Raw genomic sequence first — 57,671 nt, 5'->3', positions numbered from 1 at the left:
TGCACACGGGGCGTGCCGGCCTGGGCGTACCAGCGGCGAAAGATATCGAAATTCTTGCCGGGGTTCTGCTGTGTGTAGACTGATTCCATGGCACTGACGAAATCATCGCACGTGACTGCCTGGCCATCGTGGCGCCTGAAGTACTCGGCCATCCCGGCCTGAAAGCCGGCCTCGCCCAGCAGGGTGTGCTGCATGCGTATGACCTCGGCGCCTTTTTCATAAACCGTGGCGGTGTAGAAGTTGCCGATTTCCTGGTAGCTTTCCGGCCGTATGGGGTGTGCCATGGGGCCGGCGTCTTCGGGAAACTGAGCCAGGCGCAGCGTGCTGACGTCGTCTATGCGTTTCACGGCGCGTGCGCTTTGTGCTTCGGCGCCTTCCAGGCCTTGGGCCAGCATGTCGGCCGAGAACTCCTGGTCGCGGAATACCGTAAGGCCTTCTTTCAACGACAGCTGGAACCAGTCGCGGCAGGTAACCCGGTTGCCGGTCCAGTTGTGGAAATATTCATGACCTATGACGGCTTCGATGGCGCGGTAGGCGGCGTCGGTGGCTGTGTCGGAATCGGCCAGAACGTAGGCGGCGTTGAATACGTTCAGGCCTTTGTTTTCCATGGCGCCCATATTGAAGTCGTGGGCGGCCACGATCATGAACCGGTCAAGGTCCAGTTCCAGTCCGAAGCGGCTTTCGTCCCACTTGACCGAGCGGTCCAGGCAATCCATGGCCCACTCGGTTTTATTCAGCGTGCCCGGGTCGCTGAGAACCTGCAGCAAGGCTTTGCGGCCGCTGCCGGTTTGTATGTTGAGTTCGCGGCAGTCGAACTTGCCGGCAACCAGGGCAAACAGATAGCTGGGCTTGGGATGCGGATCTTCCCATGTTGCTTCGTGACGGCCGTCGGGCAGTTCGCGCTGCTCGATCAGGTTGCCGTTGGACAGCAGCAGGGGGTAGTGCTGCTTGCTGGCCTGCATGCGCACACGATACGGCGCCATGACGTCGGGCCGGTCAGGGAACCAGGTGATGCGCCTGAAGCCTTCCGCTTCGCATTGGGTGAACAGCTTTCCGCCCGACACATACAAGCCCATCAGGCTCGAGTTTTGCTCGGGCTGGCACAGGCTGGTGATTTTCAGCACAAAGCTTGAGGTCTGGGGCAGTATCGTCAGGGTGTCGTCCTGCAGCTGATAGTCTTGCGCTGTCAGTGGCTTGTCGTTCAGCAAAACGGCTTCCAGCTGCAGCTCTTGCCCGTTCAGGACCAGTGGCTGCAGACTGGCGCCGGCCTGTTCGAAGTGCAGCTGCGAGTGCACCCGCGTTTGGGCCGGATCAAGCTCGAAATCAAGCTGCACCTGGGTAAGGCGGTAGGGGTAGGGCTGATAATCGTGACGTAGAATGGTTGGAGCGGTATCTGTGCGCATGACTGGACCAATAACAGGCGAAGTAGCCTATTGTAGTGTTTGCTTGGTGTTGCGGTTTTTACATCAATTATGCAACCTTTGCCGAACATATGCGGTCTGATGGAAACCAGGTGGTACAAGATGCTTGTACGCCGGCTTGTATGTCGTTAGTTAGTCTAGGAATAGCTTATGTGGCACAAATTTTGTCGTTACCAGACAGCCATGCTGCGATGCTTGGTGCTCGGCAGCGTTTTTTTGATAGCCGGATGCGCATCAACGCTGTCGGCTCGCGTTACCAGCTTTCAGCAGTGGCCGGGCAACGCCCAGGGTGATTCGTATCGCATCGTGCCCGCCCAGGCACAGAAGAACAACCTGGAATTCCAGGCTGTGGCAGATATGGTCAGGGCCAATATCGGCCCCACAGGCCTGGTCGAGTCTCAGTCAGGCCAGGCGCGTTTCGATTTGCATATTACTTATGAAAACCCGGTTACCAAAACCTGGGTTCAGCGCTATAACGATCCGTATCTGAACGATGGCTGGATGGGTCCGGCCTTTGGCGGATATTACGGCGGCTTTCATGGCTGGGGCTGGGGTGGTATTTATATGGCCCCTACGGTGCAGAATTTCCCGGTCGAGATATATAACAATACCTTGACCATCGTTATTAACGATAATCAGGCCAATAATGCTGAAGTTTATCGTTCAAGCGCCGTAAACCTTAGCTCGAACAATAATCTGTTACAGGTCATGCCTTATTTAGCCCAGGCGGTATTCGACCGTTTCCCGGGCAATAACGGGCAGGTACGCGAGGTGCAGTACGACAGGCCGCGCTGAGTGATCAGGAATTGGCGATCAGGAATTGGTCGCGGCTCTTGCCTTCGGCCTCGGCGTTGGTGATCCAGCGCGGGGCCTTGCCGCGACCCGTCCAGGTTTCGTTGGTTTCCGGGTGGCGATATTTGGCCGGAACCGTGCGTTTTACCGCCGGGCCTGCTGCCGCTTTCGTGGTGCGTGTGGCAGTGCTGGTGCGCGGAGTGGTTTTTTGTTTATAGGCGGCAGCGATGTCTTCGGGGGTGATATCGTATTCGCGCATGGAGCGAATAATAGATGTAATAACCGGGCCACGTTGTTTGGCTTGCAGTGCCTGGGCCTGCTTTTGCAGCTTGACTATTTCTTTTTCTATTTTTTGTTTAAGTGCCGAGTAGTTGTCGCGTGTCATTCAGGGTTCCTGGGGTAAATGGTTGTTATGCCGTTATTACTTAACCGCTGCGAATATCTGATTATATAGCGATTGTCGTCGATAAAATATATATATGCTGCAATATGGCTGACTGACTTATTAATGCCCGGTCGTCGTTAGTTAATACGGAAAGAAATTTGATGAATAATACTGAAAATGCCTTCAAGGTTGCCGCCATTCAAATGGTCAGTTCCACACGCGTGGACGATAATCTGCGTCAGGCGGCCGATCTTATCGCCCAGGCTGCCGGGGCTGGTGCCCGGCTGATCGCCTTGCCCGAATATTTTTGCTTTATGGGGCACCAAGACGCCGATAAGCTGGCCATCAAGGAAGAGCCCGGTAACGGGCCCATACAGGAATTTCTTGCCGGGCAAGCCCGTCAGCACGGTATATGGCTGGTGGGCGGAACCTTGCCACTTGATAACGACGATCCCAACCGGATCTTTAATGCGTGTCTGGTTTATGGCCCCGACGGGCAGCAGGTGGCCCGCTACGATAAAGTCCATTTGTTCGGATTCACCAAAGGAAAAGAGTCCTACGACGAATCCATTGCCATCCGGCCGGGAGATAATCCGCCGCAAACGCTTGATACCCCGCTGGGTCGGGTCGGGCTATCAATTTGTTACGACTTGAGATTCCCCGAATTTTTCCGGGCCATGGGCGAGGTCAACCTTATTGTGCTGCCGGCTGCGTTTACCTCCACCACGGGTTCGGCGCACTGGGACATATTGCTGCGCGCCCGTGCGATCGAGAACCAGTGCTATGTGCTGGCGCCAGCGCAGGGCGGCAAGCACGAGAACGGCAGGCGCACATGGGGGCATTCTGTTCTAATTGATCCGTGGGGCGAAGTGCTGGCCCAGGTTGATAATGAACCGGGCGTTGCCACAGGCACGATAAGCCTTGACCGAATTGCCGATGTACGCGCCTCTTTGCCGGCGCTCAAGCACCGTACTATGTAATACAGGATTTGCCATATATATGAAACCTGCGGATTCCGCCATTAATGCCCTGGCTACCGCCAAGTCGGTTTTGCTCGACCCCTGGGGTCTCGACGAAGCCGATATGGCGCGGGCCCTGGGTGAAATCTTTACCCACAAGGTCGACTATGCCGACCTGTACTTTCAGTACACGCGCAGCGAAGGCTGGAGCCTCGAAGAGGGCATAGTCAAGACCGGCAGCTTCTCTATAGAGCAGGGTGTAGGGGTGCGCGCCATCACCGGAGAAAAAACCGCTTTCGCTTATTCCGACAGCCTGTCGGCCGATGCCTTGCTGTCGTCCGCCCATGCGGTGCGCAGCATTGCGCGTCGTGGCGCGGGGCGTCAGAAGGTCTTTAGCGGCCACCCGCCGCGTGGCCATGATCTTTATCCCGCCATTGATCCGGTCAACTCTCTGTCGTCACCCGAAAAAGTTGCCTTGCTTGAACGCATCGAGGCCATGGCCCGTGCGGCTGATCCGCACATCATCCAGGTTATGGCCGGTTTGGGCGCCGAGTACGACGTGGTGCTGGTGGCCGGCAGCGATGGCCGGCTGGCGGCCGACGTACGCCCGCTGGTGCGCCTTTCGCTCACGGTCATTGCCGAGCGCAACGGACGCCGCGAAATGGGGCACGGCGGCGGCGGTGGCCGCAGCGGCCTGGCGTATTTCACCGACGACGTGCTGCGTTCCTATGTGCAGCGTGCCACCCACGAGGCCCTGACCAACCTCGAGGCCAAGCCTGCGCCGGCAGGCGAGATGACTGTCGTGCTGGGTTCGGGCTGGCCCGGCATCCTGCTGCACGAGGCCGTGGGCCATGGCCTTGAAGGTGACTTCAACCGCAAGGGTTCCAGCGTGTTTTCCGGGCGCATCGGCGAGCGTGTGGCGTCCAGGGGCGTAACTGTCATTGATGACGGCACCATTGCCGATCGCCGGGGTTCCCTGAACATCGACGACGAAGGCAATACTACGCAGCGCAATGTCCTGATCGAAGACGGCATTCTGAAGGGATATATGCAGGATTCCATGAATGCCCGCCTGATGAAGATGCCTGTAACCGGCAATGGCCGGCGCGAATCCTACGCGCATCTGCCCATGCCGCGCATGACCAATACCTACATGATGGCCGGTCAAACGCCGCCCGAAGAGATCATTGCTTCGGTCAAGAAGGGTTTATACGCCGTGAATTTTGGCGGCGGCCAGGTCGACATCACCAGCGGCAAATTCGTTTTCTCTACCTCCGAGGCCTATCTGATCGAAAATGGCAAGGTTACCTGCCCGGTGAAAGGCGCCACCCTGATCGGCAGCGGGCCCGAAGCCATGAATCAGGTCAGCCTGATCGGCAACGACCTGCAGCTCGATTCCGGTGTGGGTACCTGCGGCAAGGAAGGGCAGAGCGTGCCGGTGGGCGTAGGCATGCCAACCGTGCGCATGGAAGGCCTGACGGTGGGCGGCACGGCCTGAAAACGCCGGTTTTAACAGCACCTTAAGCCAAGTCCGGCGCCCGTTTTCGGGGCCGGCAAAAGAGGGCGGAATGATTCCAGTCATCCCGCCCTCTTTTGCCGTCTGCGCAGGTTTCGCAGGTTGACTTATTTCATTGGCGGGCTTATGATTTGAGTAGAAATTAATTGGATTGAACTCATTTGATCATGCCGAATACTTCTTCAACCACCCAGCAGTACGACCTGCGTATTTTGCGTGCCTTGCGCCGCATTACGCGCTCTGTTGCGCTGCACTCGCGGCAGTTGGCGGCGTACAGCAATATCACGGCGCCGCAGCTTATCTGTCTGCGTGCCGTGATCGAGCACGGGCCGCTTACCGCGACTGCCATCAGTCGCGAAATTCACCTCAGTGCCAGCACCGTGGTGGGTATTCTCGACCGCCTGGAAGACAAAGGCCTGATCAACCGTGAGCGGGGTCGCGAAGATCGTCGTATCGTTTTCGTAACGGCTACGCAAGCCGGCATCAAGCTTGCCCACGACACCCCGTCTCCCCTGCAAAAGAAACTGGCTGATGCCCTGAACGCCTTGCCCGAACAAGAGCAGGCCTCCATTACCATGTCGCTCGAGCGTATCGTCGACCTGATGGAATCCGATGGTGTTGCGCCGCAGGAAGCGCCCGGCGAGCTTGCCTCGCCCATACTTGATGTGCCGGTTGGCGGCGCGCTTCCCGAATCGGGACTGGTCGTGTGACTGACTGCGAAACTACCAACTCTTCAATCAAATCTTCAGAATCCGCCGGCGATACCCGCTATAGCGAACCAACCCAGTGGATGCGGCAGCCGCACAAAGCCGACGCAGCCGACATCCACCGCCTGATTTCCGAGTGTCCGCCACTCGACCTCAATTCTGTTTACACCTACCTGCTGCTAAGCGAATACTTCGGGGCCACTTGTGTGCTGGCCGGCGATAACGACACATTGCTGGGCTTTGTGTCGGGTTATGTGCCGCCAGAGCGGCCCGATACCCTGTTTGTCTGGCAGGTGGCGGTGCATGAGCGGGCACGCGGACAAAGCCTGGGACGGCGCATGCTGCAAAGCCTGCTGCAGCGTCCCGCTTTGGCCCATATTCAGTATCTTGAAACCACGGTCGGCCCCGATAACCGCGCATCGCGCGCGATGTTCGGGGGGCTGGCCCGTAAATTGCTTGCTCCTGTCAACGAGCAGCCTTTATTCGAGCGGCATATGTTTGGCGAGCATGCTCATGAAGATGAGCCGTTGCTGCGCATAGGCCCTTTCACCAGTACATCGCTTCCCTAGAAGTCGATTCGTTTCACCGTCGAGGCACCGCAAGACCAGGTGCTCAGACCGGCTTGCGCTGGGTGCCTCACTACAAAAGGAGAACACAGCATGATGGACTTAAAAATATTTGACCGAATGGAGTCGGAGGTACGGGGCTACGTTCGGTCCTTTCCAGTCATATTCAAACAAGCTCGCGGCTCCGTACTGATAGATGAAGACAATAAGGAATATATTGATTTCTTCAGCGGTGCCGGAACGCTGAACTATGGTCACAATAATCCCGTCTTGAAGCGGAAGCTGATCGAGTATCTGGATTCCGACGGCCTCGTGCACGGACTGGATATGGCTACCAGCGCCAAGAAGTATTTCCTGGAAACCGTTGAGCAAGTGCTGCTCCGACCCAGGAACTGGCAGTACACCTTGCAGTTTACCGGCCCCACCGGCACCAACGCTGTCGAGGCAGCATTGAAACTGGCACGCCAGATCAAGGGTCGGCCCAATATTGTGTCGTTCACCCATGGCTTTCATGGTGTCAGTGGCGGTTCGCTGGCGGTTACGGCCAATTCCAAATTTCGTGAAGCTGCCGGCGTAGCTCTGGGCAATACTTCTTTCATGCCATTCGACGGCTACATGGGCCCCGATGTCAACACCATTGCATATTTCGAGCGCCTGTTGAACGACAACAGCAGCGGGCTGGATCATCCTGCTGCCGTGATCGTTGAAACCGTGCAGGGCGAGGGTGGTGTCAACGTGGCCTCCAAGCGTTGGCTCAAAGAGCTGCAGCGTGTTTGCCGTCAGCATGACATGTTGCTGATCGTCGATGACATCCAGGTGGGTTGCGGCCGAACCGGGAATTTCTTCAGTTTCGAAGCGGCCGGTATCGAACCCGACATCATTACCTTGTCCAAATCGCTGTCGGGCTTTGGCATGCCGATGTCGCTGGTGCTTATGAAGCCCGAGCTTGATGTCTGGAAACCCAGTGCCCACACCGGTACGTTCCGGGGCAACAACATGGCTTTTGTTACGGCGGCACAGGCGCTGGACAGCTACTGGCGTGACGACCGTTTTGCGCAGGACACCCAGCGCAAAGAGCGCATAGTGCGTGACTGGCTGGAGAACCTGGTTCACAGCTATCCGGGCGCAGGCCTGAGCGTACGGGGTCGCGGCCTGATCCAGGGTCTGGTCACACCGGCCGATGACGATCTGGCCAGTCTGATTTCCAGGAAGGCATTCGAGCGCGGCGTCGTGATCGAAACCTCGGGCGCCAATGACGAGGTCCTGAAGATCTTGCCGGCGCTGACCATAGAAGATGAACTGCTGACGCGCGGGCTGGAAGTGATTGAACGCAGCCTGGCCGAGGCATTGTCGGAAAAGGGCGTGAGCGCCCGTGTATTGAAGTTCGGAGGAAAAGCAGGATGATAGTCAAGAATGTGAAGGACGTGATTGGTACCGAGAACGAGGTGAAAACCGAGACTTGGCTAAGCCGTCGCGTGCTGCTGAAAAAAGACGGCATGGGGTTTTCTTTCCACGAGACCGTTATTTTTCCGGGTACGGAAACGCATATCCACTATCAGAATCATCTGGAAGCCGTGTGGTGCATAGAAGGCGACGGCGAAGTGGAAACCATCGCCGATGGCAAGAAATATGCCTTGGGCCCGGGCGTGGTTTACGCCCTGGACCAGAACGATGAACATTGGTTGCGTGGCGGCAAAGAGCCGCTGCGCGTGATCTGCGTATTCAATCCGCCGCTGACCGGCTTCGAGGTGCACGACGAGAAGGGCGTGTACCCGCTGGTTACCGACGCCGCTTGAAGGCGCGAAGGAGTCTATACATGAATTTAGCTATCAACGATCTTTATTCCTCGCGAACTGATCGCACTTCGGCCATCATTGCGCGCAGAGACCCCGTGGTTTACGGGGGCGGCACCTATGCCAGCGCGCTCGAGTCGGATCAGGTAGCGGCTTACGAGCGCGATGGTTTCCTGATGCTCGAGAATGTGTTCAACAGCGATGAGGTTCAGGAGCTGCTGGACGAGGTGAGGCGCATGAGCGCCGACCCGGCCATTACCAGTATGGAAGAGGCCATTACCGAGCCTGGCAGCGATGAGGTCAGGTCTATCTTCCGGGTGCATGAGCTTAGCCAGATGCTGGGCCGGCTGGCCTGCGACCCGCGCCTGATACACGTTGCCCGGCAACTGCTGGGGTCCGAGGTGTATATGCACCAGTCGCGTGCCAACATGAAGCCCGGCTTCAAGGGCAAGGAGTTCTACTGGCATTCCGACTTTGAAACCTGGCACGTGGAAGACGGCATGCCCGGCATGCGAGCGCTCAGTTGCTCGGTCTTGCTGACTGACAACAACGCCTGCAATGGCCCGCTGATGCTGGTACCCGGGTCGCACCAGCAGTTCATTTCCTGCCAGGGTGTTACGCCCGATGAGCACTACAAGAAGTCGCTCAAGAAGCAGGAATACGGCGTGCCCGACCCCGTAAGCCTGCGCTTGCTGGCCGAGCAGGGTGGCATACAGGCCATGACGGCCAAGGCCGGTTCGGTAGTGTTCTTTGAATGCAACACCATGCATGGCTCGAACGGCAATATATCGCCCTGGCCGCGCGCCAATGTGTTCATGGTGTATAACAGCATGGAAAACACGCTGGAAGCGCCTCGATACGGGCTGACGCCCAGGCCCGAGCACATTGCCACGCGCAAGCAGTTTACGCCGCTGGTTCCTCTGGAAGACGAAGTAACGGCCTGATTGTCTTAAAAGTTTCTTTTGCTATTGCCGTCATGCTTTGGCATAATAATTGAAGTAGTTTGTAAATAATTAACGTTAAAGGAATTGCCGTGGCAAAGTTCATCATCAAGTCTGTGGGGGCTGCAACGCTGGCTTTGTTCTCGCTGGGCGCTTATGCGCAAACCAGCGGCGCCAATCCACCCGCAACAACACCCGCTCCGGCAGGAGCGCCGGGTGCAGCCGCTGGTGGCGTTAGTGTTGCCGGTGTAACGGTACCTGCAGCCGCAATTGCGGTTGGTGCCATTGCTGCGGCTGGGGTTATTGCTGCAGTGGCTCAATCGTCCGACAGCGGCTCTTCCAGCTCGCACAGCCACCACTAATCAGCCTTCGGGGTTTAAAAACCCCTTCAGGAACTCCTGGGTGCGCGGCTCGCGAGGCGAGCTGAACAGCTCTTCAGGAGTTCCTTCTTCCACCATCCGGCCCTTGTCAAAGAAACAGACACGGTCGGATATTTGTTTTGCGAACTGCATTTCGTGTGTCACCAGCAGCATGGTCAGGTCTTCTTCTTCAGACAGGCGCTGAATCACATTGAGCACTTCGCCGACCAGCTCGGGGTCCAGCGCCGAGGTAGGCTCATCAAACAGCATGATGTTCGGTTTCATGGCCAGGGCGCGCGCAATGGCCACCCGTTGCTGCTGGCCGCCGGATAGCTGGCTGGGAAATTTGTCGGCCTGATCCGACAGGCCAACCAGTTCCAGGTATTCTTCGGCACGCTGATTGGCCTTTTCCTTCGATAATCCCAGTACATGCACAGGCGCCTCGGTAATATTGCGCCTGACCGTCATGTGGGGGAACAGATTGAACTGCTGGAAGACCATACCCATTTCCTTGCGCATATTGCGCAGGTGTTCTTCACTGGCCGCTGCCAGCTCGCCGTTGTGCAGTTCGTGCCACAAGGGCTTGCCCGCAACATGTATGACCCCTTCATTAATGGTTTCCAGGGTCATGAGTATGCGCAGCACCGTGGATTTGCCCGATCCAGACGGCCCGATAATCGTGACTTTCTCGCCTTTCTGTACATTGAAGTCCAGGCTGTCCAGCACGGTTACGTCGCCAAAGCGTTTCACTACCTTGTCGAACTGTATAATGGTGTTTGCATCCGGCGTGGCCGCGGTTTGCGCCTCCGGCGTTGCTGTCATGGTGTCTGTGTCATTCATTTCAGGGGTATCCCTCGCTTGGGCAGGCGCTGGTCCAGATGGCGCACGCCTGCGGAAGCCACTAAGGTAAGAATAAGGTACAAGCCGCCGACCATCGACAGCGGGATCAGGTAATTGAAGGTGCGGTCGCCAATGATTTTGGCCACGTTAAGCATCTCAAGCACCGATACCACCGACAGCACGGGCACATCCTTCATGATGGACACCAGGTAGTTGCCCAGCGCCGGTATGATGCGCGGAATGGCCTGCGGCACGATGACAATGCTGAACGTGCGCAACGGAGACAGGTCCAGCGCCCTGGCGGCTTCAGTCTGACCGTGAGTGATCGACTCGATGCCGGCCCGGTACACTTCAGAGGTATAGGCGCTGTACTGTATGCCCAGGGCCAGCGCGCCGGTCAGGAAGGCGGGCAGCACGATGCCGTATTCGGGCAGCACGTAATACAGGAAGAACAGCTGCACCAGCAGGGGTGTGTCGCGGATGAACTCGGTAATGAAGCGTGCCGGCCACGAAATAATGCGCAGCCTGGACGACTTCAGCGCCGCCAGCACCAGGCCCAGCACCGCCGCCACGCCAAAGCCCACCACGGTGGCCTGTATGGTCACGATCAGGCCCTTGAGCAATATGGGCAATATGGAAACCGCGAACGCCCAGTTGGTGGAGGTATCCCACTCTATGCCAAACAGCATGTCAGGTCCTCCCCGCGCGCCAGCGCCCGACCGAACGCTCCAGCAGCTTCATGATGGCGGTCAGCACCAGCGCCATGCCGAAATACATGAACAGCAGCAGCGTATACACCGTTACGCTGTCTTGTGTGAAGTTGCGGATCTGTTCGGCGCGAAAGGCCAGGTCACCCAGGCTGATCAGTGACACCAGCGCGGTGTCCTTCAGATTCTGGACGGCCAGGTTGCCGAAGCTGGGCATCATTTCGGGTATGGCTTGCGGCAGCGATATCCGCCAGAGCACCTGCCTGGGCGTAAAGTCCAGTGCCTTGGCGGCTTCATGCTGGGTGGAAGGCACGGCCTGGATGGCGCCGCGCACCACTTCAGCCCCGTAAGCGCCGATATTCAGGCTAAGGGCCAGCGTGCCGGCCACAACGGACGGCAGGCGTAGATCAATGCCTATGGCCTGGCCAAGCAGGGGCAGGGCAAAGTACAGCCAGAACAGCTGCACCAGCAACGATGTGCCCCTGAATATCTCGATAAAGAATATCGAAACGCTTTTGGCGATCCAGTTGGAAGAGAGTTTGCCTATGCCAAAGGCAAAGGCGAAAAAGGCGCCCAGTATGGTCGAGTAAACGGTAAGTTGTATCGTTACCCAGGCGCCTTGCAGCAGCGGTGTGCTGTAGCTGAGCCATTCCATCAGTAATCTACGCTTTACTCAGCGCAAAGTTGCTCGGTGGTTTTATTGAATGATTCCTTGGCATCGGCTTCGCTGAATCCGTACTGGGCCATGATTTTGCCCCATGCTTCGGTCTTCTTGAATTTGGCCAGTTCGGCGTTGACGGCGTCACGGAAATCCTTGGAGTCCTGACTGAAGGTGAAGCCGCCCCAGCTACGTGCGGGCGTGCCATCGATCACCGGGTCGGTAAAGTCTTTGGCGGCCTCGACCTTGTCGCTCTTTTTGGCCAGCTCGCTTACTGTCAGGCTGGTGGCGGCATAGGCTGCAGCGCGGCCTGTCGATACGGTGGAAATGGCGTCGGCGTTGTTCGCAATAGTGACCATGCGCTCACCCGGTACACCCAGGGCCTGCAGCATTTCCAGCTGGTCGGCACCCGCCATAATGGCCACTTTCTTGTCGGACTTGGCAAAGTCTTCGTAGGTGTGGATGTCGTTGGGGTTGTCTTTCGCAACCAGCAGGCCTTCACCGTAAGAACTATTGGGCTCGGAAAACAGCACTTCTTTGCAGCGCGCCGGCAATATGGCCATCTCGGCCGACACCATATCGAAGCGGTTGGCCTGCAGGCCAGGAATCAGCGAACCAAAATTGGTGGTAACCCATTCTATTTTCTTGATGCCCAGTTGCTCCATGACATGCTGGGCGGTTTCAGGGCCTATGCCTTTGGCTTCGCCGCTCATGTCCATGTAGCCGTAGGGGATCTCATTGGCAACCGCAATGCGCACGGTGCCGCGATCCTTGATTTCCTGGAGACTGGCCGCGCTGGCTTGGCTTGCCAATCCGCTCGTCAAACCGGCGGCAAGAGTGCAAATGGCAAGTTTTTTTATCGTGTTCATAGCGTTGTCCTTGTCTTTGTGCTGGAGAACAAGACATTCCCGGCCGGCCGTGCTGGACTGGCCTGTTGTGCCCATTTCTCCGTTAGCTCAGAAATGATCATCAGAGAAATCATACATCATTAAATTATTTGTACTCAAATTAATATTAGTGTAATGATATGGACGGCTTGCCTTTATGCCGGGGGATGCAAGGGTAATCGATAGGCTCGGCAGCCCGAGTTTTTATTGGCAGGAGGAAAACTCTGTGCTAGAGTTACCTACCATGTACCGCGCAATCCCGTTTTTCTTTTTTTATTTTTTTGCTTTTCCAAAACCGCTGGTGGAGGAAGGGAAACGCTGTACGCAGTAAAAAAGAATCAAATTCCCAAAAAGCCGCCAGCAAAGCTAGGCGGCTTTTTTTGTATCCGCCGGCAAGCAGGCAAATAATCTGGAGTCCATCGTGACGTACAACACTGATGATTTACGTATCCGAGAAATCAAGGAACTGAGCCCACCTGCGCATATCATGCGCGAGTTTCCCTGCACTACCGGGATCTCGTCTACGGTCCATGACGCCCGCCGCGCCGTACACAATGTTTTGCATGGTTCCGACGACCGTCTGGTCGTTGTGATCGGGCCATGTTCCATTCATAACCCGGTTGCCGCCATTGAATACGCCAAGCGCCTGGTGGAGCAGCGCGAACGCTTCAAGGGCGAGCTTGAAATCATCATGCGCGTGTATTTCGAGAAACCCCGCACCACCGTAGGCTGGAAGGGCTTGATCAACGACCCCGGCCTGGATGGCAGCTTCAATATCAATCAGGGCTTGCGTACGGCACGCGAATTGCTGATCGACGTCAACGCATTGGGCTTGCCCGCCGGCTGTGAATTCCTCGATATGATCACTCCGCAATACATTGCTGACCTGGTTTCCTGGGGTGCCATCGGCGCGCGCACCACAGAAAGCCAGGTCCACCGCGAACTGTCGTCGGGTTTGTCTTGCCCGGTAGGCTTCAAGAACGGCACCGGCGGCGACACCAAGATTGCCATTGATGCCATTATGGCGGCATCGCAGTCCCATCACTTCCTGTCGGTTACCAAAGGCGGCCATTCGGCGATTGTGTCGACCGCCGGCAACGAAGACTGCCACCTTATCCTGCGTGGCGGCAAGGCACCCAATTACGATGCGGCCAGCGTCGAGGCGTCGTGCCAGGCACTGATCAAGGCCGGGCAGCGTCCACGTATCATGATCGACTCCAGTCATGCCAACAGCAACAAAGACTACAAGAACCAGCCGCTGGTACTTGAAGATGTTGCCAAACAGATGGAAGCGGGCGACGAGCGTATCTTCGGCGTCATGATAGAAAGCAATCTGGTCGGCGGCCGTCAGGATCTGGTCCCCGGGCAAGCCCTGACTTATGGTCAGAGCATTACCGATGGCTGCATAGACTGGGAAACCTCAGAGCAGGTGCTCGGGCGCCTGGCGCAGGCGGTCACGAAGCGCCGTCAGAGTGTCACGCAATCAGCAAATGCCCTGATCGGCAGCAAGGTATAAACCTCGTAGTATTGAGTCTAGGCTAGCATCAGTGTTTTCAGGAGTAATGGCATGAATGCCCCCGAGTTTTCACAGGCGATTCGCCGTCCTGTGCCCGAAGGCTTTTTAGAAGCGTTGGCGGCGCAGTTTGGCGATCGCTTTTCAACCGCGCATGCAGTGCGCGAACACCATGGGCGAGACGAATCGCCGTACCCGCCCATGTTGCCCGATGGGGTGGTGTTCGCAAACAGCACCGACGACGTCGCCTGGGTGGCGCGTCATTGTCATGCGCACAAGGTGCCACTGATTCCGTACGGGGTCGGGTCATCGCTCGAGGGTCATTTGCTGGCAGTGCAGGGGGGTATCACCCTCGACCTGTCCGGCATGAATCAGCTGGTTGCCGTTAACCCTGAAGACTTCACCGCAACCGTGCAGGCAGGTGTGACACGCAAGCAGCTCAACGAGGAAATCCGCAATACCGGGCTGTTTTTTCCTATCGATCCGGGGGCTGACGCCAGCCTGGGCGGCATGGCCGCCACGCGCGCCTCGGGCACCAATGCCGTGCGCTATGGCACCATGCGCGAAAACGTTATGTCGCTCAAGGTGGTTACCGCCGACGGGCGCATCATCGAAACCGCGAACCGGGCTCGCAAGTCGTCGGCCGGTTACGACCTGACCCGCATATTCGTGGGCAGCGAGGGCACGCTGGGCATCATTACCGAAGTCACCATACGGCTGTATCCGCAGCCCGAAGCCATCTCGGCCGCCATCTGCAACTTCCCTACGCTGCAAGACGCCGTCCAAAGCGTCATCGAGGTCATACAGATGGGGGTGCCGGTTGCGCGCGTCGAATTTATGGACGCCTGGGCCGTCAAGGCTACCAATGCCTACAGCAAGCTCAGTCTGAAAGAATCGCCTTTGCTGCTGTTTGAGTTTCACGGCAGCCCGGCGGGCGTGAAAGAGCAGGCCGAAGTGGTTCAGGCCATTACCCGCGATAACGGCGGCATGGATTTTGAGTGGGCCGAACAGCCCGAAGACCGCAGCCGTCTCTGGACTGCTCGCCACAATGCGTATTTCGCCGGTCTGCAGCTGCGGCCCGGCTGCCGGTCCAGCACCACCGACGTCTGCGTACCTATTTCGCGTCTGGCCGAGTGTGTATCCGAAACGGCCGCCGAGCTTGATCAGGCCAGCTTTCCGTACACCATCGTCGGCCATGTGGGCGACGGCAATTTTCATGTGCTGATGCTGCTCGACCCCGACAATCCCGAAGAGTGGTCAGAATCCGAACAGTTGAATCGCCGCCTGGTCGAGCGTGCCATTGCCATGCAGGGAACCTGCACCGGCGAGCACGGCGTGGGCCTGCATAAAATGGAGTTCATGCGGGCAGAGCACGGCCAAGACGCCCTGGATCTCATGTCCAGCCTCAAGCAAGCCTTTGATCCTCACAATATATTGAATCCAGGGAAGATCATTCCACAAGCATGAAACTGGCTAGCTGCACAACACATAACAACAAAGAGACTCAATGAACCAGACAGCCATGAATGGGTTGGCCACGCAAGTACCAGATTTTGCCGGCTTGATTGCGCGGCTGGGCGATGACGTTCCCAGGCATTGCATTTTGTCCAAGGTCGAAGACACCCGCGCCTATGAGTGCGACGGCCTGTCTTTGTACCGGACCTTGCCGCCTGTGGTCATCCTGCCTGAAAACGAAGCGCAGATCATTGCAGTGCTCAAGGCGTGCAAGGCGTTCAATATTCCCATCGTTGCCCGCGGCGCCGGTACCGGCCTGTCGGGTGGCGCCATGCCTCATGCACAAGGCATTGTGCTGGGTCTGGCCAAGCTTAATCGCATACAGAAAATCGATCCCGAGACCGCAACCGCCGTTGTGCAGCCAGGGGTGCGCAACCTTGCGATCTCCGAGGCGGCAGCGGCTTATGGCTTGTATTACGCGCCTGATCCTTCCAGCCAGATTGCCTGTTCCATAGGCGGGAACATCGCCGAGAACTCGGGTGGGGTTCACTGCCTGAAGTATGGCCTGACCGTACACAACGTCCTGAAGGTGCGTGTGGTCACCATAGATGGCGATGTCATCGAGCTGGGCTCCGAGGCTCCCGACAGCCCGGGGCTAGACCTTCTAGCCTCGTTCATAGGTTCGGAAGGCATGCTGGGTCTGGTCACCGAGGTTACGGTCAAGCTGATTCCCAAGCCGGCCAGCGCCCGCGTAATCATGGCCAGTTTTGCCAGTGTCGAAACGGCCGGGCAGGCGGTCACCAACATCATTGCCACCGGCATCATCCCGGCAGGCCTGGAAATGATGGACAAGCGCGCGGTGCATATGGTTGAACCCTTCGTCAAGGCGGGCTACGACCTCGAGGCGGAAGCCATTTTGCTGTGTGAATCCGATGGCACCGAAGCCGAGGTTGAAGACGAAATCCAGCGCATGCTGGCTGTGTTCGAGCAGGCTGGCGCCACGCGGTTGCAGGTGTCCTCGTCCGAACAGGAACGGCTGGTGTTCTGGGCCGGTCGCAAGAATGCGTTTCCGGCAGCCGGTCGTGTGTCGCCCGACTATTACTGCATGGACGGCACCATACCGCGCCGGCATCTGGGCCGGGTGCTGCGCGCCATCGAAGAAATGGAAGACGAATTCGGTCTGCGCTGCGCCAATGTGTTCCACGCGGGCGACGGCAATCTGCATCCCTTGATCATGTTCGATTCGAACCAGCCCAACGAGGTCGAGCGCGCAGAAAAATTCGGTGCCGCCATTCTCGAGCTGTGTGTGCAGGTCGGCGGCACGGTTACCGGCGAACACGGTGTCGGTATCGAGAAAATCAACCAGATGTGCGTGCAGTTCACGCGCGAGGAACTCGATTTTTTCTGTGCCTTCAAGCGTGCGTTCGATCCCTATGATTTGCTCAATCCAGACAAGGTCATTCCTACGCTGGTGCGTTGTGCTGAATACGGGAAGATGCATGTGCATGGCGGGGCGATCCGCTTTCCCGAGTTACCCCGTTTTTAAGAGCGTTGTATGGAATTCGTACTTTCTGATCTCTGTCAGCAGGTGCTGGCAGCCCGAGGGGCTGAGCGTCCCGTATACATTCAGGGTGGCGGCACCAAGCGTTTCTATGGCGCCGGGCTCGACCCCGACCCGTTGCCGGCAACCGCCATTCTCGACATGTCGGGCTATACCGGCATCGTCAACTATCAGCCTTCGGAACTGGTCATGACGCTTCGGGCCGGCACGCTGCTGGCCGATGTCGAAGCCGCGCTCGATGAACAGAATCAGATGCTGGCCTTTGAGCCGCCGCGCTTTGGCCCCGCTTCGACCATAGGCGGTTGTATTGCCAGCGGCCTGTCGGGGCCACGGCGCATGGCTGCGGGCAGTGTGCGCGATTTCGTGCTGGGCGCCAAGCTGCTGGATTCCTCCGGCGAAGTGCTGAACTTTGGCGGCGAAGTCATGAAGAACGTGGCGGGCTACGACATTTCGCGCTTGCTGGCCGGCTCTATGGGCATATTTGGCGCCTTGATCGAAGTCTCCGTCAAGGTCGTCCCCAAGCCTTTCCAGGAAGCCAGCTTTGTGCTGGATGTCACCGAGGCGCAGGCGCTGAAACTGTTCGGCGCGTGGCGGGGCCTGCCCATACCTATTACCGCCACGGCCTGGACCGGCGAGCCTGGCCAGGTCGGCCGGTTGCATGTGCGCGTGTCGGGCAGTGAACCGGCCGTAAGCAGTGCCGCCCAAAGAGTGGGGGGCGAAGTCCTGCCCGATGAGCAGGCATTCTGGTCCAGCCTGCGTGACCAGACCCATGAATTTTTCCAGCAGCGGCCGATCTGGAGGCTGGCCGTTCCGCCCCAGACGCCTGCGCTGGATTTCGGGCCCACCCTGATCGAGTGGAATGGCGGATTGCGCTGGGTATCGAATGTGCCATCGGCCGCCAATTTGCGTGACCGCATTGCGCGCCTGGGCGGCCATGCAACGCTATACCGCTATGACAGCAAGGCGGCCGATCTGCCCGTGTTTCATCCCCTTGAGGCGGGCCTGAAGAACATCAGCCGGAGGCTCAAGCAAGAGCTCGATCCCACCGGTATTTTCAACCCCAAACGCCTGTTCCCGGATTTCTAAGGCCAACGATGCAAACAAATCTAGCTTCCTGGGTGCGCGACACCAATCTGGGCAATGATGCCGACGAGATACTGCGTCGCTGTGTGCATTGCGGTTTTTGCCTGGCCACCTGTCCAACCTATCAGATACTGGGGGATGAACGCGACAGTCCGCGCGGCCGCATCTATTTGATCAAGCAGGTGCTTGAGGGCGCCGAGCCTACCGAAAGAACCCAGCAGCACCTTGATCGCTGCCTGACCTGCCGCAACTGCGAAACCACCTGTCCGTCGGGGGTGCAGTATGGTGCGCTGGTCGACATCGGACGCAATCTGGTCGATCAGAAAGTCGAACGCCCGTTGGGGCAGCGCCTGACCCGCAGCGTGTTGCGCCACGCGCTGAATTCTTCGCTGTTCGGGCCGGCCATGAAGCTGGGCCGCTTAATGCGGCCGGTGCTGCCGGAAGTGTTGCGCAACAAAGTCCCGCAAGCCCGGCCTGCCGGCCGGACGCCTGCCGATGGCGCGCGTCATCCCCGCCAGGTCATTATGCTGGCGGGCTGTGTGCAGCCGGCCATGATGCCCAGTATCGATGCCGCCACGATACGCGTGCTTGATGTCCTGGGCATAGGAACCCGCGTGGTGCCGGGCGCCGGCTGCTGTGGTGCGATCAATTTCCACCTTGATGCACAGGAAGCGGCGCTTGAACAAATGAGGGCCAATATCGATGCGTGGCTGCCCCTGCTTGATAGCGGCAAGGCCGAGGCCATTATCATGAATGCATCGGGCTGCGGCGGCATGGTCAAGGAATACGCCCATCACCTGCGCCACGATCCCGAATACGTCGCCAAAGCCATGCGTGTGGTCGACAAGGTGCGCGATATCGCAGAAATCGTTGCTCCACACGGCGCCGAGCTCAAGTCCAGGCTGGCGAACCTGCCCGAGAAAACGGCCTTTCACCCGCCATGTACCCTGCAGCACTGGCAGGGCCTGCGCGGTGTCAGCGAGCAATTGCTGACCGAGCTGGGATTCAACCTGCAGCCGTTTGCCGATTCCCACCTGTGCTGCGGTTCCGCAGGCACCTATTCGGTGACTCAGCCCGAACTATCCAAAACGTTGCGTGACCGCAAGCTTGATGCCTTGCACGCGGCCGAACCCAATACCATCGTCTCATCCAATATCGGCTGCATCACACATCTGCAAAGTGGCACCGATACGCCGGTGCGGCACTGGATAGAGGTTGTCGATGAGGCTTTGACGGCGGCGTCACGCTAAACGGCATAAAATACCGCCCATGAGTAAATCATCAGCAAAAAAAGGGCGTGTCGTTATTGGTATGTCGGGGGGCGTTGACTCCTCCGTAGCCGCGTGGCTGCTCAAAGAGCAGGGCTACGAAGTATTGGGTCTTTTCATGAAAAACTGGGAAGACGATGACGACAGCGAATACTGTTCCACACGGCAGGACTGGCTCGACGCCGCCAGCGTGGCCGATCTGGTGGGTGTTGATATCGAAGCCGTCAACTTTGCCGCAGAATACAAAGACCGGGTCTTTGCCGACTTTCTGCGCGAATATTCGGCAGGTCGAACGCCCAACCCCGATGTTCTGTGCAACGCCGAAATCAAGTTCAAGGCCTTTCTTGATCATGCCATGACACTCGGTGCCGATTACATCGCCACCGGGCACTACGCACGCGTGCGCAGCATCGAGACGCAGGCAGGCGTGCAGCATCAACTGCTCAAGGCGCTCGACCTCAGCAAGGATCAAAGCTATTTCCTGCACAGGCTCAATCAGGCTCAGTTGGCACGTACGCTTTTCCCCTTGGGCGAAATACCCAAGACCGAAGTGCGGCGCCTGGCGCACGAACTGCAGCTGCCCAACGCCGCGAAGAAAGATTCCACCGGCATCTGCTTTATTGGTGAAAGGCCTTTTCGTGAGTTCCTGAACCGTTATTTGCCGACCCAGCCCGGCCCCATCAAGACCCCGGAAGGCGTGACCGTAGGCCGGCATCAGGGGCTGTCGTTCTATACGCTGGGCCAGCGCAAGGGCCTGGGCATAGGCGGCGTGAAAGGCCGCCAGCGCGACAACGGCACCGCCGATGCCTGGTACACCGCCCGTAAAGACCTGGCCAGCAACACCCTGTATGTTGTCCAGGGACATGATCACCCCTGGCTACTGGCTTCAGAGCTGAACGCCCAGGACGTCAGCTGGATCGCCGGCCATGCGCCCGAGCCCGGGCCCTACGCCGCCAAGACGCGCTACCGGCAGGCCGACGCGCCGTGCACGCTGGCCCGTGTTGCCGATGACGGGTTTTCCTTGTCTTTCGGCGACCCGCAGTGGGCCGTCACGCCCGGGCAGTCTGCCGTGCTGTACCAGGGCGATGTGTGCCTGGGCGGCGGCATTATTTTCTGATTTTTCAGCAGATAAATGTCTGTTCGACGACGTAAATAGCTGTTTCGTCGAAAAAGCCTTGTTACGGATGCAGCGCTTATGAAACACTTGGTGTGTCATGAACCATAGCGCTGCGTAACCTATACACCAGAACCGTCGTTATTGTCGCAGCCTTGCATACCAAAGGAGCGCAATGCGTTACGACCGCAAATCCGTCCGTGGATCCCGCCGCATAAACCGTATTTTCACGCCAACACTGTTGCGGGTATTGATCTTGTCCGGCCTCGGTGTCGGCGGTGTTGCCACAGGCGAAGCACAGGCCAGTTGTTCCTCTAGTCCGGAAGGTGAATTTTCCTATTACTACCAGGTTTGCAACGGCAGCTCTGGTATTGATGATGACGACGACGCCCGGACGGGCGGGGAGGGCGACAGCATAGAGATTAGTACCTCGGGTGCTTATGCCATCGATGCCGGCGAATATCCGGACGTTTCCAAGGTCGGCACCGGAGGAGTGATCATGGGGCAATCCCGGGGCGGCAATGGCGCCGAGGAAGGAGATGCCGGATCGGGCGGTAGCGTTACTCTGGACAACAGCGCGTCGATTCTGCTGGATGGCACCTCCAACTCAGGCTACTTTGGCAGCCTGATTTCCGCATTTTCGCTGGGGGGTAACGGCGACACCGACAATCAGAACAACGATTCAGATGGCGGCCGTGGCGGCTGGGGGCAGAGCGTTCAGGTCAGCAACAGCGGCGACATTACCATGAGCGGCTCGGTGCAAGCCATCGATTCGGGCATGTACGGCATTATTGCCGTCAGCGGCGGTGGCACCGGCGGCGAACAGAACGATAGCGTGGTCGACAATCAGTATGGCGGCGACGGCGGTTATGCCGGCGCGGTCACCGTATCCAATTCCGGGGTCATCAATCTTGGCAGTGACGATAGCCGGATGCAGGCCTATGGCGACTATATCGAGGGTGCGGCAATCTATGCGGATTCCGGCGGCGGCGCCGGCGGGCCCGATAACGGCAATGCCGGCAACGGCGATACGGTCACCGTCGATCACTCGGGCCAGATCAACAGCTACTGGACCGGCCAGGGAGACGGCAATGTCTACGGCATCAACGCACGCAGCATAGGCGGGTTGGGGATGCAGTCTTTCGACGATAGCGATGACGGCGGGCTGGGCGGCAATGGCGGCATGGTGAATGTGGTCGCCGGCGGCAGCGTGCTATTGGATGTCGACGGTACTTTTGAAGGCACCGGTGCCGCCATCGCCGCCCGCAGCATCGGCAGCAAGGGAGGCACCGGTCCTGGAAAAGACAACCCTGCGGGCAACGGGGGCATGGGTAGTGCCGTTACCGTCAGCATTCCCGAAAGCAGTGCTCGTATTACGACGCATGGCAATAATCTGGTCGGCATTCGCGCCCTGAGCCTGGGCGGGCAGGGTGGCGACGGCGGCGATGCGGCGGCGCTGGCCGGCGAAGGTGGCGGCGGTGGTTTTGGTGGCAATGCGAGCCCGGTCAGCGTCGAGACGGCCGCCGGTTCGCTGATTGCCACCAGTGGAAACTTCGCCACCGGTATTGCTGCGCATTCCATCGGCGGTGGCGGCGGAACAGGCAGTGAGTTTGTTTCGGTGCTGGGTGGGCAAGGCGGCAATGGCGGCAATGGCGGTGATGCCAGCACGGTGGATATCAGTGCCGCCGGCAACATCACCACCCAGGGCGAGCATGCCTACGGCATCCTGGGGCAATCCATTGCGGGCAGCGGCGGCGCGGGCGGCGTGAATGTGTCGTCGCTGGTATCGCTGGGCGGCGACGGTGCCGGTGGCGGCCAGGCAAGCTCGGTCGATATCAGCAATGCGGGCGACCTCAGCACCGCGGGCTACAGTTCGCACGGCATTTTGGCGCAGTCCATCGGCGGCGGCGGCGGTGCCTCGGGCAGTTCGATAGGGCTGCTCAGCATCGGCGGCAGCGCGGCGGGTTCGTCAGGCTCCCAGGGGGGCGATGTGCTGGTTAACAATGCAGGGGCCATCACTACCCAGGGCAATGCCGCCATGGGCATGATCGTGCAATCCATCGGCGGCGGCGGAGGCAGCGGCGGCGACAGCGTGGGGGTGGTGGGCGTGGGCGGAGACGGAGCGGCCGGCGGCAACGGCGGTACCGTGACCGTACGCGACCTTGGCACTATTCAAACGTCGGGCAACTTTGCCCTGGGCGCGCTGGCCCAGTCCATAGGCGGTGGCGGCGGTAATGGCGGCGATACCTTTACCGCGTCGGCCGGCGTGACGCTGGCCGTGGGCGGGAGCGCAGACGGCGGGGGCGACGGCGGCCTGGTCTGCATGGGCAATGGCGGCGGCTGCGATGGCTGGACCTCTGACCAGGCCAGCCAGGTCAAGACTCACGGCGACTACTCCATGGGCGTGGTTGCTCAAAGCGTGGGCGGTGGCGGCGGCAACGGCGGCAGCGTTGACAACGTCAGCGTGGCCTCGTTTGCCGCTTTGCGCATAGGTGGAACCGGCGGCGCAGGCGGCAATGCCGGCCAGACCCGGGTCAGCTACAAAGGCCTGGATGTACAGACGGAAGGCGCCCATGCCATCGGTGTGCTGGCGCAGTCGGTCGGCGGTGGTGGCGGCAATGGCGGCGATTCGAACTACTTCAACGTCTCGGCCGGTTTCAGTGCGTCGGTGGCGCTGGGCGGCAGCGGTGGCACGGGCGGCGTGGGCCAGAAGGCCGAGGTCGATTTGCAAGACACGCGCATTACTACAGGCATGGACCTGGACAATCCCGACCCCATGCACTATGCGCCCAACGAGTCCTTCGGCGTGGTGGCCCAAACCATAGGCGGTGGCGGTGGCAATGGCGGCAGTGTGAGCGCCCGCGATATCGTCGTGGCCATACCCACCAGCCTGGGCAAGCCGCTGGCCATCAATATGACGGCTGCCATAGGCGGAAGCGGCGGCGCGGGCGGAGACGCCTGCCCCGACGGCGATTCGAATTGCATCACACGCGTCAGCCTGACTGACGGTTCGGCTGTTGCAACACTGGGCGATGGTTCGCATGCCGTTGTGGCCCAGTCGCTGGGCGGTGGCGGCGGTAATGGCGGTGATGCCTCAGTATTGAGCGGAACCATAGGCTATAAGAATGCGCTGACGCTTACGGCTGGTGTTGCCTTGGGAGGCAGCGGCGACAGCGGCGGTGATGGCGGCAATGTACAGGTGACCCTGGGCGACGCTGAAGCGGAGTATGCAGCCTTGCCGTCGCCCATACAGCTGCCGCTTGAAACGGTAGCGGTGCCTGCCTCGAGTATCGTCACCTATGGCAATTATGCAGATGGCCTGCTGGCCCAGGCTATAGGCGGCGGTGGCGGCAACGGCGGTGTGGGCAGCAGCAACGCCTATGCCACCGGACGCGGCATGGATACGATCAAGCTGACCATAGGTCTGGGCGGAACCGGCGGCTACGGTGGTGCGGCAGGCAATGTCGATGTCGCCCTGAATCCCAATTTCACGATCAACACCCTGAGCTCGGGTTCACGCGGCATCGTGGCGCAGTCCATAGGCGGCGGTGGCGGCGCCTCGCAGGGCGGCACGGTGTATCTGTCGCTGGGCAAGGCAGGCACCCCCAAGCCGGATGGCACGCCGGGCAAGAGCAAATCGGCCAGAGTCGGCATCAGTGTGGGCATGGAAGGCGGGTCGGGCGGCGACGGCAGTGGCGTGACCGCCAATATCGATGGCGCAATACGCACGGCCGGCGGCGATGCCGATGGCGTCCTGCTGCAGTCCATAGGCGGTGGTGGTGGCCTGGGCGGCTCCATGGGGGGCGACGCATCGTCCCATCCCATACTGACCCGCGTGGGCATCTATCGCGACAACACCACCCGGCTGACCGACGCAGGTTCGGCATACAGCCTCAATGTTACGGTCGGCGGGCGTGGCGGCAGTGGTGGCCATGGCGGCAGCGTCGACCTGGATTACGCAGGCAAGATCGCTACGTCCGGTGATTGGGCTGACGGCATCGTGGCCCAGTCCATAGGCGGTGGCGGCGGGGCCGGCGGCTCCGCCACGGCCACCGGCAGCAAGATTGCGGCCAACGTGCTGGTAGGTGTGGGCGGCACCGGTGGCGTGGGTGGCGACGGAGGCACCGTCACGGCGAAGTTCGACGGCAGCCACCAGAATGTTATCCAGACTGCCGGCTACGGCGCTTATGGTGTGGTGCTGCAATCCGTGGGAGGCGGTGGAGGCCAGGGTGGTGATGGTTCCGACCGCTCGCGCGGCACCATGTCGATAGGGGGCACTTCAGGCGGCGACGGCGGCACGGCAGGCAATGGCGGCACGGTGCAGATCATTGACCTCGATGAAAAGACTTCATGGCTGACCCTGAAAACCATGGGCTCTGATGCCATGGGCGTGGTGGCCCAATCGGTCGGCGGTGGCGGCGGTATCGGCGGCATGGGCAGCAGCCAGGCGGCCTTGCTGCAGGAAGACAGCCACTCCATCACCTTGTCGGTGGGTGGGCACGGCGGGGTCGCGGGCAATGGCGGTGAGGTCAACATGAAGTTGGGCACCGAACTTAAGACCGAGGGCGAGCGCTCGCATGGCATCGTGGCCCAGTCAGTGGGCGGCGGTGGCGGGATAGGCGGTGTCGGCCGGACGGGCCGGCTGCAGGGTCTGGCGTTGGGCGGCCGTGGCGGTGCCGCCGGTGACGGCGGCGCAGTTACGCTGGACCTGCTGTCAGGCACCAGCATCACGACTTCCGGCGCTGGCGCTCATGGCATTATTGCCCAATCGGTTGGCGGTGGCGGCGGTATTGCCGGTGACACCACAATAGGCATACAACTGGGATCGCAATACTGGGCGGCAGGAACCCTGAGCGGCAGCCTGACCGGCGGCAATGGCAGCGGCGGCGCCGTGGCAGTCAACCTGGACGGCACTATACAGACCACCGGCGACCATGCCTACGGTCTGATCGCGCAGTCCATCGGTGGCGGTGGCGGCCTGGGCGGTCGCACTGATGGCGGTTTTGCCGGCAGCACGGCAGCGTTCGACAACACCGGTCGCGGGCAGGACGTTACCGTGACGCAGGCCGGAGACATCCACGTCAGCGGGCAAAACTCGACCGGCATTTTTGCACAAAGCACAGGTCCCGAAGGCAGCGGCAACATCACCGTTAACGTCAATGGCACGGTGACCGGCGGCTCCGGGAGCAATGCCAGCGCTGTCTGGTTTGCAGGCAGCGGCGAAAATACGCTTAATGTGAGTAGCGAAGGGGCGGTCGTGGCCGGCCCCGAAGGGCAGGCGGTTCGTCAGGACGGCAGCATCGTGCAAACTAATGATTCCGGGGAAAAGGTCGAAGCTTCGATGTTTGCCATCAGGAACGCCGGCCGGATCAGCGGGAATGTCAGTTGCGGCAACGGACTGGATGGCTCGTCCTGCCATATTGAAAACCAGGCCGGCGGCTTGCTCTCCAATGCCACGCTTTATCAGGCTGACCTGCTTAATGCCGGCACGCTTGTCATAGGCCGGCCTGCTGCCTATGACAAGCTGATCGTGACCGGAAATATGGATCAGATCGCTGCAGGCACACTGCAGTCCGATGTGGACTTTGACCGGCTGCGTGCCGGACACATGGTGGTGCAGGGCCATGCGAAGCTGGCCGGTCAGGTCAATGTACAGCCGACTGCCCTGTTGCCCGATCGCGAGGTGACCATCGTCAAATTCGAAGGTGGACACGACTCGGACAGCCCGATACGGGCCAAGGATAGTCCGGTCGTTGATTACGAAGCCCGTATTCATGACAGTGCACTGCGGGTCAGGCCTGCCGCGGCAGATTTTGCGACACCGGCCATGAAGCTGGCCATCAGCGAAGACTCCGTGGCGCAGCATGTGCAGCGCGGCTGGGGCCTCGGTGGAAACTCAGAGATGGCCCCATTGTTTGCGGCGCTGGATATGACCTCGCGAATGGGAGCGGGTGAATATTCCGAGCGGCTTCAGGACTTGTCTGTCGGTGTGGGTCTTGCCCCGGGAGCGCGTGCGCTGGCGGGTATGTCACGCTTCACAGGCGCCATGATGTCGTGTCCGGCCTTCCAGCAAGAAGGCAGCCTGGCCAGGGAACAGGATTGCGTATGGGGGCAGTTCTCGGGACGCACGACCAATCAGGACGGCGCACGCGGCTTGACTGGCTTTTCTTACGATACGCTGACCTATCAGTTCGGCGGTCAGAAGCAGGTCAGTCCGGGTTGGTTCGTGGGTGGATCGGCCGCCTATGAAAATACGCATATGAGCAGCGATTTTGGCCGTGTCACCGGAGAGGGCGACCGTGGTTATGCAGGTGTGGTGGTCAAGCGTGAAGTCGGCCCATGGACTTTTTCGGGAGCGTTGTCGGCCGGCTATGGCAACTTTGACCTTGAGCGCCGTATTCGCCTGCCCGGCCTGGAAAGTCGCGCCAAGGCAGATCTTGATATCTATGGTGCGGGGCTGAAGCTGCGGATGGCGCGTACATTTGCCGGCCCAGCCATCTATGTAAAACCCTATCTGGATCTGGATGCGTTTTACACGCACACCCCCGCGTATACCGAGTCGCGCAACGCCTCGCACCTGGAAGTGGAGAGCAACAACCAGTTCGTCATGGGAGTGTCGCCCATGATCGAGTTCGGAGGCAGGGTAGAGCTGGATAACGGCGCCGTGTTGCGCCCCTACCTGTATGGCGGAGTGACCTTTCTGTCAGAAAACGAATATAGCGTTGAAGCCCGGTTCCAGAGCGCGCCTGAAGGTGCCGGCAAGTTTGAAACCACGATTCCTATGGATGATGTCATTGGCCGGGTCGGCGCGGGTCTGCAAATCAGCAATGTGAGCGGCATCGATTTCCGCCTGGAATATGAAGGCGAATTTTCAGAGCATGTACGCAGCCATCGCGGCATGCTGAAGGTGATGATGCCGTTCTAGTTGCCTCAGGCGCTTATGCCCTTCATGAGCATATAAATTGCCAGCATGTAGAGCATAAGCGCGAAGATGCGCTTGAGCCGCCTCACAGGCAGGCTGTGCGCAGCGCGCGCACCCAGCGGGGCGGTGCAGACGCTGGCCGCCGCGATCAGGCCGAGGGCAGGCAGGTAGATATAGCCGAACGAGCCCGGTGGCAGATCGGTCATGGCCATGCCCGACACGATATAGCCGGCCACGTTGGCCAACGCAATGGGAAAGCCCAGCGCGGCGCTGGTTGCCACGGCAGAATGAATGGCAATATTGCACCATGTCATGAAGGGTACGCTGATGAAGCCCCCGCCTGCACCGACCAGACCAGACAGAAAGCCTATGCAGCCGCCGGCCAGCAACTGGCCGCCGGTGCCCGGCATCTGGCGTGTCGGTGGCGGCTTCTTGTCGAGAAACATTTGTGTGGCCGAGAATGCCACGAAAACACCGAAAACGATGGCCAGGTAGGCGCCCTTGAGCACCGAAAACACGCCTATGCTGCCTATCATGCTGCCCAGGACGATGCCCGGCGCCAGCTTGCGCACGATATCCCAGCGTACGGCACCACGCTTGTGGTGGGCCCGCACACTGGAAACTGAAGTGAAGATGATGACGGCCATCGAGGTGGCGATGGCCATCTTGACGGCGAGCTCGCCGTCTACCCCTTGTGCAGAAATCAGATAAGTCAGGAAAGGCACGAGGACCATGCCTCCGCCTATGCCCAGCAAGCCGGCCAGAAAGCCGCTGCCGATGCCAAGCAGGATCAATTCAACGATAAAGAAATAACTCATGGGAATACAAGGTTAACGTGTGCAGGCGAGTGCCTGCCAGCCGGGTAGTGCTACCCGGGCGGGACAAATACTGGAAGCAGGCTCGGACTTTGGCAAACTACTTCTGGACGGGTGGCTGGGTGCTGACGAACGAAGGACGGGCCTGAAGTTTTTCGTCGAGCCGCCGTAAATTACCGTATTGGGCGCGCCAGTTGAGCTCAGGGCAGCGCAGGTCAAGATAGCCCAGGGCACAACCGACGGCAATATCGGCCAGACTGAAATTGACACCCATGCAGAAGGGTTGATCGTCAAGGCTGGTATTCATCGAGTCGAGCGCAGCGTTGATTTTCTTGTACTGGCGGTCGATCCAGGCCTGACTGCGCAATGCCGGGTCACGGCGGTTGATTTCAATATTGATGGCCACGGCGGCATCGAGCGTGCCGTCGGCAATGGCTTCCCAGCATTTGGTGGCGGCGCGGTCGCGCCCCGGCTGAGGAATCAGCCGGCCAACAGGGGAAAGCGTATCGAGATATTCAACAATGACCCGCGAATCAAACAGGCTGCCGTTGTCGTCCATAAGCAGACAGGGAACCTTGCCCAGCGGGTTATGCGATTGAATGCTGCTGTCTTCAGCCCACACATCCTCGAGGACGAACTCGTAATCGAGTTTCTTTTCAGCCATTACGATGCGTACTTTGCGAACATAAGGACTAGTGAGGGAACCAATGAGTTTCATAGCAAAGACAGGAAGTTGCGGGCAAAAAAAGTATAGCAGGATAGCGTCTTGAGAGACCCGCAGAAGCCGGACAAAGCCGCTTCTTGGCCCCCTAAGCGCATAATGTGTCGTTTATATGCTTATTTACAACAAAAGCTTGTGACTTTTTGGGCGGCTTGGGTTATGGGGCTGCTTGACAAGGCGGGAACAGGGCGGTTGGCCAATACCCCGGGTGGTAGAATTCCGGGTGATTTTTCTACCTGTGAGCTGTCATGCAAATTGACCCCCAACTTAGCCATTTGAATGCTTTGTCACCCCTTGACGGCCGTTACGCTGCCAAAGGCCAGCCGCTGCGCGCAACCCTGTCTGAAGCCGGCTTTATGGCACATCGCGTCGAAGTCGAGGTGGCCTGGTTGACGGGTTTGTCGGAAGCCGGCTTGCCCGAGCTGGCTGCGTTTTCACCCGAAGCCAAAGCGACACTCAAGGCGCTGGTCGACAATTTTTCCGAGAGTGACGCAGCTCGCATCAAAGAAATCGAGAAAACCACCAACCATGACGTCAAGGCGGTTGAGTACTGGTTGAAGGAACGCGTAGCCGGCAACGCCGAGCTGGCAGCGGCCGCTGAGTTCATACACTTTGCCTGCACCTCCGAAGACATCAACAACACCTCGCATGCGCTCATGCTTACGCGGGCACGTGAACAGTTCGTCGTGCCTCGTCTGACCGAGCTTTGCGAACACCTGAAGACACTGTCGCGCCAGTTTGCCGATCAACCCATGTTGTCGCGCACGCACGGGCAGCCGGCAAGCCCGACCACGCTGGGCAAAGAATTTGCCAACGTGGCTGCACGCCTGGACCGCGCCATCGCCGCCATTCGTAATGTCGAGCCCCTGGCCAAGATGAACGGTGCGACCGGCAATTACAACGCCCACCTCTCGGCATATCCCGAGATTGACTGGCCCGCATTCAGCGCCGGTGTTCTGAACAGCCTGGGCCTGGTACAGAACCCGTATTCCATACAGATAGAACCCCATGACTGGATGGCGGCACTGTTCGACGCCATCGCACGCGCCAACGTTATCTTGCTGGACCTGAACCGCGACATCTGGGGCTATATCTCGCTGGGTTACTTCAAGCAACGGCTCAAGGAAGGCGAAGTCGGCTCGTCCACCATGCCGCACAAGGTCAACCCCATAGACTTCGAGAACTCCGAAGGCAATCTGGGGCTGGCCAACGCCATGCTGCGCCACCTGTCAGAAAAACTGCCGGTCTCGCGCTGGCAGCGCGACCTGACCGACTCAACGGTTTTGCGCAACCTGGGCGTTGCCTTTGGCTACTGCGCGGTTTCTTACGATTCCTGCTTGCGCGGCCTGAACAAGCTCGAGCTGAACGCCGCCGCCATCGATGCCGACATCGATACATGCTGGGAAGTGCTGGCCGAACCGGTTCAGACTGTGATGCGTCGATATGGCCTGCCACAGCCCTACGAGCAACTGAAGGCGCTCACACGAGGCAAGGGCATCAATCAGGAAGGGTTGACAGAATTCATCAACGGCCTGGACCTGCCCGACGAGCCCAAGGCCCGTTTGCTGGCCATGACGCCGCGCAGTTACATCGGCCTGGCGGCCGACTTGGCCAAGCGCATTTAATTTTGTGATTTTTTCCTGAAATTTTTGTGATTTTCTTGTTTAGGGCCTGATTTTTGCGCTAGAATCTTGGTCTTTGCAGCGATGGGCTGTTAGCTCAGTTGGTAGAGCAGCGGACTCTTAATCCGTAGGTCGACAGTTCGAGCCTGTCACAGCCCACCAGTCATATCAAGCACTTAGGCCAATCTTTTCGGGTTGGCCTTTTTGTTTTCTCAGTTGCGGCACTTTACTTCGCATACACCTTGCACAGGCCCTGCAAGAGCTTGTGCAGAGCCGCCTGATGACAAGCAATGCTTTGCTTCTGAGCAAGCGCTTGCGCCGTCCGGTCGAAGGCAGCGGATACCAATTGCGTGAGCGCATGAAGCTCTTCGGGTGCAATGGAGGCGCTAACATCATTTCCCATCAACAGTGCACCAAGCCCCTGTTCCAACTCATACGCACCAGCCATGTCACTAAGCTGGGCCAACTGTTGCGCGTTTAGCACCGCAGGGGCGTCCTGCAGCAGCAGCTGCGCTCGCCCGCATTCGGCCATCGATTGAAAGTACGCATGCGAGCCGTCCATCAGCGCATCTAGCGGTGATCCTGATTGGCTGCTACCAGCCTCTATGGCGCTCGCCACCTCCTGCGCCATTTGCTGGGAGACTGCAAAAAAAAGAGCTGCTTTGTCTTCGAAGTGGTGATAAAGCGCTCCCCGGGTCACAGCGGCCGCTCTCACGATGTCGGGCGTGCCAGTCGCCGCATAACCCCGCTCCACAAACAGCCGTCGCGCAGCAGCAATCAGCGCCGACCGTGTGGACTCGGTGCGCTCTTGATTGCTACGGGATGTCCTTTTCTCTTGCATACATGCAGCCTGTATGTTTTAATGAATTTACATACACATTGTATGCTTTAGGAGGAAAACATGAAAACTTCTCAGTTCTACCCGGTCATCATGACTTCAAAAGTGGCACAAACTGCAGCGTTCTACATGCGCCACTTCGAGATGGTGGCCCTGTTCGAAAGCGATTGGTATGTGCATCTGCAGTCATCGCAGGATACCAACGTCAATGTGGCGGTTCTCGATGGCAGTCACGAAAGTGTTCCCGAAAAAAACCGGGGCCAACAAGCAAGCGGAGTATTACTGAATTTTGAAGTGGACGATGTCGATGCAGTGCATGCCCAGCTACTCCCGGAGGGGCTGCCTATGCTGTTGCCATTGCGCAGCGAAAAATGGGGCCAACGCCACTTCATTACCGAAGACCCCAACGGCGTCATGATTGACGTCATCATGCCGATTGCCCCAAGCAAGGAATTTGCGGCGCAGTACGCTGACGCTGCAGGCGCATAGCCCCTGACGCTGGTGCCGGGTCTGTTATTGATGATGTCAAATGTGTTGGCGTTCCTATAAGAAGTCATTCAAACACGGTGCTTGAAATACAGCTACTGGCCGATATCTGACGCTGGATCTACAGTAAGCACCTGATTCCTGCCGGAAATTTGCCGGAATCCCCCTCTAAAAACAGGTCATTTTCAGTGATCTGGGGTGATGAAAATACCTACTAAAATCAAGTGATTAGGGGTAAACTACCCCTTGCTTGGTTTGCCTCTTAATCCGTAGGTCGACAGTTCGAGCCTGTCACAGCCCACCAGAATTACCTAGTTAAATCAGTAAGTTAAGGCCGCTCCGTCAAGCGGCCTTTTCCTTTTCCGCCTCCTGCTGTGACCAAAACGTGACCGTTTTTGCGTGACTGGCTATGTGGCTGGGGGCGAGGTGGGCGTACCGCGCGGGAGCGCTGGCGGTTATTCTTCAGGTGGTCCTACCGGAGAAAAAATGAAGAAAATCTTTGCTATACCGCTCGTTGCAATATTCGCTGGGTGCGCCACATCAAATACAAACTTGCCGACGCAGGCGGGCGTCGATCTGGGTAAATACGTAGGAACATGGTACGAGCAGGCGCGTTTGCCGAATCGCTTCCAAAAAGATTGTGCCAGTGATGTTCAGGCCGACTACAAGTTAAATACCGATAACACGATCAGCGTCACTAATCGATGCCAAACTCAGGGCGGCGGCACCGAGGTAGCGGAGGGGGCGGGCAGGCTGTCGAACTCGGTTGATCCGCGTGACCCTGCAATACTGCAAGTAAGGTTCGCACCCAAGTGGACATCTTGGTTGCCCATGGTTTGGGGCGATTACTGGATACTTAGGCTTGAAGGTGACTACCGGTATTCCCTCGTAGGTACGCCAGATCGCAAGTATCTATGGGTGCTGTCGCGGGATAAGCAGGCGGATCAAACGACGGTTGACGCTTTGTTGGAATACGCCGAAACTCTCGGATTTCCGGTAGATGAGGTCAAGAAGACAGCGCAGTAATTGCACGCTTATCGCCCGGCTTATTGGGCCGGGCCTGTTTCCCATGCCCTTGGATCGTTAGCGGGCACAAGAGGAAGGTGAAACGCACTTATTTATATGCTTCAACCACAGCATCATAAGTGGATGTTGGCTCGAGCGCGTTGATCGTAAGCGTGCCGTGGTTATCACCGGAGGGCTCACCTGGCCAGTAGGTATAGTCTTCCTTCACCGTTAATATCGACTGCAAGACGGCGGCGTGACGGAATGATCCGAATGCTCCTTCTGTGTCGGTATCGCCAGGTGTTTGTTTCCAGACCTTGTTCGAAAACTGGAAATGCAAGGCGCCGAGCACATGCGCAGGATTGGCCTGTTGATAGCTGATAACGCCTTGTAGCTGATCCCTGACGAATTGCGGGGTGTAGTAGCTCTCTGCCCGGCTCAGGCCGATTTCGGTGAACAGAATAGGGCGATTAAAGCGCTCGTAAGTCAGTTGCACCCAGCCTTTGCCCGTATTTTCGGCATTATTGAATAGGTAGTCCTGGCTGTTGTATGTATTGGGGCACAGCATCAGCCTGTCTTTGTACGGTGCGGTGCGGCTATCGGACAGCAAGCGCTCGAACTGATCCCAGCTTGGCATGCTTGTTACTGCTCCGGTGGTTTGGTTTTTCGGCCCGTTGGGGGCACCTTTGGGAACAAAGGTTACGGGTACGCCGACCGGCACGCTCTTGCTGAATCCGAGCTCATCGGCTTTCTTCAGGAAGGCTGCCACCAGACCAATTGCGTTCTCGTACATGGCCAGATTATCGTACTGACTGCCGGCGCCGTGATCAAGCTCGTTCGAGATGATGACGCCTGCTATGGCGGGATGCCAGTCTATTTTGCCGCCTTGGCCCTTAAAGCCATAGTTAAGTTCGTTGAAATAGTCGGGCACCTGTGCAGTCCATTTAGCAGGGTTCTGGGGTAACCAGTTGCTGATGGGCACCACGACTTTAAGCCCAAGGCTGTGGGCGTGGTTCAGGAACTGACTGTGGTCGTTTCGTGTATCCCAGTCGTAGAGCCGGATCAGGTTAATGCCCATGTTTTTCATGGTTTGCAGGTCGTTGCGGCAAGATGACCCGAAGCTCGTGCCCAGGTTGCAGCTTGTCAAGAGGTTAGAGCTTGGTCCCCACAGTGCACCGGTTTGCTTGCGCGCAATGTCGCTGCCGAAGTAGATCCAGGAGCTGTTGGCCGATGAGGGGTTATAACCTTCTCCAAAAGCCTGGTAGGCGACCCCTTTTCCAGGCAAGGGAAAGCGGCTGAATTGGCCTGAATCGATGCTCAGGACGACTTGATCAAGTGCTTCCATGGCCCCGTGCTCTGGCCGTAAAAGCGTTCCCGTATAGCTCACCTGGTCTGAGGCCGCGTCGTACTTTGGCTCGGTCAGGGTTAGAAAGTACAGTTTCAGCTCGCCGGTGACGGTTGTGCCGAACAGCGCAGCATTGGGCGGATTGTCGCCAAAGACGTTTGCCCACTGCGGGAAAAAGTACGACATGGGACGGCTGTCGGAATATGTTCCCGGCGCGTTATCAACCCAGAACATATCCGGTCCGGCATTGCTTAACACGACCTGATACTGATTGGGGGTGGCAGCGGGAAGCAAGACCGCCTGGCTGGCGTATTGAATGTAAGAGGACACTTCCTGGTCGTCGGCGGCATTGTTCAGCACATTGAGTGTGACGGAGGTGAAAGCCACGGAGTCGGGTACTGGCTGGTCCAGAGTGTCATTCAGGAGTTTTGCGTGGAAGGTCAGTGTATTGAGTTTTTCGTCGTATAGGGGATTGGACAGCGTTATGTATACGCCTTCCAGATCGACGGCACCCGTTGGCCTGAATTGCAGTGTGGCGTTGGGGTTGATGTTGCCGTAGGCGCTATCCCAGGTGGAGCTTGCGTACTCTTTGACTGGAGTGGATCCGGACTCGCGGCCGGGCCGGTCTGTGTACCACAAGGCTGCTGGCTCGATATTGTTTAGTGTTAGCGTCCAGGAGCCTGTTTCGTTGCTGGCCGGCACTCGCGTCAGGCTTCCTGATTCGGCCATGAGCATATGGATGCGGGTGGAGTACTGGCTGCTGCTATCTGCAGTGATATCGGTGGTGTCGCTGCCGTTGCTGCTGCCGCATGCGGCCAGTATCAGGCAAAGGAATAGCGAAACCATCGCCATCAGAGAGTGTTTCAGTGTCATGATGTTGCCCCCAGTCGTTCAATGTAGTTACGGGTAGCGGAATCTTCTGTGCCACAAAACACGTACGGCGACGCGAAATTAATTACATTTTGACATTCAAAATATAATTTGTCATTAAATCAGGGGCAGGTTTCCCTTAACAAATTCCCACAATTAGCAGCCGACCCCCGTGATACGATCGCTGAATTTTGTCTGGTACGCACTCAGGTTCGTGCCCAATCATTCAGCGAGAGCCATCGGTCACTCATGCTAAAAATCTTCCCGGATTCGTCCTCCATTGCGGACTATGTCAGCGCCATGCTTGTTGCAAAGATTCAGGCCAAGCCAGATGCCGTGCTTGGGCTGGCCACAGGCGGCACCATGGAGCCGATTTATGCAAAGTTTGTTGCCGCCGCAAGGCATACAGAGCTGGACGTTTCGCGACTGACGTCATTCAACCTGGATGAGTACATAGGCTTAAGTGCTGATCATCCCAAGAGCTATGCGGCGTACATGCAAGAGCATTTGTTCCGGCACCTTGCGTTTGATGCTGCACGGCTGCACCTGCCTGACGGTCTGGCGCAAGACCTGAACGCACACTGCCGGTCATACTCCGGCAAGCTGCAGTCTGCGGGCGGCATTGACCTGCAGCTATTGGGTGTGGGTGGGAACGGGCACATCGGGTTTAACGAGCCGGGGACGGCTTTTGATTGCCCGTGTCATGTTGTGGAACTGGCCGAACAGACTCGCATCGACAACAGCCGGTTTTTTGCCGAAGGCAAAATTGTGCCGGTGTCTGCCATCACCATGGGGATGGCAGAGATTATGCAGGCGCGAGAGATCGTGCTGGTGGCGACTGGCGAAGCCAAGGCCAGGATCGTGGCAGAGTGGTACCAGGGTGGAATCACCGAAGCAATTCCTTTTACGGTGCTGAAACGGCATCCGGCAGCAACCATTATTGTTGACGCAGCCGCTGCGAGCCTGCTGCCCGAAGAGGCGACTCAGCAGCGTCTGGTGGCGAACGGCTAGGCGTTTATCGTTTCATTCTGCGCGTTCGGGCAGGGGATCCATATCCGGATCATCCCTGGCCGGTATGGGCTCTTCGGAAGGCGGTAGCTCTACGTCGTCCTGCTCGGGCTGGGGAATTTCATCGGGCCCTGGATTGGGGATATGGGGCTCGGGTGGTGGTACTACGTGGTCGTTCATGAACGCTCCTTTTTGGACGCTTGATGTGTGGCCCTTTGCCAGCAATTGCCGTTCCCGGCAGCTGGAATATGTCAGGCACGGGATTTGCTTTGAGTCTGCATCAGCCATCTGAAGGTATTCTGCGGGAATACCGGACTGCATTTGCGGAGGAACAATATGCCCAGCCATCAGAACCCGTCCAGTCCCACGGAGCGCAACCGTGAACAACATGATTCATCCAACCCGGGGCAAGCCAATCCGGCTCACAATACGCCGCGGCATTTGCGCAAAGACGAAGCCGGGCAACACGATAAAGGTGAGCCCGGCCAGGGCCAGACCCAGAGTTATCCGGGTGTGAAGGGCCCGAAGGCGCATGAGCTTTCTCGTGATCATGAGAACGATCGCGAGCAGGTGGAGCAGGTGAGGGGTGCGCCCGAGACCAGGGATCGTCCCGATAAGGATAGCAACGACAGGCGTACCGACGAAAAATGATGGACGGGACTATACGTCTTTCTTCAGATCGGCTCCGGCTGTAGGATCGAAATCCCGCCATGATGGCAGAAAAGGGAGATTACTTATATCCGCGTGCTGTTATCCGGTGTTAATGTAGCGATATGAGCCTCGCTCCCCTGACTTCCGCTTCGGCTGTCATACAGTTGCACGCCTGGACAGCCATCATCGCACTGGGTCTTGCGGTGTTCATGATGCTGCGCCGAAAAGGCACTGTTACCCATCGCTGGGTGGGTCGTTTCTGGCTGGTGGTCATGCTGGTTACGGTCATCTCTTCGTTCTACATCCACGAACTTCAAACCTGGGGGCCCTGGAGCCCCATCCATATACTTTCCCTGATTACATTGGTTCTGCTGTTGCGTGCTTATTTTGCGATACGGCAGCGCAAGGTCATGCAGCATGCCGAACTCATGAAGGTGGCGTTCTATAACGCTTTGCTGTTGGCTACCTTTTTTACCTTCCTGCCTGGCCGTATCATGCACGATGTGGTTTTCGGACCATCTGCTGCCGGCAGTACCGATTCAGCCATCCCATTGTGGGTATGGATAGTCGTTGGCGTGGCGGTGGTATTGGGTGGGCGTCACCTGGCATCGGCCATCATCAGGAAGCGCCACACCGGGCTGCCAGAGGGCCAGGGCGAATAGTAGTCAAGTCACTGAGGTTAAGCGTACACTAGGGGTAATTACTAGGAGGCGCGAAATGAATCAGTTGCTTGTACCTCTGTTGGTTGTTACCTTGGCCACCCTTGGCGCAGGGGTGCTTTTTCTGCTGCTGCTCTTGATGGCAGCAGGTACCGAGCCGGCGCAACGCCGTGCCTGGAAAGCCGCGTTGCGTCGTTTGTTCTGCCGGGTATCGTTCGATTGCTTCGGGCGTGGCGGCTCGAACGTCGGTCATCCCTGATGCGATGCACAGCCAGCCACCCGTGGCTGGCTAATGCTGCGTTCGCGCGTTCGATTTCTTCAATAGCCTCAATAAATGCTGCTTGAGTCCGCTGGAAAAAATTGGTACCAGCTGAAGCTGGTCCTGCGCATCCACTATTGATTTGATTTCTATGAACTGATGCGTAAAGGCATCGGTATTTCTTGCGTTCTTCTGGTAGGCCTGCAACAGTTTGTTGGCGGCCGCCTGGGCCTGGAACACCCGCGTTTCGGGCTGTTGGCCGTTCACGGCCGCGTAATGGTCGACCAGGTGTTCCAGATCGTCAAGAAACAGATTCAGGGCGTGATCGCCGGTGCATTCGGCACGCTCGTAGCCCCACTGGCGTGTTGTCATAGTGACCTCGGATGAGTACTGCTTGCGGGAAGTTTCCCGCATGGCCTAATTGATGCTGCTGGAGCCCTGGTGCTGTTCTTGTGCCTGAAGTATCAGGGCTTCAAGGTGCGGCGACGTTTGAAGTGCAACTACGGATGCCTGTGGATCGGCTTCATCCACTTCAAGCGTGAGCTTGATGCTTTGTCCTTCAAAGGCTGCGGGGTTGGCCTGGATCTGCACGTACTGGTTCAGCAGGCGGTCTACGGCTTTCTGTGCTTCGTGAACCTGCGTATCAAGGCTGGAATTGGCATGCAGCTTGAATTGTTGCTCAATGGTCTTTGCCAGATCCCAGCTAAAAAACATGAGCGCTTGCTGGCCATGGCATTCGGGGTGCAGGAAGCCCCAGGTTTCGTTATTGGATGTGTTCAAATTTCGTCTTCAAGGTTTCTGGGTGACTCGACGTTTGATGGTTTTGCCATCGTAGGTATAAACATCGATTTTACCCGGAACCTCGTTGCTGGGTGTGCTCAGGGTGAGCAGAGGGCCCTTTGCCGCTACCTGGATCTGGTCGGAGCATGAGCCGAATTCGGATGAGAGGTCGTAGCCAGAGGCATGCAGCACGACCCAGCGATAGCTGATGGGGCAGGTATTATTGCCGTCGTTGATGGAAACCAGGGCAATCTGGGCCTTGGGCGTACGAAAGGCATAAGTGATATTGAGCATGCCTTTGATGGCAGGCTCGACGTCGACGGCGTCGACCCGAAGTCGTGACTCGTAGACATATTCGCTGGGTGCAACGTTCAGCGTGCCAAACGGTGTTGACAGATGCAGACGCGACGGACTGACGGGCCATGTTGCAGGGCTTGCCGCCATGGCAAGCGTACTGGCTGCCATTAAGGCGGTTCCCATTGCGAGTTTGGTGAAATTCACGGTCATGGTGAGACCCTGTTTACAAATCTGAATTTGAAAGTCTGGTGCTAGACGTAACTAAAAGCAGATGATTTGTGACTATTGTAAACGTAAATGAATTTCTTTTTTTTCTTATGTGGTGTTAAGTTACAATTTTTTTGGCAAATATATAAAAAGATATCATCTATTTGCAATTAATAGATAAATAAATGCGATTGCCATAAGGAAGAAGTAAACCGCCACACCCGCAGCCAGGCTTGTAGTTATGACTTTTATTCGCCGTTTCAGGGGTTGGCGAACGCTACGGTTGGTGTCGCGCGTATTCCACCACCATGTAAGGCCGGCAGCCAGCATGCTGAGCAAGATTATCCACACTTTCATGGTCGCATTTTAGCGACAAAGTCAGGGCGAGGGCGGCCATAGGGCTTTCTTGTGTAAGTTTTACGTAAGTTTCAAATTGTATTTCTAATACTCAGGGCAAAACAGATAACAAAGCTGTGCCTTTGTAGACCTGGTGCCAGCGCAATCCGGCACTGAGTGACAACCCCATTTGACTTACTAAAAGGAGTTACAGGATGGATGACAAAAAACACGCAAAAGCCGGTGGCGTAGATCGGCGCTCGATGCTGAAAATGGGTGCCGCAGGCAGCGCATTGCTGGCTGGCGCACCCAAGATGGCATTGGCCGCCGAGGAAAAAAAGCCTATTGGCAATTATCCCGCAGGTGTCGAGGGCGATTCGGTTTTCATTGGCCTGACACTCGATATCACGGGCCCATACTCGGCTCAGGGCGCCGACCAGCAGAAGGGCTATGAGCTGGCGGTTGAGCAGCTCAATGCAGGGGCGGAAGAGGTCAAGAAAATTTCTCCCCTGACCAAAAAAGGTGTGCTGGGCAAGACCGTCAAGTTTGGTGTGGCCGATGCCGAAACCAAGCCCAATACGGCGGTTCAGGCAGCAAGCCGTTTCATTCATGACAACAAGGCCATGATGATCTCGGGCAGCACCAGTAGTGCCGTTGCCATCGCCCTGCAAAAGGTTTGCGACCGCGAACGCACGATCTACCTGCCGGCCATCAGCGGCTCGAACGAAACCACCGGCGTTGACTGCCAGCGCTACGGTTTCCGTCTTTGCTATTTTGCTTACACCGCCTGCAAGGCCATCGCTCCCGTGCTGGCCAAGTCGCTGGGCAAGGATCGCAAGGCCATGTACCTGGTGCCTGACTACACCTACGGTCATACCACCTATGACTCCATGGTCGAGTTCACCGAGAAGCAAGGCTGGAAAACCGTAGGCTCGCAAGTGCACCCCCTGGGCGCGAAAGACTACAGCTCCTTCCTGATCAATATCGCCAACAGCGATGCCGACACACTGGTCGTGATTGCCTACGGTGCCGACGCAGCGAACTCCATCAAGCAAGCCAAGCAGTTTGGTCTGCTCGACAAGATGAACATCGTGGTGCCTTATATGTCGGCCTTCCTTGAAAAGGAAATCGGTGCCGAAATCATGGGTGGCGTTTATGGCGCAACCGGCTTCTGGTGGACTTTGCAGGATCAGTATCCGATCGCCAAAGATTTTGTCACGGCCTTCGAGAAAAAATTCAAGGCCAAACCGCGTGACTCGGCATATATCGCATACCTGACCACCGTCATGTGGGCAGACGCTTGCGAGCGGGCCGGCAGCTTCTATCCGCCTGATGTCATCAAGGCCTACGAGGCGGGCGAGATCCGTCAGGGTCCGGTGGGTGAAGTCAGCTTCCGCGCTGAAGATCACCAGGGCATCATCAACTTCCCGATCGTCAAGGGCAAGAAGAAAGAGGACATGAAAAACCCCGACGATTATTTCGAGGTTGTGGAAGTGGTCAATGGCCGCGACGCGTTGCCCGAACTGGGTGTGCTGGGCTGCAAGCTGGGCCCATACGTTTAATAAAAAATAACGACAACAAAGAATGGCCGGACGGGAGCCCTGCACGGGGCAGGGCCGCCCGTCCGGATCATTCCGGGTGCGCTACATGTAAAGGAGGAACTTGAATGCCGAGCATGTCGTTGTTCTTATCACAGCTATTCAACGGACTGGCCACTGGTCTGTTGCTGGCGCTTATCAGTACCGGTTTGACGATTATCTACGGCACTCTCGGGGTTATCAACTTTGCGCATGGCGCCTTGTTTGTGGTTGGCTCATACGCCGGTTACACCGCGTACGAGATGACGGGCTCTTTTGTCGTCGCCATCGTCGCGGGCTCGCTGGTGGCCCTGGTGGTCGGGCTCATCATCGAGCGTGGCCTCATGCGTCAATACTATAGCCGTCCGCACGAGGACCAGATTCTGGTCACGTTCGGCATAGGCATCATCCTGGTGGAATTGGTCAGGTCGATTTACGGCGGCATCAGCCTGTCGGTGCCCACACCCGAGTGGGGGCAGGGCATTGCCAAGATCGGCACACTGATCTACCCGCTTTATCGTCTCGAGGCGCTGGGCATTGCGGCGGCCACCCTGGCCGTGCTGTATTACGTGCTGTACCGCACCAGTCTGGGCCTGATCGTGCGCGCAGGCATTGAAGATGCACAGATGGTCAACGCCCTGGGCATCAACGTCAAGCGTACCTTTTTGCTGGTGTTCGGCCTTGGCGCCATGGCGGCTGGCTATGCGGGGGTGATCGATTCACCCATTGTTACCCTGTCGCCCGACATGGGACACCGAATACTGGTCGACTCCTTCGTGGTGGTGGTCATCGGTGGCGTGGGGTCGTTTCCCGGAGCAATTATCGGCGGCATTATCGCGGGCGTCATACTCAGTCTTACCTCTATGTTTAATCCTGCATACTCTCATGTGATGCTGTTTGTTGTGATGGCATTGATTCTTATCTTCCGGCCACAAGGTCTGATGGGACAGGAGGGCCGCGAATGAGCACGCATCAACACTCCGGCAAATACTTGCGCCATCGCCTTCCCGAAATAATCGTGGGCGTGTGCCTGCTTGCCGCTCCGTTCGTCTTGCCGTATCTGGGCATGAGCGCAGACTTGCTGACCCGTATTCTTATCTGGGGTCTGTTCGGTCTGGGATTCGACCTGCTGTTTGGCTACACCGGCCTGCTGTCTTTCGGTCAGTCGGCGTTCTATGGTACGGGTGGTTTTGTAGCAGCGTATCTGCTGACTTCGGGCATAGTGCCGAACATGCTGCTGGCTTTGCTGTGTGGCGTGGTCATTGCAGCCCTGGCAGGACTGGCCATCGGCTACCTGACCTTGCGTCGTACAGGCATCTACTTTGCCATGAGCACGCTGGCCTTTGGCGAGATGTTCTACTTTCTGGAGAACTCGCTGTTCAAGGAGTACACCGGAGGGGAAAACGGCATTGCCGGTGTGCCGCCACCCGAAATATCACTGGGCTTCACAACCATCAATATTTCCAGTGGCTGGCCCATGTACTGGTTTGTCGCGGCATTTTTCTTCATCGGCTATCTGGTCGCACGCCGCATCGTTCGCTCTCCCTTTGGTGCCGTACTCAAGGCCATCCGCGGTAATCCCAAGCGGGCCATGGCGCTGGGTCATGCCATACAAAACTATAAGCTGACGGTGTTCGTGATTGCCGCCGCCTATGGTGGTCTGGCAGGTGGGCTGCTGGGTGTGTTCCAGTCTTACATGCCACCCGATGCCTTTTCACTCGATACTTCGGCACAGCTGGTTATACAGACTGTGATGGGCGGCGCCGGTACGCTGCTGGGACCCTTGCTGGGTGCCACCATCTGGCTGTATCTGTATGAAGGCTTGCAACAGGTATCCGACATCGGTGCCTACTGGAAGCTGATACTGGGCATCGTGTTCGTGGTGCTGGTGACGGTGTTCCGTCATGGGGTCGCAGGTGGTGTGATCGACTTCATGAAGCGTCGCCGCAAAGGCGCTGCCAACGTCGATGACGAAGCCGATACCGAGAGCAGTGCAGAACTGGCTATTGTGCCGCCCATCGCCAACAGACCGGGTGCGCCCGTACTCGAGGCACGTGGCATCACCAAGCAGTATGGCGGGCTTACCGCTGTGAGTGATGTGGACTTTTCCCTGGCTGAAGGCGCGATGCATGGCGTTATCGGGCCGAACGGCGCAGGCAAGTCAACCTTCTTTGCCATGCTTGCTGGCGAGCTGGCCACGACCAAAGGGCAGGTGTTCTTCCGCGGCCAGGAAATCACCGGCATCGGCGTCACCGCGGTATGTCAGTTGGGCATGAGCAAGAGCTACCAGATCAATCAGTTGTTCGAGGGGTTGACTGTCCGGCAGAATGCCGCGATTCCTGTGCTGGCACGCAGCCGTGGCAAGTTCCGCACCGATATGCTGCGTGGTCTGCATAACTCCGAAGGTCTGGATGAGCAGGTGAATGCAGCCATCGATCTGGTGGGGCTCAAGCGTCAGGGTGATACCCTGGTGTCAGAGCTGTCTTATGGCGAGAAGCGACGCCTCGAGATCGGCCTGGCACTGGCCACGGGTGCCAATGTGCTGTTGTTCGACGAGCCCCTGGCAGGGTTGGGGCCTGAAGAGCGCGTGCTCGTTGTTGCACTGCTTAAATCAATACGCAAGGGCCGCAGCATGGTCATCGTCGAGCACGACATGGATGCCATGTTTGAGCTGGCTGAGCGTATTACCGTACTTTATGAAGGCCGCAAACTGGCGGAAGGCACTCCGGACGAAATCCGGATGAGTCCGGCAGTCCAGGCAGCATATCTCGGAGGGATGGACGAGCATGAGTCTGCTTGAGGTCGATAAAATCAATAGCTACTATGGGGATTCCCATATCCTGTTCGACGTGTCGATGCGCGTGGAAGAAAATGAAGTGGTGGCTTTGCTGGGCCGTAACGGCGCCGGCAAAAGCACTACGCTGAAGACCCTGATGGGCATGGTGCAGGCCAAAAGCGGCATCATCCGCCATAACGGGACAGAAGTGCAGCAGCTTCCTCCGTATCAGTTGGCCAGGCGTGGCATACAACTAGTCCCCGAAGAGCGGCGCGTATTCGGGTCCATTACTGTGCAGGAGAACCTGCAGCTTGCGGCGATGTCGGCAGACCAGGCACGCTCGCTCGATGAAATCTACGAAACCTTTCCCCGTCTGGCCGAACGCCGGCGCAATCGGGGCAAGCAGTTGTCGGGTGGCGAGCAGCAGATGCTGGCCATTGCACGGGCGATGATACGCAACGCCAACATCATCATGCTGGACGAGCCCTTCGAGGGGCTGGCCCCACTGATCGTGCGCGATCTTATCGAGGTGTGCCGCCGTCTGGCTGAAGCCGGCAATACCATTATTATTGTGGAGCAGAACGTAAGGGCGGCACTTTCGCTGGCCGATCGCTGTTACCTGATCAACAATGGCCATATGGTATTCGACGGCACTCCTGATGAATTGCAGCAAGATAATTCTGTGATTCAAAAATACCTTGGAGTTAAGGTATAGCAGGCCATTTCTTGGTTTGCTGACCGGGGCAGCCTTAGCGGCTGCCCTTTTCATTGCTTGCCGCAGTATCATATTGCCTGTAGGCAGGCAGCGCTGGTGCGTATGCAGGGACTGACGCGTGTCAGGCTTCGCCAGATTCCTCGAGGTTTTTTTATCATGCAGTACAAGCCAGGTGCTGATCCGGTTGCACAAGACGAAACAAACGTTGATGGCGCCAGATTGGTAAATTATCAGCTGGATTTTGTCGCATCCAGCAAGTTGCCTACGCCCTGGGCGGAATTTCTTATCCATATTTTCCTGGATCCTGCTACCAGCAAAGAACATCTTATCCTCACCCTTGGCGACGTATCCGACGGCCGACCCGTTCTGGCCAGGGTGCATTCCGAATGCCTGACCGGAGACGCCTTGTTCAGTCAGCGTTGTGATTGCGGCGCGCAGCTGGAAACTGCGCTGCAGGCAATTGCGACCGAGGGTCGTGGTGCCTTGCTGTATTTGCGTCAGGAAGGGCGGGGCATTGGCCTGGTCAATAAAATCCGTGCCTATCAGCTGCAGGATGCCGGGGCGGATACGGTCGAAGCCAATGAACAGCTGGGCTTCCCGGCCGACATGCGGCGCTACGATTTATGCAAGCCCATGCTCGACAAGTTCGGCATCAAGTCCTTGCGGCTCATGACCAACAACCCGCGCAAGGTCAGGGCCATGGAAAAGATAGGCGTACGTGTAGAGGAACGTTTGCCCATACAGGTGAATCGCAATCCGTTTAACGAAAACTACCTGAGCACCAAGGCGGCCAAGCTGGGTCATTGGCTCAAGGAGCGCCTGTAACGGCCGTTACCCGTACAGGCTGCGTTGGAATCAGACTTCGGCCATGAAGCGCATCTTGAAGCGCCGGCCCTTGATATTGCCGGTGCTCAGTTTGCCGTAGGCCTGTTTTGCTATGCCGCGCTCGAGTGCGACGAAGCTGACGAATTCCAGAATATTGATCTTGCCTATCTGGGCGCCGGCAAAGCCCGCGTCTTTGGTCAGCGCACCCAGCAAGTCGCCAGGGCGCAGCTTGTCCTTCTTGCCGCCTTGTATGCATAGCGTCACCATGGGTGCGCGCAAACGCCCGCCCGGGGCGGGCTTGAGCGACTTCAGGTTGGCCCAGCTGATGGACTGACCTTGGTATTGTTCGATCTGGTTGGCCCAGCGCATTTCAAAGGGTGCGCACAAGCTCAAAGCCAGCCCTTTGGCCTGGCCGCGGCCGGTACGGCCGATACGATGTATATGAACTTCGGGATCGGGTGTGATCTCGACGTTGATGACTGCGTCGAGTGAGTCGATGTCCAGACCACGTGCAGCGACGTCGGTGGCAACCAGTACCGAGCAACTGCGATTGGCAAATTGAATCAGCACATCTTCACGTTCGCGTTGTTCCAGATCTCCATGCAGCGCCAGCGCGCTGAAGCCGCGCGACTCAAGGTATTGGGCCAGCTCCCGGCACTGTGCTTTGGTATTGCAAAAAGCGAGCGTCGATTCAGGACGGAAATGTTCCAGCAGCTGGGCCACCGCACTGTGGCGCCGGTCGGCATCGATTTCGTAAAAACGCTGCTCGATCTGGCCCGCATCGTGCACAGACTCGACTTTGACCTCGGCGGGAGCGCGCAGAAACCGTGCGCTTGCCTTGCGGATGTCGTCGGCATAGGTGGCTGAAAACAGCAATGTCTGGCGCCGGGTGGCGCAGGCTTTCACGATTCTGGTTACGTCGTCGTAAAAGCCCATGTCGAGCATGCGGTCGGCCTCGTCCAGCACCAGGGTGTGCAGCCTTGAAAAATCCACGCTTTCCCGTTCAATGTGATCCATCAGGCGCCCGGGTGTGCCGACAATGACGTGGGCACCGAACTTCAGGGATTCGGTCTGCGGCCGTATTGGCGTACCGCCACACAAGGTCAGTACCTTGATGTTGCCGATGGCACGGGCCAGGCGGCGCAGTTCACTGGCTACCTGTTCGCTTAGTTCGCGGGTAGGGCACAGTACCAGCGCCTGGATGTGATAGGCCGATGCGTTCAGCTTGTGAACTATGCCCAATCCGAACGCCGCGGTTTTTCCGCTACCGGTCTTGGCTTGTGCGATCAGGTCGCGACCTTCCAGTATGAGCGGCAGGCTCTGTTCCTGTATGGGTGTCATGGCCTGGTAGTCCAGGGTTCCCAGGTTATCGAGTATGGCTTGGGAAAGCGGCAGGCTGGAGAAAGGAAGAGGGGAGGTCACTGTTCAGGCACATTGAGGTTCTAATGGTGCCGGCCCGGGATTGGGCAGGCACCAGAACAGGCCTGATTGTAGCCTGTCGTGAATCAGGCTGCGGCTTCGTCGGTTTGCGCGTCGAAGCTGGTGGTGGCGATGGTCTTGATGCAGCGGTCGGCCGTTTCCAGTGCCTTGGCGCGACTGTCGCCACCCATATCGGTGCCTTCAGCGCGCACGATACGGATGTCGGTGATGCCGAAGAAGCCGAAGATGGTCTTCAGGTAGGTTTCCTGATGCTCCATGGCGCGACCGGCTTCGCTGTTCGAGTAGATACCGCCGCGGCTGAGGGCTGCGATGACAGTCTTGCCCGTCGCCAGGCCAACCACGCCCGATTCCGTGTACTTGAAAGTGCGGCCGGCTTGTGCAAGTCGATCTATCCAGGCTTTCAGTTGTGAAGGCACGGAGAAGTTATACAGGGGGGCGCCCACCACAATGACGTCGGTAGCCAGAAACTGGGAAACCAGGGCTTCAGACAAGGCGTTTTCGCGACGCTGTGCTTCGGTCAGTTCGGTATCCGAAGGAGGCAGCCGAAAACCCATGGCGTCTTGGGAAAAATGAGCCGGTGTATCCACGGCCAGGTCCAGGGTTTCGACTTGTGTGCCGGGAACGGCCGCTACCCATTGGTCCACGATGTCCTGGGTGAGTTTGCGGGAAATGGAATTGGCACCGTTAATGCTCGAGTCTACGCGCAGCAGTTTCATGAGTTCTCCGAAGGTCTGATTGCTAATGGCAAAAATATTGATGTGTCCATTATGGATTAGCCCTTATTGTTTGATAACCCATGCGGTTTGCGAATTACTGTTCCATTTTTGTTGGTAATAAGAGGGTCTGTGGTGCTAGCATATGCTTACCTTGACCTACATCAAAGAAGGTATGTGGTGGACAAGGCACAGTGCAGACTGGAGTGCATTAAATCGCAAATTTATAGGGGAACAATAATGCGAATTTTGCTTGTGTTAATGGCCGTTATGGCATCGCTGGGGTTTGTCGCCCCATCTTTTGCGGCCCACGATGGCGATGCGCCGCATGGCACTGTCACCTACACACCTGACATCACCTTTACTCTGCGTACCAACATCGCAGACGGCAAGCTGGTGTTTGTGGGTGACGCCGGTGCCATCAGCGGGCAAATCAATCCCGACTTGAAAGTACCTGAAAATGCCGTCGTGCAGATCAACGTCATCAATGGCGACGGTGCCATACACGACATTGCTGTACCCCAGTTCGGCGCCAAGTCCGACCACATTACCGGCAAGGGAGCGGCCACGTCCATCGTGTTCCGTGCCGACAGAAACGGTACATTCGAATATCTGTGCACACTGCCCGGCCACAAGGCCGCCGGCATGTTCGGCAAGCTGATTGTGGGCGAGCCTCAGGAACAAGCCGAGAGCACGGCGCTTAATATTGCCAAGGATCCCACTGAAGTCGGTGTTCCCGTCGGCAAGCGCGGCCCCGAGCATGTTACTGTCGATCTGGAAACCACCGAAGTCGTTGGCAAGCTGGCAAACGGCAGCACCTACAAATACTGGACCTTCAACAACACGGTACCTGGTCCGTTCATTCGTGTACGTGTCGGTGATACGGTTACCATCAACCTTTCCAATGCCTCCGATGCTTCGCACATCCACTCCATCGACCTGCACGCTGTAACCGGCCCGGGCGGCGGTGCCGATGTCACGCAAGCAGCTCCCGGTCAGGCCAAGAGCTTTACCTTCACGGCCAAGCATCCCGGACTGTTCGTGTATCACTGCGCAACGCCTATGGTGGCGCAGCACATCACCAACGGTATGTACGGCATGATCCTGGTCGAACCCGAAGGCGGCCTGGCTGAAGTCGATCGCGAGTTCTACGTCATGCAAGGTGAACTCTATACCGCAGAAAAACACGGGGCACAGGGGCACCAGGAGTTCTCGCTTGAAAAACTGCTGGACGAGAACCCCGAGCACCTGATGTTCAACGGTGCAATGGGCGCCCTGAGCGAGCAGTACAAAATGGAATCCAAAGTCGGTGAAACCGTCCGCATCTTCTTTGGTGTAGGTGGCCCCAACCTGACGTCCAGTTTCCACGTTATCGGTGAAGTTTTTGATCGCGTATACACACACGCCTCCCTGACCAGCCCACCGCTGACTGACGTGCAAACCACCTCGGTTCCTCCGGGCGGTGCTGCCATGGTTGAGTTCAAGACCGACTATCCCGGTCACTACATCCTGGTCGACCACGCCCTGTCGCGTGTTGAAAAAGGCCTGGCTGGTGTCCTTACCGTAACCGGTCCGGAAGACAACAAGGTCTTCCACGCGCACGATCCTGCTCCGGCAGCAGCGGCTCCCAAGGCAGGACATCACTAAGCCTTACGATGTCATCAACCGGCGGTGAAGTCAGCCGCCTTGTATCACCGGCAACCTGCCGGTGATACACAAAAAAGCAGGGCCTGCATTATGCAGGCCCTGCTTTTTTTCAATCGTACCGACCCGCAAACCGGGGCAGGGTACGAACTGCTTAAGCTTTCGTTGAACCGGTAGCTGCTTCCCTGGCTATTTGGTCGTAAGTACCTGCAGCAGTGAACAGCACATCGGTCGAGGAATTCAGGGCGGTTTCGGTAGAGTCCTGCAAGACGCCGATAATGAAGCCGACACCAACTACCTGCATGGCAATATCATTGGAAATGCCAAACAGGCTGCAAGCCAGCGGAATCAGCAGCAAAGAGCCACCGGCAACGCCCGATGCCCCGCAAGCACAAATGGCGGCGACCACGCTCAGTAACAGCGCGGTAAAGATGTCAACCTGTATGCCCAGTGTATTCACGGCAGCCAGCGTCAGGACGGTGATGGTCACCGCAGCACCCGCCATATTGATGGTGGCGCCCAACGGGATCGAAACGGAGTAAGTCTCTGCAGGCAGACCCAGACGCTTGCACAACTCCAAATTTACCGGGATGTTGGCAGCCGAACTGCGTGTGAAAAAGGCGGTAATGCCGCTTTCACGCAGGCAGGTAAAGACCAGCGGGTAGGGGTTGCGACGGATCTTGGCAAAAACGATGATGGGATTGACCACCAGTGCCACCAAAAACATGCAGCCAAGCAATACCGCCAACAGACGCGCGTAGTCCAGCAAGGCATTCAGGCCGGCTTCGGCGATCGTCGCGGCAACCAATCCAAAAATACCAAGAGGCGCAAAGCGGATCACCACCTTGACGATGAAGGACAGAACCATGGACAGGTCCGCCATCACATTCTTGGTGGCGCCGTGCGCGTGGCGCATGGCGATGCCGGTTGCGATGGCCCATGCCAGAATGCCAATGTAATTGGCATTGAGCAGCGCGTTAACAGGGTTGTCGACCACATTCATGAGTAGTGTGGTCAGCACTTCGATAATGCCGCCGGGTGCACTGAGCGTTTGGGCGTCGACTTTCAGCTGTATGGTCAGGGGGAACATGAAGCTGGCTGCAACGGCCACCAGGGCAGCGGCGAAAGTTCCCAGCAAATACAGGACCAGGATCGGGCCCATACTGATCTGCTGACCATGCTTGTGGTTGGCGATGGCAGCAGCCACCAGCACAAAAACCAGCACGGGAGCGACTGCTTTGAGCGCGCTGACAAACAGATTGCCCAGTAGTGCCACTGCGCCGGCCGCTTGCGGCGCTACCAGGGCCAGAATAACGCCGGCGACCAGGCCGATCAGGATCTGCGTGACAAGACTGCCATTGCTGACGAACTGCAACAGCGGATTTTGATTGTTTGATGCACGAGGCATGAGGGAACTCCAAAGCTAGGCCTGCCGGCCTTTAAAAGAAAAATGAGCTCCACCACAGAATGCGCCTCGTGAGCGCCGCACATTTGGCAGGCAGTGTCTGCAAGCCATGTGACTTATTATTGTTACAAAAAGACTACAATTGCAGCCGGGGCTAATTCTACCACCTTAAAAACAGTAAAAAAAAGCCCGATAGGCTATAATGGCTGATCTGGGGTCGATCCGGCTTCGACGTGGGTCGCGAAACAGAGCAGGGCATGTCGAGCACCAGTAAGCTCGTAAATCCACTGGAAAACTATAAACGCCAACGACGAGCGTTTCGCTTTAGCCGCTTAATGCGGTAAGCCGCTGCACTAATTTGTCTTTGGGTTAGGTAGGGTAAAACCTACAGCAGCGTCACTTACAAAGAATCGGAATATGTTGGGTCACTCAGCATGTTCTTAAATTAATGTGAATCGCCAAGGAAGGGCCTGTCGGTTGGCATGATCCAAGGTTAAAACTTAAAGTGAACCGAATAAACATGTAGAACTGCCTGCAGAGGGCTTGCGGACGGGGGTTCAATTCCCCCCGACTCCACCAATAATGAAACCCCAACCGTTCTCGGTTGGTGTGGAGTAAAGCATAAGTTGGCACTATTGCCATCTTATGCTTTATTTCACGAAGTGCCACATTATGCTTTATCGCGAAAATGTGGTATTGATCAAGGTTTTGCCCATGCAAAAGGGGTGCCTCCAATTGGAAGCATCCCTTTTTTTGCGTGGACGTTAGCGCGGTCAGCCTTCAGTCGGATGGCCTGCGATATCTACATGGCAGCGTCGTTGGCAGCCTGCCCGGCCAGGCTGGAGAGCACCGTATAAAGGTGGCGAGTCGAGTTCAGTGTCCTGGGTTCGACCAACTGCGCCACTTGTTCCACCGTGATGCTCTCGCCATTTTCACGCAGTATTTCGCAAGCCTGCAGCAGCTCTGCGTAAATGGCCGTCTGGGCCTGTAAGGCCCGCTGGTGCAGATGTTGGACGTAGCATGCCCCCAGAGTTCGGGCTTCTGTCGTGGCCTGGATATATAAGTGCCGCACATCGATATCCAGAGCTTTGGCGACCTCGGTGACGCTGCGTGGTTCGGTTTGCTTCAGCTCATCCCGAAGCCGCTGGCGAATGGCGCCCCAGTCGTGCTGGCGTTTTGGCCGATGCTGATTGGGTAAAGGATAGCCCAGTTGCAGTGCCAACTGCTGGGTTGTTGGAGGTGGGCACCAATCCGCCAGCGTGCCTTGTAGCAGGTTTGCCAGTGAAACACCACAATGCATAGCTATACGGACAAGCGCCTCCAGGGTGAGCGGTGTGCGAACGGTCCGCCAATAATGGACTGTTGATTTTCTGACTCCCAGTCGTCTGGCGAAGTGCGCAGCCAAGCCGCCATCCATGTCGCCAATAAGCCGCTCAACGCCCTGATGAAAAGATTCGATGTCGGGCGTAAAGGCTGGCCCGGTCTCGGGGGATGTTGACATCGCAGCCAAGAGGTCGGTGATGCAGCGTGCCTGTTCAATTTCCAGTTTCTGCTCTGTGGCTGGAGGAATCGTCGGATCCAACGGGATTGCGCTCCCCAGAAAGCATCCACAAGCAGTGCACCACCCTGGCACCACGACGTTGGCGGTATGCCGGACGTTGGATGCGTTGCAGTGCGGGCAGCGAGCGATCAGCGCGGTGAGATGTCGGACACAAACCTTGTTCAGACCGATATCCCAGGCCAATCGAAAGTATGGTTGCTGACCTTCCCTCTGGTCGTCGGCAAGGCAATATGGACACCAACGAGCCCGCGTCGCCATGAGGCCCTTGGCAGCGACGCAGCCCTGCAGCGGTAGCAAGGTCAGTTGCTGTAGCGTGGCCACACCCGTCAGTGCGCTCAGCATGCCTGCCCAGTTCAGGGCGCTGTCGCCAACGCCAGAAATTGAGCGTTGATACCAGACAAAGCGACTCTTTCCGGGCGTACCCTGGTGCGTTTCCCAACGGCCCGGTTCGATACGCTCGATGATGAACTTGGCCAAGTCGTTAGTCGTGCAGGCGTGGCTGTTCGCGAGGCGGCAAAAATAGCTTGTCAGGCTTTCTACCTCAGAGGTTCCGAGTCCTATAGGCGGTAAAGCATGCAATGTGGACCTGGGTGTGGATGCACTTAGACCCAGAGTAGCCGCAGCTGATATGGCAGAGATGCTGCTCATGCTGCACGCCTTTTGGTACTCGGCAGCCGGAATTGTTCGCCTGCAAAGCGCTCCTCACCCAGACGGATTTCCTCCAGAATGGCAGCATGCTGACCCTGAGTGAGCAGGCTCTTCTCGAGCAATGCCTGGGAAACGCCATCATAATTCTGGGCTCTGGAGATAAAACCTCTGATGAGGTCCATCAGGGTGCCGATGCAACCGAGCGTGTTCATTTGCAGCAGCTGGGCGTTTTCCAGCAGCAAGCCATCGAAATAGCCTAGCGCATCATGCTCCAGTCGTTGCAAAAAACCCTCGAAGGCGATGCAATCGTCGGGGCAGTCGCTGCGGTATCGTGAAAAGTGAATTTCCTTGATGCGACGGGCCAGTTGCCCCGACAGGCGGCTCACGCCCAGGATGTCGTAGGAACCGAACAGGATGATTTGACACCCTGCGCAGTTGGACAGGCTTTTCAAGGCATCGGTCTGACGCTTCATTCGGGTCTCGGACACGTTGGTCAGATGCCCGCCTTCGTCAATCATGAGGACCTTCACCCCTCGGGCGCGCAGTGCCTCTTCGACTTTTTTACGCAGGCCTGCGGCCGTGTTCTTGCTGCGCCCCAGAGGTCGGTAGACCCGGTTCGTCTTAGGGTCCACCCCGTACTCAACCCCCGCAGGGGTCCCCATAGGGCCTTCGAGCTGCTCCAGAATGTCGGAATAAAACAGTTTCCAGTTGAACTCCGTTTCCGATGTGGCCCTTGCCTCTATGCGCAAGACGGGAATGAGCCCTGGGTGCTGCGCCATTTCCGATTGGTAGCGTTTGAGCATCCGGGCATACAGTGTGTGCGCAAGCGTGGTCTTGCCTACGCCCGTGGGGCCGGTCACCATCAGGATATGGCCTTGGCCCATGGTTCCCAGCGCCTCGACCTCGGCAATGACTTCGCCAATGCGAGGGTGGTTGATGCGTTTATTCAGAAGCGTGTGCACAGTGGTCAGTGACGCTTCTTGCTGTGTCGTCTTTTTCATTAGTCCAAATCTCCGTATTCAAATCCAGCATCTGAGGCCTCATTGCCTGCACCTCTGGCGTACTCAGTATCGGCTTGCCTGACCTTCGACGGCCTAGCCGGCGGAGAAGATTGACTGCCTCGATGGGTAGTAAGGCCCTGTCCGCTGGAGTGCGCCAAGGCGAAGCTCTTCAGGGGTTCCAACCCAAAGACCTTGGGGCGGGAGCCTACTTGGTCTTCGTTCAATAGGCCTAGTTTTTCGTGCAGGAATTCGGTCTCACCCAGCATCTGCGCCTGGCGGAACACCTCCGCGTCGGGCGACATCGTGGCGATAAACTCCAGCAGCTGAGTGCCGGCTATCGCGTCGTGCCGGTTTAGGGCGCCGCCGGAATGCACCTTCAGATACTCAGCGCTGATGGCTTCGAGCTGCCGGACGTTAACCCGCGGCAAGTGCTGCAGCTGCATGCTGCGTGCCTCAATCCATTGACGGCTGGGCAACTGAACGAAGACGCGGGAAACGTCATATGGGTCATAGCGCACCGGAAACTTCTTCTTTGCTAGCAGCACGCTGTCAAAATGGGGCGACTGGTAGTAGAAGTTGTGGACCTTCACGCCGCGCTGGCGGTCAACCGTACGCTCGCCACCTCGGTCCACCGACGGACATGTGGCAATCAGGAAATCCTGATTGAAGGCAATCGCCCGGTGTGGCCGCTCACCGGTTTCGCGCAACGCCCGCTGGAAGGCTTCGCGTGGCGATATATCAAGTGCAGGATGCGTCTTCTGGTCATAGAACTCAAAGGCCCAGTGCTCCAGCACTGTATATAGGTTCTCCAGACTCCAGTTCGCCAGGTGTTTGGGTAGGTGCGAACCCGTGAGCATGCGAACCTGCTTGGTGAGCTCGGTATTGCCATCGAGGTTGTGCACCAGTTGCGTGTTCAACGTCCCGAAGAGCCGCTCCATAACCGAGCCAACACGAGGCTGGCCGGCTGGGCGCAGCCGGAAGTGGACATTCATGCTTGTCAGGAAATGCTTCACGTCTTGGGCGATGAGGTCCTTGCCGTTGTCGGTCATCAGCATCTGTGGCAGCCGATTCCAGCGTTTCACGAAGGCGCGCAGGGCCATCAGGACCGCCGAGCGGTCAGGCGGCTGAAATCCGAGATGCAAGGCCATCACGCGACGGGAGAACGCGTCGACCATCATTGACAACCATGGTCGACCGAGCGACAGGCCTGTGCGCCGGCATTTCAGCTCGATATCCAGCAGCGTGTGGTCGATATGCACGCATTCGAAGGGCCGCACCCCGTGGCGTGGGGTGTCATAGGCCAGGGTGTAGTAAAACTGTCGGTTCTGGTAGGCAATGCGCTTGCCATAGCGGACTTTGCGCATGGCATCGTCTTCGTGGCTTTTCAGGTGATGCAGAAACGTCGGGTAGCTGGGACAAACGATGGATTCTTGGCTGCAGTGGGTCTGCAGTTCTCGGTATACGGCTTTGCCGTTAGGCGCGCGCGGAGTTGCATAAAAGGTCTGCCGAATGTGTTCCATGGCGGCTAGTTGCTCGGCCGATAGCCGCTGGCTGCGATTGCCCTTGTCGACGTGGCGCGGGGCCAGGGCCAGAATTTGATGGCCACCATTGAGTACAGTGCTGGCCTGCTGGGATTGGAGCCGGTAGTACGTACGCCGCGACAGTCGGGTGGTAGCGGGGTCATATGGCATGTCCAGAATCTGGGCGCGATGTTGTGCAAGCTCCAGTGCCGGCCCAGGGTAGTGCACCAGAGGGTGCAGGTCCAGGCCATCTTGCTGGATACCACGCAGTTGAACCAGTTGGCCCGATGAAATGGCGTTGAGCAACCATTCCTTAGCCAGTGTCACTGTCCCTTCGTTCTCGATGGTTCGGCAGACGACATCGTGCTCACCCAGCAGTGATACCTCCAGGGTCTGGCGTCATAGCGAAAGCGAACCCCAAGCGCGAGATTCAAGGAGAATGCTGGACTGGTTACGGTGGGCAGGGTTGTGTGACCTGCCGCATAGAAGCCCATCAGCGCGGTATCTCGATACACCATGAAATCGTCTGGGGCGCTCAGCAAAGCTGAGCTGAGGTTACATGCGAGATGCCCTTCGACGATGGCCTGGTTCAGCTCATCGGCCAGAAAACCGAACCCTGGGCCTTGTAGATCGCGCAGACTCAAGCGACCATGCTCGGCCAGCACGACTCGCAGCCGCTGCACGGTCAGGGGTGAAGACGCAGGGGCACCGACATGCAGATAGTCTTCCAGTACTTCCCAGTTTTTGGTTCGGTTCGGGTGCATTTCGGCGCTGCTGTGTATTTCATAAACAATCCCAAGCTTTGCCAGATGCGCTTCAATTTGAGGGCTACGCCAATGTGAGCCCCGCTTCTCGTAGCGCCAGGGCTGGCGGCGGGCCAAATGCATGAGTTTTTCTTCCGTCTTCCACTCCTGTAGCAGGATCTGTGTAGGCTGGATGACGAGGAAGTCAGGCGTGTGATCGATGGGATGGACCTCACCGGTTTCGGGATCGATGAGTTCGAGCTTCAGCGTGCAAGGCTGTGGGTAGTATTCCAGAACCTCCTTGCTTACTTCGAGCTCAAGCGCCGCCGCGTACTCAGTCCTGCGGCTTTCAGTGGCAATTTCCCGCCCCATTTTTCGGCTGGAGAGAATTGTGATGACGTTCGAGCCATTGGATTTCACTTCTCGCACGGGTGCGTTCCGTCTGGCTTCGATGATCAGTCGGCTCCCTGATTCTGGCGTACCAAGATTCGCGAACAAAGACTCTAATTGCGCATCTGTTAACAAGTTAATCTAACTTAGGTGGTGTTTCCGTGGAATTAATGCAAGTCGTAATGCTCTGGTTTCAGTAGATGCAAGAAGCTGCGCGGGGCGTGCCAACTTGATCTAGACCATAACTCTTGAATTGGATTTTCTTGGGAAACATAAAAGAAATTCGTTTTATCTGCGATTATTATTGTTATTGAATTGGGTAATGTCAAAGAAGAATCGATGCACAAGTCAATTATTTTTTAAATTGTCTTAAAATCAATTTGGATCAATTTGGATCAATTTGGCTTGTTTTTATATTATTGAGAAAATAAACATGCCTAGCTGTTAGCTAATTATTTCTTGAGATATTGGATTTATGCTGTTAGTGTCTATTGCTTGCTTGCTTGCTTGCTTGCTTGTTTTCTATGTTGGTGTGCGGAGCGTTAGGTTCTCTTGATCAGATAGGTTGTTAGGTTAATTTGATTTTTTATTAATATTAGCTTTTAAATAAAATAATAAATGTTTGTTTTTTATTAATTGCCTATCTCTTTAATAATTGTTGTTTAGTGCGATTGAGGATTTTAATTGCTTGTTTAAATTGAATTGGTGAGGCGTAAATGTAATTTTTAGACTAATTAGTGGTGGGGTTGATTGTAATCTAATATGTGTCCATGTTATATTTTATATAATGAGCATGGGTCTTGTTTTGGTGTTTCAAAATAACAATGCCTTATTGATAAATCTATTTAAATTGAAAAAATAAAACCTATGTTTCTTTATTGATGCTTAATTTTTTTGCTTTATTTTTATTGAAAAAATTGGGATGAATCGGCCCGGCTACCCTAGACACCCATTTGCCTCATAATGAGGATATCTGGAGGTGTCATGAGCATGAGCGCACAACCGAAGCGATTTACCGAAGAATTCAAGATCGAAGCCGTTCGCCAGGTGACTGAGCGTGGGCACAGAGTGGCCGATGTTGCTGAGCGGTTGGGAGTGAGTGCCCACAGCCTGTATCAGTGGCGTAAGCGCTATGGGCAAGCAGATTGCACGGCAGTGCGCCGGGAAGCTGATCAGGCGGGCGAGGTTCGTCGGCTAAAGGCAGAGTTGCGGCGTGTTACCGAAGAGCGCGATATCTTAAAAAAAGCCGCGGTAGGTTCAATGGGTCATTGCAACACCTTCCTATTAATATTGAATGATGGAGGGTTTACCAATGGCACAAATGGGACGGCCTGGGCTTATACCAGAAGGCAAGGCGGAGGTTTGGC

Annotated in this window: 51 protein-coding genes, 1 tRNA gene and 1 other RNA gene (1 of these 53 running past the window's edge); 32 read left to right on the top strand and 21 right to left on the bottom strand. The window is 57.3% G+C overall.

Translation table 11 applies throughout. The features are described from left to right. Window positions 1-1,403, bottom strand: the 5' portion of a protein-coding gene (pepN, locus tag LKR43_RS14325) for an aminopeptidase N (RefSeq protein WP_227684890.1). Its footprint begins 1,291 nt before the window's first position; only the first 1,403 of its 2,694 coding nucleotides appear in the window; the start codon lies at window positions 1,401-1,403; its stop codon lies beyond the left edge, outside the window. Between the two features lie 168 nt (window positions 1,404-1,571). Here pepN and LKR43_RS14320 point away from each other — a divergent pair, with 168 nt between their 5' ends. After that, complete coding sequence (locus tag LKR43_RS14320; RefSeq protein WP_227684889.1) at window positions 1,572-2,216, top strand: DUF4136 domain-containing protein; 645 nt, start codon at window positions 1,572-1,574, stop codon at window positions 2,214-2,216. A 4-nt stretch (window positions 2,217-2,220) separates the two neighbouring features. Here the strand turns inward: LKR43_RS14320 and LKR43_RS14315 are convergent, their stop codons facing one another. Further along, window positions 2,221-2,598, bottom strand: coding sequence for an H-NS family nucleoid-associated regulatory protein (locus LKR43_RS14315; protein WP_227684888.1), 378 nt, complete (start codon window positions 2,596-2,598; stop codon window positions 2,221-2,223). Between the two features lie 161 nt (window positions 2,599-2,759). Here LKR43_RS14315 and LKR43_RS14310 point away from each other — a divergent pair, with 161 nt between their 5' ends. From LKR43_RS14310 to LKR43_RS14275, 8 genes are all read left to right on the top strand, one after another. Next, window positions 2,760-3,578 (top strand): carbon-nitrogen hydrolase family protein, encoded by an 819-nt coding sequence (locus LKR43_RS14310; protein WP_227684887.1) that lies wholly within the window; start codon window positions 2,760-2,762, stop codon window positions 3,576-3,578. Between the two features lie 19 nt (window positions 3,579-3,597). Further along, window positions 3,598-5,055, top strand: coding sequence for a metalloprotease TldD (gene tldD, locus LKR43_RS14305; RefSeq protein ID WP_227684886.1), 1,458 nt, complete (start codon window positions 3,598-3,600; stop codon window positions 5,053-5,055). 185 nt (window positions 5,056-5,240) lie between these two features. After that, on the top strand, window positions 5,241-5,783 hold the full coding sequence (locus LKR43_RS14300; protein ID WP_227684885.1) for a MarR family winged helix-turn-helix transcriptional regulator: 543 nt from the start codon (window positions 5,241-5,243) through the stop codon (window positions 5,781-5,783). 80 nt (window positions 5,784-5,863) lie between these two features. Further along, complete coding sequence (ectA, locus tag LKR43_RS14295; protein ID WP_227684944.1) at window positions 5,864-6,349, top strand: diaminobutyrate acetyltransferase; 486 nt, start codon at window positions 5,864-5,866, stop codon at window positions 6,347-6,349. A 93-nt stretch (window positions 6,350-6,442) separates the two neighbouring features. After that, complete coding sequence (ectB, locus tag LKR43_RS14290; protein ID WP_227684943.1) at window positions 6,443-7,750, top strand: diaminobutyrate--2-oxoglutarate transaminase; 1,308 nt, start codon at window positions 6,443-6,445, stop codon at window positions 7,748-7,750. Continuing rightward, window positions 7,747-8,142 (top strand): ectoine synthase, encoded by a 396-nt coding sequence (locus LKR43_RS14285; protein ID WP_227684884.1) that lies wholly within the window; start codon window positions 7,747-7,749, stop codon window positions 8,140-8,142. The genes ectB and LKR43_RS14285 overlap by 4 nt, the downstream gene beginning before the upstream one ends. Window positions 8,143-8,162: 20 nt before the next feature. Continuing rightward, window positions 8,163-9,083: an ectoine hydroxylase gene (gene thpD, locus LKR43_RS14280; protein WP_227684883.1), complete on the top strand. Its 921-nt coding sequence runs from the start codon at window positions 8,163-8,165 to the stop codon at window positions 9,081-9,083. A gap of 89 nt (window positions 9,084-9,172) precedes the next feature. After that, window positions 9,173-9,442 carry a hypothetical protein gene (locus tag LKR43_RS14275; protein ID WP_227684882.1) on the top strand — a complete coding sequence of 90 codons (270 nt, stop codon included), beginning with the start codon at window positions 9,173-9,175 and terminating at the stop codon, window positions 9,440-9,442. Here LKR43_RS14275 and ehuA read toward each other — a convergent pair whose 3' ends face one another. The 4 genes from ehuA to ehuB are packed head-to-tail and all read right to left on the bottom strand — an operon-like array spanning window position 9,443 to window position 12,513. Beyond that, complete coding sequence (gene ehuA, locus LKR43_RS14270) at window positions 9,443-10,279, bottom strand: ectoine/hydroxyectoine ABC transporter ATP-binding protein EhuA (RefSeq protein WP_370632125.1); 837 nt, start codon at window positions 10,277-10,279, stop codon at window positions 9,443-9,445. After that, window positions 10,276-10,968: an ectoine/hydroxyectoine ABC transporter permease subunit EhuD gene (gene ehuD, locus LKR43_RS14265; RefSeq protein ID WP_227684881.1), complete on the bottom strand. Its 693-nt coding sequence runs from the start codon at window positions 10,966-10,968 to the stop codon at window positions 10,276-10,278. Before ehuD ends, ehuA begins: the two co-directional genes overlap by 4 nt. Before the next feature lies 1 nt (window position 10,969). Next, window positions 10,970-11,641, bottom strand: a complete 672-nt coding sequence (gene ehuC, locus LKR43_RS14260; RefSeq protein WP_227684880.1) for an ectoine/hydroxyectoine ABC transporter permease subunit EhuC — start codon at window positions 11,639-11,641, stop codon at window positions 10,970-10,972. A 14-nt stretch (window positions 11,642-11,655) separates the two neighbouring features. After that, complete coding sequence (ehuB, locus tag LKR43_RS14255) at window positions 11,656-12,513, bottom strand: ectoine/hydroxyectoine ABC transporter substrate-binding protein EhuB (protein WP_227684879.1); 858 nt, start codon at window positions 12,511-12,513, stop codon at window positions 11,656-11,658. 439 nt (window positions 12,514-12,952) lie between these two features. Here ehuB and aroG point away from each other — a divergent pair, with 439 nt between their 5' ends. The 7 genes from aroG to LKR43_RS16220 all read left to right on the top strand — a co-directional run bounded on the left by aroG (window position 12,953) and on the right by LKR43_RS16220 (window position 27,450). After that, a complete protein-coding gene (gene aroG, locus LKR43_RS14250; RefSeq protein ID WP_227684878.1) occupies window positions 12,953-14,047 on the top strand; it encodes a 3-deoxy-7-phosphoheptulonate synthase AroG in 1,095 nt (364 codons plus the stop codon). Window positions 14,048-14,098: 51 nt separating this feature from the next. Then, complete coding sequence (locus LKR43_RS14245) at window positions 14,099-15,511, top strand: FAD-binding oxidoreductase (protein ID WP_227684877.1); 1,413 nt, start codon at window positions 14,099-14,101, stop codon at window positions 15,509-15,511. Between the two features lie 40 nt (window positions 15,512-15,551). Next, complete coding sequence (locus LKR43_RS14240; RefSeq protein WP_227684876.1) at window positions 15,552-17,045, top strand: FAD-linked oxidase C-terminal domain-containing protein; 1,494 nt, start codon at window positions 15,552-15,554, stop codon at window positions 17,043-17,045. Window positions 17,046-17,054: 9 nt separating this feature from the next. Next, window positions 17,055-18,146 (top strand): glycolate oxidase subunit GlcE, encoded by a 1,092-nt coding sequence (gene glcE / locus LKR43_RS14235; RefSeq protein WP_227684875.1) that lies wholly within the window; start codon window positions 17,055-17,057, stop codon window positions 18,144-18,146. 8 nt (window positions 18,147-18,154) lie between these two features. Then, window positions 18,155-19,393, top strand: coding sequence for a glycolate oxidase subunit GlcF (glcF, locus tag LKR43_RS14230; RefSeq protein ID WP_227684874.1), 1,239 nt, complete (start codon window positions 18,155-18,157; stop codon window positions 19,391-19,393). Window positions 19,394-19,412: 19 nt separating this feature from the next. Continuing rightward, complete coding sequence (gene mnmA, locus LKR43_RS14225; protein WP_227684873.1) at window positions 19,413-20,528, top strand: tRNA 2-thiouridine(34) synthase MnmA; 1,116 nt, start codon at window positions 19,413-19,415, stop codon at window positions 20,526-20,528. 172 nt (window positions 20,529-20,700) lie between these two features. Next, the gene (locus tag LKR43_RS16220; RefSeq protein WP_255676080.1) at window positions 20,701-27,450 is read left to right on the top strand and encodes an autotransporter outer membrane beta-barrel domain-containing protein; all 6,750 of its coding nucleotides are present in this window, start codon (window positions 20,701-20,703) and stop codon (window positions 27,448-27,450) included. A gap of 5 nt (window positions 27,451-27,455) precedes the next feature. On the opposite strand, the gene LKR43_RS14215 is transcribed toward LKR43_RS16220, so the two are convergent. Then, complete coding sequence (locus LKR43_RS14215) at window positions 27,456-28,265, bottom strand: sulfite exporter TauE/SafE family protein (RefSeq protein WP_227684872.1); 810 nt, start codon at window positions 28,263-28,265, stop codon at window positions 27,456-27,458. 97 nt (window positions 28,266-28,362) lie between these two features. After that, on the bottom strand, window positions 28,363-28,980 hold the full coding sequence (locus LKR43_RS14210; RefSeq protein WP_227684871.1) for a glutathione S-transferase N-terminal domain-containing protein: 618 nt from the start codon (window positions 28,978-28,980) through the stop codon (window positions 28,363-28,365). A gap of 251 nt (window positions 28,981-29,231) precedes the next feature. On the opposite strand from LKR43_RS14210, the gene purB reads away from it, so the two are divergent. Together purB and LKR43_RS14200 are read left to right on the top strand one after the other, a co-directional pair. After that, window positions 29,232-30,608 carry an adenylosuccinate lyase gene (gene purB / locus LKR43_RS14205; RefSeq protein ID WP_227684870.1) on the top strand — a complete coding sequence of 459 codons (1,377 nt, stop codon included), beginning with the start codon at window positions 29,232-29,234 and terminating at the stop codon, window positions 30,606-30,608. A gap of 83 nt (window positions 30,609-30,691) precedes the next feature. Next, window positions 30,692-30,767, top strand: a tRNA-Lys gene (locus tag LKR43_RS14200). 64 nt (window positions 30,768-30,831) lie between these two features. Here the strand turns inward: LKR43_RS14200 and LKR43_RS14195 are convergent. Further along, window positions 30,832-31,446: a TetR/AcrR family transcriptional regulator gene (locus tag LKR43_RS14195; protein ID WP_227684869.1), complete on the bottom strand. Its 615-nt coding sequence runs from the start codon at window positions 31,444-31,446 to the stop codon at window positions 30,832-30,834. A gap of 60 nt (window positions 31,447-31,506) precedes the next feature. On the opposite strand from LKR43_RS14195, the gene LKR43_RS14190 reads away from it, so the two are divergent. Both LKR43_RS14190 and LKR43_RS14185 read left to right on the top strand, forming a co-directional pair. Further along, window positions 31,507-31,932, top strand: a complete 426-nt coding sequence (locus tag LKR43_RS14190; RefSeq protein ID WP_227684868.1) for a VOC family protein — start codon at window positions 31,507-31,509, stop codon at window positions 31,930-31,932. Between the two features lie 483 nt (window positions 31,933-32,415). Then, window positions 32,416-32,955 (top strand): lipocalin family protein, encoded by a 540-nt coding sequence (locus LKR43_RS14185; RefSeq protein ID WP_227684867.1) that lies wholly within the window; start codon window positions 32,416-32,418, stop codon window positions 32,953-32,955. 88 nt (window positions 32,956-33,043) lie between these two features. Here the strand turns inward: LKR43_RS14185 and LKR43_RS14180 are convergent, their stop codons facing one another. After that, the gene (locus tag LKR43_RS14180) at window positions 33,044-35,152 is read right to left on the bottom strand and encodes a hypothetical protein (protein WP_227684866.1); all 2,109 of its coding nucleotides are present in this window, start codon (window positions 35,150-35,152) and stop codon (window positions 33,044-33,046) included. 246 nt (window positions 35,153-35,398) lie between these two features. On the opposite strand from LKR43_RS14180, the gene nagB reads away from it, so the two are divergent. After that, window positions 35,399-36,160: a glucosamine-6-phosphate deaminase gene (gene nagB, locus LKR43_RS14175; RefSeq protein ID WP_227684865.1), complete on the top strand. Its 762-nt coding sequence runs from the start codon at window positions 35,399-35,401 to the stop codon at window positions 36,158-36,160. A 12-nt stretch (window positions 36,161-36,172) separates the two neighbouring features. Here nagB and LKR43_RS14170 read toward each other — a convergent pair whose 3' ends face one another. Further along, entirely contained in the window at window positions 36,173-36,337 is a 165-nt protein-coding gene (locus LKR43_RS14170; RefSeq protein ID WP_227684864.1) for a hypothetical protein, read from the bottom strand. A 156-nt stretch (window positions 36,338-36,493) separates the two neighbouring features. Between LKR43_RS14170 and LKR43_RS14165 the strand changes: the two genes are divergently transcribed. From LKR43_RS14165 to LKR43_RS14155, 3 genes are all read left to right on the top strand, one after another. Then, entirely contained in the window at window positions 36,494-36,808 is a 315-nt protein-coding gene (locus LKR43_RS14165; protein WP_227684863.1) for a hypothetical protein, read from the top strand. Window positions 36,809-36,930: 122 nt separating this feature from the next. Beyond that, window positions 36,931-37,470 (top strand): DUF2306 domain-containing protein, encoded by a 540-nt coding sequence (locus LKR43_RS14160; protein ID WP_227684862.1) that lies wholly within the window; start codon window positions 36,931-36,933, stop codon window positions 37,468-37,470. Between the two features lie 55 nt (window positions 37,471-37,525). Next, window positions 37,526-37,726, top strand: coding sequence for a hypothetical protein (locus tag LKR43_RS14155; protein WP_227684861.1), 201 nt, complete (start codon window positions 37,526-37,528; stop codon window positions 37,724-37,726). A 30-nt stretch (window positions 37,727-37,756) separates the two neighbouring features. Here LKR43_RS14155 and LKR43_RS14150 read toward each other — a convergent pair whose 3' ends face one another. From LKR43_RS14150 to LKR43_RS14140, 3 genes are read right to left on the bottom strand one after another with little or no spacing between them, the layout of a single operon-like run. Further along, the gene (locus LKR43_RS14150; RefSeq protein ID WP_227684860.1) at window positions 37,757-38,098 is read right to left on the bottom strand and encodes a hypothetical protein; all 342 of its coding nucleotides are present in this window, start codon (window positions 38,096-38,098) and stop codon (window positions 37,757-37,759) included. Window positions 38,099-38,143: 45 nt separating this feature from the next. Beyond that, the gene (locus LKR43_RS14145; RefSeq protein WP_227684859.1) at window positions 38,144-38,506 is read right to left on the bottom strand and encodes a hypothetical protein; all 363 of its coding nucleotides are present in this window, start codon (window positions 38,504-38,506) and stop codon (window positions 38,144-38,146) included. Between the two features lie 9 nt (window positions 38,507-38,515). Next, window positions 38,516-39,013, bottom strand: coding sequence for a hypothetical protein (locus LKR43_RS14140; RefSeq protein WP_227684858.1), 498 nt, complete (start codon window positions 39,011-39,013; stop codon window positions 38,516-38,518). Between the two features lie 548 nt (window positions 39,014-39,561). On the opposite strand from LKR43_RS14140, the gene LKR43_RS14135 reads away from it, so the two are divergent. From LKR43_RS14135 to ribA, 5 genes are all read left to right on the top strand, one after another. After that, on the top strand, window positions 39,562-40,908 hold the full coding sequence (locus LKR43_RS14135; protein WP_227684857.1) for a substrate-binding protein: 1,347 nt from the start codon (window positions 39,562-39,564) through the stop codon (window positions 40,906-40,908). Window positions 40,909-41,021: 113 nt separating this feature from the next. After that, window positions 41,022-41,888, top strand: a complete 867-nt coding sequence (locus tag LKR43_RS14130) for a branched-chain amino acid ABC transporter permease (protein WP_227684856.1) — start codon at window positions 41,022-41,024, stop codon at window positions 41,886-41,888. Then, a complete protein-coding gene (locus tag LKR43_RS14125; RefSeq protein ID WP_227684855.1) occupies window positions 41,885-43,723 on the top strand; it encodes an ATP-binding cassette domain-containing protein in 1,839 nt (612 codons plus the stop codon). Before LKR43_RS14130 ends, LKR43_RS14125 begins: the two co-directional genes overlap by 4 nt. Next, on the top strand, window positions 43,710-44,414 hold the full coding sequence (locus LKR43_RS14120; RefSeq protein ID WP_227684854.1) for an ABC transporter ATP-binding protein: 705 nt from the start codon (window positions 43,710-43,712) through the stop codon (window positions 44,412-44,414). The genes LKR43_RS14125 and LKR43_RS14120 overlap by 14 nt, the downstream gene beginning before the upstream one ends. Before the next feature lie 156 nt (window positions 44,415-44,570). Continuing rightward, a complete protein-coding gene (ribA, locus tag LKR43_RS14115; RefSeq protein ID WP_227684853.1) occupies window positions 44,571-45,239 on the top strand; it encodes a GTP cyclohydrolase II in 669 nt (222 codons plus the stop codon). A gap of 30 nt (window positions 45,240-45,269) precedes the next feature. Here the strand turns inward: ribA and dbpA are convergent, their stop codons facing one another. Together dbpA and LKR43_RS14105 are read right to left on the bottom strand one after the other, a co-directional pair. Further along, window positions 45,270-46,661, bottom strand: a complete 1,392-nt coding sequence (dbpA, locus tag LKR43_RS14110; protein WP_227684852.1) for an ATP-dependent RNA helicase DbpA — start codon at window positions 46,659-46,661, stop codon at window positions 45,270-45,272. 83 nt (window positions 46,662-46,744) lie between these two features. After that, window positions 46,745-47,395, bottom strand: a complete 651-nt coding sequence (locus LKR43_RS14105; protein ID WP_227684848.1) for an FMN-dependent NADH-azoreductase — start codon at window positions 47,393-47,395, stop codon at window positions 46,745-46,747. 237 nt (window positions 47,396-47,632) lie between these two features. Between LKR43_RS14105 and nirK the strand changes: the two genes are divergently transcribed. Next, window positions 47,633-49,039, top strand: coding sequence for a copper-containing nitrite reductase (nirK, locus tag LKR43_RS14100; RefSeq protein WP_227684846.1), 1,407 nt, complete (start codon window positions 47,633-47,635; stop codon window positions 49,037-49,039). Window positions 49,040-49,190: 151 nt separating this feature from the next. On the opposite strand, the gene sstT is transcribed toward nirK, so the two are convergent. After that, window positions 49,191-50,444 (bottom strand): serine/threonine transporter SstT, encoded by a 1,254-nt coding sequence (gene sstT, locus LKR43_RS14095; protein ID WP_227684844.1) that lies wholly within the window; start codon window positions 50,442-50,444, stop codon window positions 49,191-49,193. A gap of 210 nt (window positions 50,445-50,654) precedes the next feature. Here sstT and ssrA point away from each other — a divergent pair. Then, window positions 50,655-51,020: a transfer-messenger RNA gene (ssrA, locus tag LKR43_RS14090) on the top strand. Window positions 51,021-51,243: 223 nt separating this feature from the next. Here the strand turns inward: ssrA and LKR43_RS14085 are convergent. Genes LKR43_RS14085 through LKR43_RS14070 form a run of 4 tightly spaced genes read right to left on the bottom strand, consistent with a single transcriptional unit; the run spans window position 51,244 to window position 56,343 of the window. Then, entirely contained in the window at window positions 51,244-52,650 is a 1,407-nt protein-coding gene (locus LKR43_RS14085) for a helix-turn-helix domain-containing protein (RefSeq protein WP_227684842.1), read from the bottom strand. Further along, the gene (locus tag LKR43_RS14080) at window positions 52,647-53,651 is read right to left on the bottom strand and encodes a TniB family NTP-binding protein (protein ID WP_227684841.1); all 1,005 of its coding nucleotides are present in this window, start codon (window positions 53,649-53,651) and stop codon (window positions 52,647-52,649) included. The genes LKR43_RS14085 and LKR43_RS14080 overlap by 4 nt, the downstream gene beginning before the upstream one ends. Then, window positions 53,651-55,498 (bottom strand): transposase family protein, encoded by a 1,848-nt coding sequence (locus LKR43_RS14075; RefSeq protein WP_227684839.1) that lies wholly within the window; start codon window positions 55,496-55,498, stop codon window positions 53,651-53,653. The genes LKR43_RS14080 and LKR43_RS14075 overlap by 1 nt, the downstream gene beginning before the upstream one ends. Beyond that, the gene (locus LKR43_RS14070; RefSeq protein ID WP_227684832.1) at window positions 55,495-56,343 is read right to left on the bottom strand and encodes a TnsA endonuclease N-terminal domain-containing protein; all 849 of its coding nucleotides are present in this window, start codon (window positions 56,341-56,343) and stop codon (window positions 55,495-55,497) included. The genes LKR43_RS14075 and LKR43_RS14070 overlap by 4 nt, the downstream gene beginning before the upstream one ends. A 951-nt stretch (window positions 56,344-57,294) precedes the next feature. Between LKR43_RS14070 and LKR43_RS14065 the strand changes: the two genes are divergently transcribed. After that, on the top strand, window positions 57,295-57,671 hold a 377-nt coding region (locus LKR43_RS14065), incomplete at its 3' end, for a transposase (RefSeq protein WP_227684941.1).

Source organism: Pusillimonas sp. MFBS29 (assembly GCF_020687695.1).
In the GTDB taxonomy this organism is placed as follows: Bacteria; Pseudomonadota; Gammaproteobacteria; order Burkholderiales; family Burkholderiaceae_B; genus Pusillimonas_C.
This window is presented reverse-complemented; position numbering and strand designations above follow the sequence as displayed.

Bases quoted from the DNA above. Each gene is read 5' to 3' on its own strand.
- LKR43_RS14320 (WP_227684889.1), top strand. From the start codon at position 1,572: ATGTGGCACAAATTTTGTCGTTACCAGACAGCCATGCTGCGATGCTTG.
- LKR43_RS14315 (WP_227684888.1), bottom strand. From the start codon at position 2,598: ATGACACGCGACAACTACTCGGCACTTAAACAAAAAATAGAAAAAGAA.
- LKR43_RS14310 (WP_227684887.1), top strand. From the start codon at position 2,760: ATGAATAATACTGAAAATGCCTTCAAGGTTGCCGCCATTCAAATGGTC.
- tldD (WP_227684886.1), top strand. From the start codon at position 3,598: ATGAAACCTGCGGATTCCGCCATTAATGCCCTGGCTACCGCCAAGTCG.
- LKR43_RS14300 (WP_227684885.1), top strand. From the start codon at position 5,241: ATGCCGAATACTTCTTCAACCACCCAGCAGTACGACCTGCGTATTTTG.
- ectA (WP_227684944.1), top strand. From the start codon at position 5,864: ATGCGGCAGCCGCACAAAGCCGACGCAGCCGACATCCACCGCCTGATT.
- ectB (WP_227684943.1), top strand. From the start codon at position 6,443: ATGGACTTAAAAATATTTGACCGAATGGAGTCGGAGGTACGGGGCTAC.
- LKR43_RS14285 (WP_227684884.1), top strand. From the start codon at position 7,747: ATGATAGTCAAGAATGTGAAGGACGTGATTGGTACCGAGAACGAGGTG.
- thpD (WP_227684883.1), top strand. From the start codon at position 8,163: ATGAATTTAGCTATCAACGATCTTTATTCCTCGCGAACTGATCGCACT.
- ehuA (WP_370632125.1), bottom strand. From the start codon at position 10,279: ATGAATGACACAGACACCATGACAGCAACGCCGGAGGCGCAAACCGCG.
- ehuD (WP_227684881.1), bottom strand. From the start codon at position 10,968: ATGCTGTTTGGCATAGAGTGGGATACCTCCACCAACTGGGCGTTCGCG.
- ehuC (WP_227684880.1), bottom strand. From the start codon at position 11,641: ATGGAATGGCTCAGCTACAGCACACCGCTGCTGCAAGGCGCCTGGGTA.
- ehuB (WP_227684879.1), bottom strand. From the start codon at position 12,513: ATGAACACGATAAAAAAACTTGCCATTTGCACTCTTGCCGCCGGTTTG.
- LKR43_RS14245 (WP_227684877.1), top strand. From the start codon at position 14,099: ATGAATGCCCCCGAGTTTTCACAGGCGATTCGCCGTCCTGTGCCCGAA.
- LKR43_RS14240 (WP_227684876.1), top strand. From the start codon at position 15,552: ATGAACCAGACAGCCATGAATGGGTTGGCCACGCAAGTACCAGATTTT.
- glcE (WP_227684875.1), top strand. From the start codon at position 17,055: ATGGAATTCGTACTTTCTGATCTCTGTCAGCAGGTGCTGGCAGCCCGA.
- glcF (WP_227684874.1), top strand. From the start codon at position 18,155: ATGCAAACAAATCTAGCTTCCTGGGTGCGCGACACCAATCTGGGCAAT.
- mnmA (WP_227684873.1), top strand. From the start codon at position 19,413: ATGAGTAAATCATCAGCAAAAAAAGGGCGTGTCGTTATTGGTATGTCG.
- LKR43_RS16220 (WP_255676080.1), top strand. From the start codon at position 20,701: ATGCGTTACGACCGCAAATCCGTCCGTGGATCCCGCCGCATAAACCGT.
- LKR43_RS14215 (WP_227684872.1), bottom strand. From the start codon at position 28,265: ATGAGTTATTTCTTTATCGTTGAATTGATCCTGCTTGGCATCGGCAGC.
- LKR43_RS14210 (WP_227684871.1), bottom strand. From the start codon at position 28,980: ATGAAACTCATTGGTTCCCTCACTAGTCCTTATGTTCGCAAAGTACGC.
- purB (WP_227684870.1), top strand. From the start codon at position 29,232: ATGCAAATTGACCCCCAACTTAGCCATTTGAATGCTTTGTCACCCCTT.
- LKR43_RS14195 (WP_227684869.1), bottom strand. From the start codon at position 31,446: ATGCAAGAGAAAAGGACATCCCGTAGCAATCAAGAGCGCACCGAGTCC.
- LKR43_RS14190 (WP_227684868.1), top strand. From the start codon at position 31,507: ATGAAAACTTCTCAGTTCTACCCGGTCATCATGACTTCAAAAGTGGCA.
- LKR43_RS14185 (WP_227684867.1), top strand. From the start codon at position 32,416: ATGAAGAAAATCTTTGCTATACCGCTCGTTGCAATATTCGCTGGGTGC.
- LKR43_RS14180 (WP_227684866.1), bottom strand. From the start codon at position 35,152: ATGACACTGAAACACTCTCTGATGGCGATGGTTTCGCTATTCCTTTGC.
- nagB (WP_227684865.1), top strand. From the start codon at position 35,399: ATGCTAAAAATCTTCCCGGATTCGTCCTCCATTGCGGACTATGTCAGC.
- LKR43_RS14170 (WP_227684864.1), bottom strand. From the start codon at position 36,337: ATGAACGACCACGTAGTACCACCACCCGAGCCCCATATCCCCAATCCA.
- LKR43_RS14165 (WP_227684863.1), top strand. From the start codon at position 36,494: ATGCCCAGCCATCAGAACCCGTCCAGTCCCACGGAGCGCAACCGTGAA.
- LKR43_RS14160 (WP_227684862.1), top strand. From the start codon at position 36,931: ATGAGCCTCGCTCCCCTGACTTCCGCTTCGGCTGTCATACAGTTGCAC.
- LKR43_RS14155 (WP_227684861.1), top strand. From the start codon at position 37,526: ATGAATCAGTTGCTTGTACCTCTGTTGGTTGTTACCTTGGCCACCCTT.
- LKR43_RS14150 (WP_227684860.1), bottom strand. From the start codon at position 38,098: ATGACAACACGCCAGTGGGGCTACGAGCGTGCCGAATGCACCGGCGAT.
- LKR43_RS14140 (WP_227684858.1), bottom strand. From the start codon at position 39,013: ATGACCGTGAATTTCACCAAACTCGCAATGGGAACCGCCTTAATGGCA.
- LKR43_RS14135 (WP_227684857.1), top strand. From the start codon at position 39,562: ATGGATGACAAAAAACACGCAAAAGCCGGTGGCGTAGATCGGCGCTCG.
- LKR43_RS14130 (WP_227684856.1), top strand. From the start codon at position 41,022: ATGTCGTTGTTCTTATCACAGCTATTCAACGGACTGGCCACTGGTCTG.
- LKR43_RS14125 (WP_227684855.1), top strand. From the start codon at position 41,885: ATGAGCACGCATCAACACTCCGGCAAATACTTGCGCCATCGCCTTCCC.
- LKR43_RS14120 (WP_227684854.1), top strand. From the start codon at position 43,710: ATGAGTCTGCTTGAGGTCGATAAAATCAATAGCTACTATGGGGATTCC.
- ribA (WP_227684853.1), top strand. From the start codon at position 44,571: ATGCAGTACAAGCCAGGTGCTGATCCGGTTGCACAAGACGAAACAAAC.
- LKR43_RS14105 (WP_227684848.1), bottom strand. From the start codon at position 47,395: ATGAAACTGCTGCGCGTAGACTCGAGCATTAACGGTGCCAATTCCATT.
- nirK (WP_227684846.1), top strand. From the start codon at position 47,633: ATGCGAATTTTGCTTGTGTTAATGGCCGTTATGGCATCGCTGGGGTTT.
- sstT (WP_227684844.1), bottom strand. From the start codon at position 50,444: ATGCCTCGTGCATCAAACAATCAAAATCCGCTGTTGCAGTTCGTCAGC.
- LKR43_RS14085 (WP_227684842.1), bottom strand. From the start codon at position 52,650: ATGAGCAGCATCTCTGCCATATCAGCTGCGGCTACTCTGGGTCTAAGT.
- LKR43_RS14080 (WP_227684841.1), bottom strand. From the start codon at position 53,651: ATGAAAAAGACGACACAGCAAGAAGCGTCACTGACCACTGTGCACACG.